The 57671-nt window shown below is 56.8% G+C and carries 35 protein-coding genes and 1 pseudogene (2 of these 36 cut by a window edge); 19 read left to right on the top strand and 17 right to left on the bottom strand.

From position 1 onward, the window contains the following. The 9 genes from U9S71_RS10925 to U9S71_RS10890 all read right to left on the bottom strand — a co-directional run. A protein-coding gene (locus U9S71_RS10925) for an SLBB domain-containing protein (protein WP_326327460.1) crosses the window boundary here: on the bottom strand, positions 1-65 show its 5' end (the start). The gene continues 2392 nt to the left of window position 1, outside the view; the window shows 65 of its 2457 coding nt (coding positions 1-65); the start codon lies at positions 63-65; its stop codon lies beyond the left edge, outside the window. 550 nt (positions 66-615) lie between these two features. Then, entirely contained in the window at positions 616-888 is a 273-nt protein-coding gene (locus U9S71_RS21050; RefSeq protein ID WP_436410319.1) for a putative toxin-antitoxin system toxin component, PIN family, read from the bottom strand. 126 nt (positions 889-1014) lie between these two features. Then, positions 1015-1155: a hypothetical protein gene (locus U9S71_RS10920; protein ID WP_326327459.1), complete on the bottom strand. Its 141-nt coding sequence runs from the start codon at positions 1153-1155 to the stop codon at positions 1015-1017. Positions 1156-1579: 424 nt separating this feature from the next. Continuing rightward, a complete protein-coding gene (locus tag U9S71_RS10915; RefSeq protein WP_326327457.1) occupies positions 1580-1837 on the bottom strand; it encodes a UPF0175 family protein in 258 nt (85 codons plus the stop codon). 256 nt (positions 1838-2093) lie between these two features. Continuing rightward, complete coding sequence (locus tag U9S71_RS10910) at positions 2094-3290, bottom strand: ATP-binding protein (protein WP_326327455.1); 1197 nt, start codon at positions 3288-3290, stop codon at positions 2094-2096. Between the two features lie 144 nt (positions 3291-3434). Next, positions 3435-5132 carry a capsule assembly Wzi family protein gene (locus tag U9S71_RS10905; RefSeq protein WP_326327454.1) on the bottom strand — a complete coding sequence of 566 codons (1698 nt, stop codon included), beginning with the start codon at positions 5130-5132 and terminating at the stop codon, positions 3435-3437. 9 nt (positions 5133-5141) lie between these two features. Further along, positions 5142-6842: a capsule assembly Wzi family protein gene (locus U9S71_RS10900; protein WP_326327452.1), complete on the bottom strand. Its 1701-nt coding sequence runs from the start codon at positions 6840-6842 to the stop codon at positions 5142-5144. 66 nt (positions 6843-6908) lie between these two features. Next, positions 6909-9518 (bottom strand): DUF5916 domain-containing protein, encoded by a 2610-nt coding sequence (locus U9S71_RS10895; protein WP_326327451.1) that lies wholly within the window; start codon positions 9516-9518, stop codon positions 6909-6911. Between the two features lie 2 nt (positions 9519-9520). Further along, positions 9521-10552, bottom strand: a complete 1032-nt coding sequence (locus tag U9S71_RS10890; RefSeq protein WP_326327449.1) for an NHL repeat-containing protein — start codon at positions 10550-10552, stop codon at positions 9521-9523. A 37-nt stretch (positions 10553-10589) separates the two neighbouring features. Between U9S71_RS10890 and U9S71_RS10885 the strand changes: the two genes are divergently transcribed. Next, on the top strand, positions 10590-11345 hold the full coding sequence (locus tag U9S71_RS10885; protein ID WP_326327448.1) for an RNA polymerase sigma factor: 756 nt from the start codon (positions 10590-10592) through the stop codon (positions 11343-11345). 2 nt (positions 11346-11347) lie between these two features. Here the strand turns inward: U9S71_RS10885 and U9S71_RS10880 are convergent, their stop codons facing one another. The 6 genes from U9S71_RS10880 to U9S71_RS10855 all read right to left on the bottom strand — a co-directional run bounded on the left by U9S71_RS10880 (position 11348) and on the right by U9S71_RS10855 (position 22663). Further along, the gene (locus U9S71_RS10880) at positions 11348-13378 is read right to left on the bottom strand and encodes a glucosidase family protein (protein WP_326327447.1); all 2031 of its coding nucleotides are present in this window, start codon (positions 13376-13378) and stop codon (positions 11348-11350) included. Continuing rightward, positions 13375-15198, bottom strand: coding sequence for a right-handed parallel beta-helix repeat-containing protein (locus U9S71_RS10875; protein ID WP_326327499.1), 1824 nt, complete (start codon positions 15196-15198; stop codon positions 13375-13377). The genes U9S71_RS10880 and U9S71_RS10875 overlap by 4 nt, the downstream gene beginning before the upstream one ends. Further along, on the bottom strand, positions 15198-16160 hold the full coding sequence (locus U9S71_RS10870) for a discoidin domain-containing protein (protein ID WP_326327446.1): 963 nt from the start codon (positions 16158-16160) through the stop codon (positions 15198-15200). The genes U9S71_RS10875 and U9S71_RS10870 overlap by 1 nt, the downstream gene beginning before the upstream one ends. Before the next feature lie 18 nt (positions 16161-16178). After that, positions 16179-17969 carry a RagB/SusD family nutrient uptake outer membrane protein gene (locus U9S71_RS10865; RefSeq protein WP_326327445.1) on the bottom strand — a complete coding sequence of 597 codons (1791 nt, stop codon included), beginning with the start codon at positions 17967-17969 and terminating at the stop codon, positions 16179-16181. Between the two features lie 19 nt (positions 17970-17988). Next, positions 17989-21279, bottom strand: a complete 3291-nt coding sequence (locus tag U9S71_RS10860; RefSeq protein ID WP_326327444.1) for a SusC/RagA family TonB-linked outer membrane protein — start codon at positions 21277-21279, stop codon at positions 17989-17991. Positions 21280-21559: 280 nt separating this feature from the next. After that, on the bottom strand, positions 21560-22663 hold the full coding sequence (locus U9S71_RS10855) for a FecR family protein (protein ID WP_326327443.1): 1104 nt from the start codon (positions 22661-22663) through the stop codon (positions 21560-21562). A gap of 325 nt (positions 22664-22988) precedes the next feature. Between U9S71_RS10855 and U9S71_RS10850 the strand changes: the two genes are divergently transcribed. The 3 genes and pseudogenes from U9S71_RS10850 to U9S71_RS10840 form a co-directional block, all read left to right on the top strand. Further along, positions 22989-23174, top strand: coding sequence for a hypothetical protein (locus U9S71_RS10850; RefSeq protein WP_326327441.1), 186 nt, complete (start codon positions 22989-22991; stop codon positions 23172-23174). Positions 23175-23440: 266 nt separating this feature from the next. Continuing rightward, the gene (locus U9S71_RS10845; RefSeq protein ID WP_326327439.1) at positions 23441-23788 is read left to right on the top strand and encodes a hypothetical protein; all 348 of its coding nucleotides are present in this window, start codon (positions 23441-23443) and stop codon (positions 23786-23788) included. A gap of 68 nt (positions 23789-23856) precedes the next feature. Continuing rightward, a pseudogene (locus U9S71_RS10840) lies at positions 23857-24066 on the top strand (Txe/YoeB family addiction module toxin); the annotation flags it as partial. 8 nt (positions 24067-24074) lie between these two features. Here U9S71_RS10840 and U9S71_RS10835 read toward each other — a convergent pair. Together U9S71_RS10835 and U9S71_RS10830 are read right to left on the bottom strand one after the other, a co-directional pair. Further along, positions 24075-25610, bottom strand: a complete 1536-nt coding sequence (locus U9S71_RS10835) for a SulP family inorganic anion transporter (protein WP_326327438.1) — start codon at positions 25608-25610, stop codon at positions 24075-24077. 130 nt (positions 25611-25740) lie between these two features. Next, a complete protein-coding gene (locus U9S71_RS10830) occupies positions 25741-27300 on the bottom strand; it encodes a calcineurin-like phosphoesterase family protein (RefSeq protein ID WP_326327437.1) in 1560 nt (519 codons plus the stop codon). Positions 27301-27639: 339 nt separating this feature from the next. Between U9S71_RS10830 and U9S71_RS10825 the strand changes: the two genes are divergently transcribed. The 15 genes from U9S71_RS10825 to U9S71_RS10755 all read left to right on the top strand — a co-directional run. Further along, positions 27640-28710, top strand: coding sequence for a PA0069 family radical SAM protein (locus U9S71_RS10825; RefSeq protein WP_326327436.1), 1071 nt, complete (start codon positions 27640-27642; stop codon positions 28708-28710). 43 nt (positions 28711-28753) lie between these two features. Beyond that, positions 28754-29377, top strand: coding sequence for a rhomboid family intramembrane serine protease (locus tag U9S71_RS10820; protein WP_326327434.1), 624 nt, complete (start codon positions 28754-28756; stop codon positions 29375-29377). 169 nt (positions 29378-29546) lie between these two features. Then, entirely contained in the window at positions 29547-31214 is a 1668-nt protein-coding gene (locus U9S71_RS10815) for a sodium/sugar symporter (RefSeq protein WP_326327433.1), read from the top strand. Between the two features lie 406 nt (positions 31215-31620). Then, positions 31621-34431 (top strand): SusC/RagA family TonB-linked outer membrane protein, encoded by a 2811-nt coding sequence (locus U9S71_RS10810; protein ID WP_326327431.1) that lies wholly within the window; start codon positions 31621-31623, stop codon positions 34429-34431. Between the two features lie 13 nt (positions 34432-34444). Beyond that, entirely contained in the window at positions 34445-36166 is a 1722-nt protein-coding gene (locus U9S71_RS10805) for a RagB/SusD family nutrient uptake outer membrane protein (protein WP_326327430.1), read from the top strand. A 22-nt stretch (positions 36167-36188) separates the two neighbouring features. Continuing rightward, a complete protein-coding gene (locus U9S71_RS10800; protein ID WP_326327428.1) occupies positions 36189-39314 on the top strand; it encodes a SusC/RagA family TonB-linked outer membrane protein in 3126 nt (1041 codons plus the stop codon). A 9-nt stretch (positions 39315-39323) separates the two neighbouring features. Continuing rightward, complete coding sequence (locus tag U9S71_RS10795) at positions 39324-41030, top strand: RagB/SusD family nutrient uptake outer membrane protein (protein WP_326327427.1); 1707 nt, start codon at positions 39324-39326, stop codon at positions 41028-41030. Between the two features lie 47 nt (positions 41031-41077). Then, a complete protein-coding gene (locus U9S71_RS10790) occupies positions 41078-42034 on the top strand; it encodes a hypothetical protein (protein WP_326327425.1) in 957 nt (318 codons plus the stop codon). Between the two features lie 54 nt (positions 42035-42088). Further along, the gene (locus tag U9S71_RS10785; RefSeq protein WP_326327424.1) at positions 42089-45478 is read left to right on the top strand and encodes a sulfatase-like hydrolase/transferase; all 3390 of its coding nucleotides are present in this window, start codon (positions 42089-42091) and stop codon (positions 45476-45478) included. Beyond that, the gene (locus tag U9S71_RS10780) at positions 45475-46869 is read left to right on the top strand and encodes a sulfatase family protein (RefSeq protein WP_326327423.1); all 1395 of its coding nucleotides are present in this window, start codon (positions 45475-45477) and stop codon (positions 46867-46869) included. Before U9S71_RS10785 ends, U9S71_RS10780 begins: the two co-directional genes overlap by 4 nt. Beyond that, positions 46866-48308, top strand: coding sequence for a sulfatase (locus U9S71_RS10775; protein WP_326327422.1), 1443 nt, complete (start codon positions 46866-46868; stop codon positions 48306-48308). Before U9S71_RS10780 ends, U9S71_RS10775 begins: the two co-directional genes overlap by 4 nt. 16 nt (positions 48309-48324) lie before the next feature. Further along, complete coding sequence (locus U9S71_RS10770) at positions 48325-52392, top strand: hybrid sensor histidine kinase/response regulator transcription factor (protein WP_326327421.1); 4068 nt, start codon at positions 48325-48327, stop codon at positions 52390-52392. A 5-nt stretch (positions 52393-52397) separates the two neighbouring features. After that, on the top strand, positions 52398-53822 hold the full coding sequence (locus U9S71_RS10765; protein WP_326327420.1) for an arylsulfatase B: 1425 nt from the start codon (positions 52398-52400) through the stop codon (positions 53820-53822). A gap of 4 nt (positions 53823-53826) precedes the next feature. Beyond that, positions 53827-56268 carry a sulfatase-like hydrolase/transferase gene (locus U9S71_RS10760; protein WP_326327418.1) on the top strand — a complete coding sequence of 814 codons (2442 nt, stop codon included), beginning with the start codon at positions 53827-53829 and terminating at the stop codon, positions 56266-56268. A 115-nt stretch (positions 56269-56383) separates the two neighbouring features. Then, positions 56384-57671, top strand: the 5' portion of a protein-coding gene (locus tag U9S71_RS10755; RefSeq protein WP_326327417.1) for a glycoside hydrolase family 2 protein. The gene runs 935 nt beyond the window's last position; only the first 1288 of its 2223 coding nucleotides appear in the window; the start codon lies at positions 56384-56386; its stop codon lies off the right edge, out of view.

The following is a 57671-nucleotide window of genomic DNA, read 5'->3' as shown; positions in this document are numbered from 1 at the left end:
GGGGTTTGGGCTTCGGTGGTGACTAACCAGAACAGTCCTGCCAGCAATAGGAGGTATCGCTTCATCGATTTTGTTAATTGTATGTTATGTAACGTTCGAATGGGGCAAAGGTACATATTTTGTTTATTGCTTGTTGTTTTCCGAGTAATCGACTTTTAATCTTTTTTGCCTGCGCTTAGCCTTTCCGTCGCTCGCCGCGACGGGGCCCTACTTTTTTCCGCAAAAAAGTAGGCAAAAAACTCGCCACTGGAATCTATTGCTACGGTTGGTAGTGCATCCCACTGCAAACCGCAAGATTCCTAGGCGGCTTTCTAGCTGAACGGCGGGTTTGGTGCTTGCAAGCGTACTACTTGTGTTTTTGTACCTGCATTGTCGCTTTCCCGATGCGCTGCGCCTCGTCTCAGGCGATGGCTGCACTTTTTGTCCCGAGGCACTACGTCTCGCCTCAGGCGATGACTGCGTTTTCGGGATGTCACTTCGTTCCATTTGCTTCCGTTGCAGCGAAAACTGGGCCAAAGTTTTATTGCATGGGGTTGTGGCGCCTTTGCGGTTCGCCTCAGGCGATGGCTACGTCTTATGCGACGGTGCGCTCCGATTGCCTATGGTGACTAACTACTAAAACCGACTCATAAAATCGGCCGCAGTCAAAATAGGGATGTTCCTGAAAGGATTTAACACCAGGAGGTCGTTATCACCCGTAATCAAGCATGATGCTTTGGCCGCCACAGCTAGCTCCAAGTATTTATCATCCTTCGGGTCACGGCACGCTTTTATCGATTTCGTAATGTGGAATACTTTGCAATCTTGCTCAATTCGGTCAATCATGCTAAGCCGCCGCTCCTCGTTGAGGTACCTGTCAAATTTAGGACGATATGTACTTCGGTGAATTCCAGCAAAGTAGCCTGCGATATACAGATTGTACCGATAAGAAAGGCCCGATCAAGGGCTCGGCCGTTTACCGAATTTTTGATTAGTGCGGCGCTGACCAATGCGTTGGTATCAAAAACAAACAGCTTACGCTTCATCGTTCAGGATATCGTCCAAAACTTCCTGAGTCAACCCCTTTTCAGCCATTTCGTCACGCAACTCATTAAAATATTGAATAGAATCACGCCCCTTATTGTCGTCGATAAGTTTAGCAATTTGCCTTTCCATAAGCCTGCTCAACTCCGTTTTGAGTTGTATGGAAGCAGCTCTCCATTTTTTGCTGGTACTGCTATCACTTCCAGTACAATTCTTTCCATCGCGTTACCCCTGTTATTTTTATACAAATCAAATATACAACATTTAAGTGAATTGCTTTTCTGCTGTTTGCTTTTTTGCTCATTGCGAATTTGCTATTTGCTTTTTGCTATTTGCTATTTGCTTTTCTGGCCAGGCGTTACTTTAGCCAACTCACGAGCAGCGGGGTTGTGGCGCCTTTGTTGGTTGCTTTTGCTTACTGCTGTTCGTGCTATGCGGTTTGATTACTGCGATTTTCCTAGCGTTATTGGGTCGGCACCCTAAATTTCACCTGCCATTTCTTTGAGTTGTTCAATGATTTTAGGCGATAGCCAAACATCTTTCCTCACAAGCTACTTTACGCATGTTGAAAATCACTTAGTAAGTCATCATTGGATGCGGTGTGGAGATACGACACATGATATTTACCAAGGAGGTTTAAAAATTCTACCCTTTTTATATCCAACAATTTCGCTGCAACACCCGACGATATTTTACCAAGCTCATAAAGTTTGACGAGCGAGAGCACTTTCATTTCTCGCTCAAACTCGCGGTTATCCATTTTTAGTGACAATGCGAGTGATTCAGGAAAAGAAACGGCTATTTGTGTTCCCATAATCTTGTTGAATTTTATTCAGTAAGACAAATTTAGCGATTTTTTCGGACTTCGATGTGCTCAGTCACTCCAGCGGGCCGGCATTGGGGTTGTGCCGACTTTGGTTTGCTTTTTTGCTGTTTGCTTTTTTGCTCTTCCAGCGAGACGTTATTTCATCAGCTTAAGAGCAGCGGGCAGTGGCGCCTTTGCTGTCCCGATGCGCCATGCCTCGCCTTAGGCGACGACTCCATTGCTTTGTGCCTGGTGAGGAAACCGCTCAATATAAGAACCCGAAGAGCCACAGTGGGATTTTGTTACCCACACCCGATTCCAACTCGTCGGCAGCGACAAAAGAATCGGGTATACCGGCAATCTGTTTAAATCCCTTCTTCTTACCCCCTACCTCAAAAACGAATTTACGGTCCACCGTGAAATCCCCTTGCCCATGCAACGACAGGTGGTGACCTGCATTGCGCAGTTGACCCGCGAAAAAAGATTCGCGTACACTTCCTTTCTCCTGATGCCCAACAGCCAGCGCCTCAAACAAATTGGGGTTTTCGAGCAGTACTTTGCCAGGCTTCTCCAATTTACCATACCCCTTACCGGCGGCATATAGCGTATTAATTAACCGTGCTTTGTCGAGATAGTGAAAATACTGGACGAGCGTGTTTCGACCCATCGATAGTTTCCTGCTCAAGTCTGATATATTTGGTGTAAAAGGCACATGCTCTGCCAAAACTGCCAGGAGCTCCAGTATTTTCCGAATATTCTGGTGATCGATACGCTCCACAAAAGCAAGGTCGTATTCGATGACCAAGCGGACTACCTGCTCTAATCTCGCCGTATACGTACCTATATTTTCTTTATAAAAGGGATAATAACCATTGCGTAGATAGGTGCCGAAATACTGAAGTGGCTTAATCTGCTGGCTTATTTCCAATGCCAGTCGCTCGTGCCCCTCTAGGAGTTCGACAAGCGGTATGGCCGGAAAATCCATCCCTTGGTCGTATCGCAGAAACTCCCTAAACGACAACCCGGACAACTCATATACGATGGCCCTACGGCTCAGGTCTATGGGCAGCTGGAACATATCAATGATGGAAGACCCCGTAAAAACAATGTTCAGCTCACGGTTGAAATCGTAGAGATTTTTGATTTCCCGATGCCAATCAGGATATTTATGCACTTCATCCAAAAACAGGAATATCCCGCCCTTGGCAGCGAATGTGTTAACTACGTCGGTAAGACTATTCCGGGTAAAATAAATATCATCCAACGACAGGTAAACAGCTTGCCCGCCACTCAACCCCAGTGCTTTGAGCCGCTGGAGCAGCATGGTCGTCTTACCGGTGCCCCTGGCCCCCATAATACCGATGAGCCGATTGGTCCAATCGATCGTGTCAAACAGTGAACGCTTGAAATCGAGCGACTGTCCAGCAACAAGTTTGTTTGATTTAATGATTAATTCATCCATATCCCCATTATTGATATGCAAATATAGCAATTTTTACTGCTTTTTGCTATATGTGCAGAGCATATTAAGGGGCTCCGTGATATCATTCGCGCTTGCTCGCAATGACGACAAGTTTTAAATGCGGTTGCCCTCAGCGCATGCTTCTCAAAACCGGTACATCACGCCGAACCGCAGGTGCAGGTTGTTCTTATCCTGCGGGTCGAAGCCCCAATAGTCGCTGGCATCGGCCGCGGCCTGGAAGTTGTACTGGTAATTGTACGCATGGATGTACTGCAGGTGAGCATTGAAGATGAACTGCTGGTAATCCCAACTGCCGTACGCCGCCACACTGGCATCCACCCAGTTGCGGCGGAAGTCTTTCACAACCGTTACCGCATAGTCCTCGTTATGCACCAGGCGTTGCACCTGCACCCCCAGTTGCTTCAGCCCGTTTACCCAGCTGGCCCGAACGGTCTGACTGTTGCTACCCGGCCCAATGCCCGCGCCGAGTAGTTGGCCGCGGTTCGTGTAACCATCGCGGACCTGATGATGGACATACCATGGCGCGGCCGACCGGATCCCACGGGTATTGCTCACCGCAACCTGCGTCACCTCCCCGGCCAACTGCAAATAACCGCCCCAACGGTTGTACAGCGGCACCAGCTTGCGCAGGCCGAAGGTGTATGCCCGGGTATGGTCGAGCTGAGCGATGCCGTCGCGGGCATCCCAGTTATGGTCGTTCTTGGCGTACTCGCCGTAAAACTCTACATTCGCCTTGGGCACCACGTACCGGAAATAGAACGACAGCATCTGGTCGCGGGGGACACCGTCGTCCGAATTACTGTCCGTAGCCAGTTTGTTTTTGCTGAACGCTTCGAGGAACGGGGCGTAATAAGTGAGGCCGCTGCCCATGTCTTGTTGGTTGGTATTGTAGGTGCGGATAAACCCGACCGACAGGCCGGGGGTCCACTTGGGTTGGTAGTTGAGGTGGAGACCTGAGAAATAGCGCCACCCTTCCGGTTTGGTCCGTGCGTAGGCGTGATGGGTGGCCGTATCGCCCAGTAGCGACGACGGGTAGCCCGACTTTTGCAGGTGCCCGCCCACGATCTGGAACTCGAACGCCCCGATGTAGGTTTGGATGGGCTTGGAGCTGTTCAGCGTAACGTGGTTGAAGCCCGGCGCGGTGTTGCTCATCAGAATGGAGTTGTGCAGCCCGGGGCCCCACCACAGGTTCTCGGTCGAGAAACCAACCGATACCGGATCGAGCGTGAGCCGGATGCTGCTCTGCCCCAAATAGGCCTTCGTATAGCTGCCATGACCGAATAGTTCGGGCATATCGATGCGATTGCCAAAGTAGCCATACCAAAAACGATCCGGCCCAGCGTCCCCGCCAACCCCTTCATACACGCGATTCTGCGCGGCCACGAGCTCGGGCCGGAACTGCACGCTGAGCCAGCGGTACTTGGCGAAGAAGCCCGTGCTGAGGTACGTCTGCAGGCCCCGTGCGGGGATCATCGGCCCGTCGTTCCACCCGTAGGGGTAGGCCGTGTTCAGCTGGTTCTGCCACACCACGGGCAGCAGCTGCAGGTAGCCGTGGCCATCGCCGCTCTGCCACACCACATCGGTGCGGCTTTCGTCGGGGTAGTGCAGGTATTCGTGCTGCTGCAGCGCCTGCGCCGTGAGCGGCCGCAGGCTGAAGGAGATGGCCGGGTCTACCTCGCCCAGCAGCTGCTGGCGGCGGTAATAATCTTCGAGCACCGGGAACCCCACCGGGAGGGTCTGCGCATGCAAGGCCGTGCCGGCCATCACCCCTACCGCTGCCATCAGGGCGCTTCTCTTTAGTTCAATGGTTCCGATCTTCATGGTGCAAACTTAAAATCGATAGGCGAAGCCCAATCGCATGAGGAAATTGTTCTTGTCCTGGGGGTCGAAATTCCAAAACGAATTGCCCAGGGGTTGGCTAAACTGGTGCTGGTAATTGTAGCTGTGCACGCTTTGCAGCTTGAGGTAGGTGAGGAAGCCGTCGAAGTCCCACTCGCCCTGAAGCGACCAGCCGAAGTCTACCCACGACTTGCGGATATCGGCCACGTACATGTAGAAGAAGTCTTCGTTGTGCACGTAACGCTCCAGCGCGAAGCCGATGCGCTTAAACCCGCGCACCCAGCCGATGGTGGCGGTCTGCACGTTACTGCCCGGGCCGATGCCGGCACCCAGCACCTGGCCGCGGTGGGTATACCCATCGCGCACCACGGGGTGCGTGTACCACGTGGGGTACTGCCGGTTGATGCCTTTGGCGTAATAGGTGTTATTCATGGACAGTTCGGTGGCTTCGGCCCCCAGCTCGAGGTAGTCGCCCGGGCTGAAGCCCAGCGGTACCAGCTTGCGGAAGCCCAGCACATAGCCGCGCGAGTACGACGGCTGCACCATCCAGTCGCGCCCGTTCTCAGCCTTGCGGCTGCGGCCGTACTCGCCATACACCTCGAGGTGCCCGGCGGGCATCACCCAGCGGAAGAAAGCCGATCCGTAACGGTTGTGCACCTCGCTGCTGGTCTGCTCCATGCCGTTGGCGTCGAGGTAGGTCGCTTCTTTCACGTTCGGCTTGAAGAACGGGAGATAGTCGCCCACGCCCTTCATGTTGTCGGCATTGACCACAAACGAGCGGATGATGCCCAGCGAGAGGCCGGGTACCCACTTGGGTTGGTAGCTGGCCACGAAGCCCGAGAAGTAACGGTCTACATCGGGCTTCTCTACGTAGTACAGTTCGTTGTGTTTGCTATCCGGCGTGATGGAGGGCGGGAAGCCCGATGCCGTGAGCGTGCCGCCCACCAGCTGGCCCTCAAACGAGCCGATGCCGGTCTGCACGGGTTTGCTGGTGTGTACCGTAAAGTGGGGGAAGCCCTGGGCGTTGTTGCTCATCAGCAGCGCATTGTAGCGGCCGGGGCCCCAGTAGAGATTTTCGGTAGAGAAGCCGAAGCTGACCGCGCCGAAGGTGGCCTTGACGCTGGTTTGCCCCAACAGGATGCGGGTGTAGGCCGACTTGCCGAAGTATTGGGGCTGATCGATGACGTTGCCGGTGGCGCGGTACCACTCCAGGCCGTAGCCTGGGGCGTTGCCCGAATCGCCGTACCGCTGGTTGGCGGCGTACACGATCTCGGGACGGAACTGCACGCTGAGCCAGCGGTATTTGGCCACGAGCCCGCCATAAAAACGGAACTGCCCACCGCGGGTGGGCACCAGCGAGCCGTCGTTCCACCCGTAGGGGTAGCTGCCGTTGTGGTTAAAATCGAGCCCGGCCGGCATCACCTGCACGTAGGTATCGTCGCCGGGGAAGCCATACAGGTAGCTTTGGTCGCCCAGCACGCCCTCGGGGTCGTACAGGTTGGTTTGCCCCAGGGCCTCGGCCGTAAGGGGCCGTACACTGAAGGAGATGGACGAATCGACCTCGCCCAGCAGCTGCAACCGCCGGTAGTAGTCTTCGAGCACGGGGCTGCCCACAGGCAGCGTCTGCGCCCATAGACTTTCCGTGGAAAGTGCGAGCAGGCACAAGCTATAAAGTAAATATCGGATACGCATAGTTTAACATGTGCCACGAAAGAAGCAAAAAACATTCCATTTCTCCAGATGCCACAGAAAAAGCGCTCAACGGCTAAGCCAATAGTTGATTTTAACCATAAAGGCATTGGTGGCGGGCAGGGCCAGCATGCGGTCGAAGTTATGCTCCCAGCCGGGCTGGTAGAAGGGATCTTGTTGCGACCGGTTGTGCTGCCACACCACGTAGAGGGTGGAGCCGGGGAGGTACTCCCAGCGGGCCACCAGGTTGGAGCGGAGCTCATTGAAGCTGAAGTCCGGATCGGGGAAAGCCAGCTCGCCCTCGGCCAGTGGCCGGAACCGATCGGCATAGCGGCGCGCCCGGGTATCGGTGGCCAGCTTGAAGTCGCTGTAGGTGGCCACGGACGTGAAGGGCGAACCGTAGTACTGGATGGAGATATCGGGGGTAACGTTTACCTGCATGTTTAGCGTAACGCCGTAGGTGCGCTGCCTCATCAGGCCCATTACGTAGGCCGTCGCGCCATCCGCCGATGCGGGCGGGATGCTGCCCACGTATTGCAGGTTGTCTTTATTCCACGCGTAATCGAACTGCCCCGCCAGACGCATATGGTTGCCGATGCGGAAGATGACACCGGGATGCACCTGGTTGTAGCCGGTCTCCTCGGCCAGGTAATGGCGCCCATCGTAAACCAGCTTATACACCACCCGTTTGGCACGGTCGGTACCGAGGCTGATGTTGGTCTCGAAGTTGGCGCCGTACCGCAAGTCCGGACCACCCCGCAGCCGGCGGCTATCTACCGTGTGCCAGTTGAAGGTTTCTTTCACGTCCATTTCCATGCGGCTGCCGATGCTGAGGCTGCGCCAGCGCAGGGCCACGTCGTTGTTGACGGCATCGCCGCCGTAGTTCCACACGTTGCGCTGGGTGAGGTTGATCCCCGCAAAGCGGAACGGGCCCCAGGGGTCGGTTTTGCGGAAGGCGATTTCCGACTCGTTGAGGGTATAGTCCGACTGTTTCATGTACCCCACGTCGTTGAGGTCGAAGCCCGGCGACGACCAGCTGAACAGCTGGGAGAAGTTCCACTGGGCGTTTCCCTTTTTCCCCACCTTTACGTAGCCGCCGGTGCCGTGCATGGAGTGGCTATCGGGGTTGAGGCTGAGGTAGTCGGCCCCCGATTGGCGGTGGAAATAGTGGACGGCGTTCGTTTTGGTTTTGAGCAGCGCCGCCGGCGAGCCCTGCAGGGTGCTGAACATGCCCTTGGCATCGATATAGTAGAGGCGGTTGGCGAAATAGCGGGTCACGTCTATCCCGGCGGTGAAGGCATTCGCCACCAGCGCCTCGCGCAGGTGGGGCTGGGCAAGGTGGCGGTTTACGGCGGTAACCATACCGCCAAGCAGCGTGTTGCCGTCCCAGTTTTTCTGTATCCGCGCCACGGTATAATTGGTAAGGGGCTCGGTGGCTTCCTTGCTGCGCACGCCGTTGCGCTCTACGCGGGAGGCGGTTTGGGCCGTGACACTTTCCAGCAGCCCTACGGTGAGCCCCCGGCGGTTGGTGCCCGTGAGCTTGAGCGCCCCGATGATGGGGATGAAGTTGGGCGTGCTGGCAAAGCTTGCCTCCTGGTCGATGCCTTGTGGTTGGTACGATGGCATGGCGCCGATGCGGCGGGAATAGAACATCATGCCGCCGTCGTTGTTGTCGAACTCCAGGATGTGCTTCCCTTCCAGGAAGAAGGGCCGTTTTTCGTCGTAAAAAACTTCATAGGCCGACAGGTTCATCACGGAGGGGTCTACCTCCACCTGGCCGTAGTCGGGATTGAAGGTGAGGTCGAGCGTGAAATCCTGCAGGGCCACCTTGGCATCGAGGCCGGCGGTGCCCCCCCACCGGCTGCCCTGCTGGAAGGGGCTTTGCGGCACGCGGGGTTCTACGGTGAGCTTGCCCATGGCGTAGGGCGCAAATTCGATGCCCCGCGGCTTGGGCAGGTCGGTCATGCCGTGCATTTCGCCGAACGAGAAGACGTGGCCGTTGTTTTTGATGGGGATAAGGCTCCAGTTCTGCACCTCGTTGTTGCGCCGGATGATGCGCCGCACGTGCAGCCCCCAGATGCCATCGCTATCGTTTTGGTTGTACCGCAGCTGGCTGAAGGGGATGCGCAGCTCGGCGGTCCAGCTCGAATCGGGGAGGTTGATGTGGGTGCGCCCTTCCCATACGGCGTTCCAGCTGAGGTTTACCGAGAGCTTGTCGGTAACGGTGAGGTCGGTTTTATTGCCGCCGAGGTTGATGTTGAATTCGGGCGCTACGCGGTAGTCGTGGTAGGTATCGAAAGCGATGCTGATGAGGTCGCCATTGCTATTATCATCGCGGTTGCCGATAAAGGCATTCATGGTTTCGGGGTGTTCATCTTTGCAGTATACGCCGATGTAGAGGGCCTGGTCGTCGTAGAAGATCTTCATGCGCGTCCACGACCCGGTGTGTACCCGCTCAAAGGGGATGACCTGCGAAAAGGGGGCCGACCATTCGCCGGTGTGCTGCCACACGGCCTCGTTGAGCTGCCCATCGATCTGCGGGCGCACAGAATCGAGCCTGGTAATGGAATATACGCGTTTGTAGGCGTCTTCGAACGACACTACGGCGGCCCTTTCATCTTGCGCCCGGGAGAATAAACAGGCGGAAAGGAGAAGCACCGTAAAAAGGCATCTCGTCATTACTACACCCGCTCAAACTTATACGGATACACCTTGCCGGAAGCCCACTGCGCAACGTAGAGGTTCTCATCGCGGTCTACGCACACATCGTGCGGATGCACAAACAACGGCGTCTGCTGCGCCATGGGCTGGAGCTGATCGCCGACGTACTTAGGAGCTGTGCCGCCGATATTGCTCACTACACGGTTGTGTTGGTCTAAGATGGTAACGAAGCCGCTGCCGGCGGTATCCATATCGGGCGAACGCAGCACGGCGGCATACAGGTGGTTGCCGTGGATAACGGGCCGGCATACGCAGGCGCCGGGCAACGAAATGATCTCCAGGAGCTCGCCCGCCAGGGTAAACCGCTTGAAGCATTGGCGCGGCCGGTCGGTAACCAGCAGCGTGGGGGTCGGCGTACGGTGGTCGATGCATACCCCATGGGCAGTCTCGAAGTATTGGTCGCCCTCGCCCTTGCCGCCGAACCAGCTTTTGAGCTTGCCCTCAGCGCTGTATACCATCACATACTGCTTGCCGTACCCATCGGCCACGTAGATGTCGCCATTGGGTGCCACGGCAGTTTCGGTGGGCATAAAGGCCTCGGCTTTGTCATACAATCCCGATTCGAGCGGCACGTCGAGAGTCCACAGCACCTTCCCTTCCAGGGTAGTTTTATACACCTGGTGCTTGGCCGTATCGGTGATGAGCAGGAATTCATCGCGCCCTTCGCCGGCCAGGGTGAGGCCGTGGGCACCAGGAAAATCGTGTCCCCAGCTGGTGACCAGCTTGCCACGGGTGTTGTATACCAGGAGGTTGTTTTTGGTTTCGTTGGTGAGCAGCAGGATGCGCCCGCGCCGGTCTTGCACCATCTCATGGCAGTCGTTTACCGGGTGCTTGGCGTTATCGAGCACACCCCAGCCCTTTACTTGCTTATAGGTCATACCGTTGTGGCCATACACGGCATCCGCGGTGGCGCCGAAGGCGTTGATGACCGGCGCGGCGGCCAGTGCCGTGGTGGCCGCGGCAGATTGGGCAATGAAGGTTCTTCTGTTCATATAAAGTACTTGCTGGCTGCTAAAGTAACTTTTTTAGGTGGGCGAACAAAATGTGGTGTTACGATGGAGCAATTGGTTGAATACGGTGTTGTCTTGCCGGCTTGATTTCAATCGGAATTTCTTTGATTTCGTTTTCAAATCGACTATCTTTGGTCATTCCAGTTTAACCTCGCTCCGCTGGCCGGACGACAAAGAAATGATACAAACAGAAAACCTCATTGCGGAAGAAACCCTGATTGGCCTTAGCGCGGGTTCGCGGAAGGATTTCATGGCGGTGTATGATGTTTTTCAGAAAAAGCTCTTTGCCTTTGCCTACCGTTACCTCCGCGATAAAGACCTTGCCGAAGACGTTACGCAGACCGTGTTCATGAAAGTCTGGGAAACACGCCACCGGATAGACCCTAAGCGGCCCTTTGTGGGGTATTTATTCCGCATTACCCGCAACGAAGTCTTCAACGAGCTCCAGGCCATCGCGAAAAGCGAAAAAGCGAAAGCAGGCGTGGCCACCGCATCCCCGGCGCTGATGGAGCAGGCGGTGGATACGATTTTGCAGCACCGGGAATACGACACCGTGCTCGAAAACGCGATACAGGCACTGCCCCCGCAGCGACAGCGGATATTCAGGATGTGCCGCATGGACGGGCTAACCTACCGGGAGACTGCCGCACAACTGGGCATCTCCTACTATACCGTAAAAGAACACATGACGCTGGCTATACAAGCCATAAAAAAACACCTCCATAGGAATGAGGTGTTTGTGGTGTTCTTGGCGGTGGTTTACAGTATCAGCTGACCTTACAGGGCCACCTCGATGGTTTCCCCCGGTTGCAACGTGTATGTTTTAAACGGTGTACCGCCACGCAGCAACGTGGTGGTAAGTTGGGTGCCCTGGCGCTCTACCCGGATATCGAACGCCTGCTCACCGAACGCACCGACCTGCTTGAGCTCCATGTGATCCCACCCTTCGGGCAGCTGCGGGGTCATCGAAAACCGCTGGAAGCCGGTAGGCCGGATGCCGAAGATGCCCTCGATAAAGATGCGGCAAAACAGGGCGCTCTCGGCCGAAAGGTGGCGCTGGCTGCCCTCGGGCCAAGCCTCAATGGGGTACGGTACATGCTCGCCCCGCAATCGGGTGGCCGAATAATGCTGGAGGTAGGCCAATGCTTTTTCGATTTCGCCCGCAGCGAAGACGCCCCGGAGGGCGTAGAGCGTAGAGCGGTCCCAGAAGGTTTCTGTGCCGGCCTGCGTGAGCAATCCGTCGTTGGTCCACAGGCGGGGCGAAAACAACGCATCGATGGTGCCGGGCGCCCGGTTGTAGATACCCACCGTGAGGGGGATGCAGATCCACGACCGTAGCACATCATTACCTTCGTAATAGCGATAGGTTTCAAAGCCTTCTACCGTGGCGCCGAAGTGCTGTTCGATGGCCGCACGCATACGTTTCGCCTGGCGTCGATAGTCGTTGGCGGCCCGGCGCGGCAACTGCAGTTCTTCTGCCAGGTAGGCGGCCGACAGCAGGGCGTCGTAATACAGCGAAGACGTGCACAGGTTGGCGTCGCCTGCCGGGAAGCGGCCTTCCAGCTCATCGCTGTCAGACTCCACAACACCGTGGTCGTTGATTTTCCGCCTTGAAAATTCCAAGCACCACTCGATCAGTGGCCACAGTTCCTCAGCCTCTTCTCGGTCTGCCCGGGCAAGGGCGTAACGGGCGGCACCGTACGCAATCATAGCCGCGTCTCCACGATCACCGGCACCGCCCCAGGTATCATCACCCTCAGCGATAATCGAACTGGGGATGGGCTTGTATTCGGGATTCATGAACCGAGCAAAATGGCGGAAGGCGTTCAACGCCGAGGCGTTGCCGATATCGTAATGTAGAAACGGGAAAAACGGATTGATGTACTCGGCTTGGTCGTTGGCCCAGATGGCGGCGTAATACGACTCGCCACCCGGCCCGTGCATATACCCGCCCTTGGTCTTGAAAATACTTTCGGCCGCGCGGATCTTGGCAAAGGCAAACGCGGTGTTGAGCGTCTCGTCGGGCGAATCGAACACGAGCTTAGACCATAGCTGGTCTACGAACGCGGTACGCGCCTGCCCGGCCGCCGCCACATCCACTGTCGCGGCTGCTTGGTGACCGCTATAAGCTTGGATCGCCGCGTCGAAGTAGCAAACCTCACCCGGCTTGAGATGTTGCACCTCGCCCGGTGGCGCATGGAGCTGTGCAAGGAGCGTGTAGCTGCCGGATACGCCCTTAGCAGGGTCGGTATGGTACACGGCCTGTTGCGTGGGCACAACGAGCTCAAGGGTGTGGTCGCTGATGTTCTTGATGGCGTAGCGTTCGCAGAAAACGGGCTGGTCCATTGCGGGGAAGTACGTGCGCGTAAGCTCTACGAGCGCAGGGCCCTTATCCGTGGGCCTATCGCCCGTGCCCAGCTCGCTGACCACGGTAAGCAGGCCATTGAGGCGCATGGAGTGGACGGTTTCGCGGGTGAGCGACCGGCCATTTACCTGCAGCTGCGACACGAAGTCGATGCCAAACCGCCGCATGAGGCTGGCGTGGGTATTGTTTGGGATGGTGCGCAGCATGGGCCACACAAGCGATCGCTCCAGGCTGAACGACCCGTCTGCATTGACGCCGTAGCGCAACACGGCCGACAGGTACTGCCCACTCATTTCAATGTGGTCGTAATGCGGGATATCGATGCCCACCTCCCACCGGATGCTGCCGTCTGCATCGATTTGCCAACGCTGCTGTGCGTTGAGGACGTTAGGTGTGCTGAAAGCGATGGCAAGGACATAGAGGAAACTAAGTTGTGTTTTCATTCGTGTTTGGTGTTTTTAATGGTTACCGGAAGTGGGCCATTGCCGTGTACGGTTACGTTGGCGCTGTGTTCTACCAGCACGGCACGGTCACTGCCGCTGATGGCGTTGTGGCTCACGGAAGCACCATCCGTGCCCGACACGTAGATGGCTTGCACGCCTGTAGCTTGGATGGTGTTGTTGCGGATGATGATGTTTTTGTTGAGCGGCGGGGGCGGACCGTCGATCCCGGATACGTCGATATTCACGGCCGTGCCGGTCTGCCTGCCGTGGCCGTAGCCACAATCCACGATCCAGTTGTTTTCGATGACGACGTCGGTTACCGGACCGCTTTCGCGCCAGCCGCTTTCGGCACCAAGCTGGATGGCCGTACCACTGCTCTGCTGGATGGTATTGCCGGCGATACGTACCCGGTTGGTTTTGATGAGGTACGCGCGCGCCAGGTGGCTACGCACCGTATTGTTGGTGATTTCCACGGCCGGCCTGCGGGATTCGTTGGTGAGGAAATGACCGGCCCCATCGCCCACCAGCGGCCGGTCGAGCTGCACGGACACCCGCCACTCCCCGTGGCTGGTGTCTACGCCACGTACCGTATACGTGGTTACCGGCTTTAACGATTCCCGATCCACCAGCGACAGCGTGTCGCCCACGTCGGGGAAATCCAGCGAGAGTGCATGGAGATCCGCCTGCTCCACCGCGATGTCGACCCAGCCCTTGCGCGTGGCATCCGGATACAGCGTGTAATAATAGTTGTGAATGTTGGTGCAGTCATCGCCCTGTCCGCCAAACTTGCAGGCATCCAGCACGATGCGGCCTTTGCAACTGGTAAAGTGCGTGGCATCGGTGTTGGTAGACACCACACTGCCCGGTTCGGGGATGACCTGTAGGTTATGCAAGAAGATGTCTTCACTGCGGTGGCCCACCACACCCATACCGGGCTGGCTATGGATGGTGACATCCCGGAGGATGATATGCTTCGATTCCTTGATGAGAATTCCCGCCCGGTAGTGTGCCGAATGCCTTAAAATGCACAGGTCGCCCGCCCGCGGCCGGGCCCCCGAGAATACCCGGATGGTGGTATCGTTGAGCCACTCCTTTTTATCGTGCCAGGCACCAGTATATACGCGTGCTTTCGACACATCGTAGAAATGGATGCGGCCGGTCACCGCGCTGTCGAGCATCGCATAACGGCGGGTGTCCACCTGCATATCGAAATGGTCATCGGCCACGGCGGTGATTTGCCCGATGGTATGGGGTGGTCGCTTGTAGGTGATGGTGAGCCCGTTGATCTGCACGTTCGCGGCATCAGTGATGGAAACGGCCTCATACCACCCTTCAAGCACTAGGGTCGCCCCCGCAGCTTCTACGGTCACTCCCCGGCTATCGGCGAGGTCTAACGCGATGACGTAAGGGGCATCGGGCTTGAATAAGCGACCTTGCACATCTTCGCCATACTGGCCGCTGATAGCCTCGTACTCGATGCGACGTGCCTCATCATCGCTGAACCGGTACACACCTGGCGGGAAATAGACCGTCGCGCCGGGCTGGCTCCGGGCGGCAGCCATCGCCTGCCGGATGCCGTCGGCATCGTTGCTGTCGTCGTCCGGATGGGCGCCATAGGCGGTGACGTCAATGCGGTCTGCGGTGACGCCCTTTGCGTTGGAAACGTGCGGACCGGATAGGGTTAACGCCAGCGCTAGCATGTTTATGTGAAATTTCACCCTCATGTTAATCCATATGCGTTTGGATGAATGCCAGTTCACCAGGTGGGTATGTGCTCCGGCGCAAGCCAGGTAAAGCAAGGTAATGGCTGTCATTCTCATCAAAATGCCTCCACTTCGGCGATACAGGTGTGGTTGGAATCGGTGAACGACCGGTTGACCACGATTTTGATGTATCGCCCATCGATCGTTTTCTGTCCGTTGTCGATAAAGGACACCTCATTTTCGGCCACATCGCCATCCAATGCGTACGCGCCGGCAGTTACCCAATTGACCTCGTCGTCGCTCACCAGTATTTCGATATCCAACGGGCGCCCTGGTGCCCAGCTGCTGCGGCCGAATATCCGTAAGCCGTGCACAGCCTGCGTGCTGCCCAGATCGATGACCAGGTAGTGGGGATGCGCCGGATTGCCATCGCGGTACTGGGTATGCCAGAAAGTGTCCGGATTGCCATCGATGGCGTGTTTGGCGTGGCCGTTGTCGGGGCCTTCGCCTACGGTTTCTTCGGAGCTGAAGCTGACAACCTCCCACGAGGTTTTAGACAGCTCGGTATAGGCCGTACGCACCACGAAGTACGTGACACGGAGTTGCTCGTTGATGGGGTATTGGCCGCCCTCGGCGGCAGCCAGCCGCACCGGTAGCATGTACTGCTTACGGGCGTCGATGCTTTCATGCTCGGTATGTACATCGATGCGCAGCACTTCGGAGCTAAGCTCGCCTTGCTTAAGTACGGCTTCCAAGTCTTCTACCGTATAGCTCGCCTCGGGCAGCAGCTCGTAGGCCGTGAAATTGGCCGCATTATAGTCGGCCACCAGCTCGGAGGCGATCTCAAAGCGGCAACGGATGTCTTGCGACGGGTAGTTGACCCCGCCGAAAGACGCACCGAAATAGAGTGGCTGGGCATCGGATTCGATGGCTAGGCTTTTGATGTTGGGCAGGTCGTAGGCTTGTGTCATGTAAACCTGCGCAAAACGGTCGGGATTTTCGAAACCCGTGTCTTTACCACACGCCAGCGTCAGTAACGCCATGCCCAAGCCGATGGATATATTCTTGATGTTGTTCATGTTTAATGTCTTTTTAAGTTACCAACCGGGGTTTTGTACGAGATTGCTGTTGCGGTCCATTTCCGACTGCGGGATGGGGAACAGGTAATATTCCTTGCGGAACACCCGCCGTTCAAAGACGGTCCGTTGGTAATAAGCGGGGTCGTGCAGCGATGTGCCCGCGCCGGTATTCATGCCCCAGAATTCGCCGCCATCGGTCTGATCGGCGATTTTCCAGCGCCGGGTGTCTGACCAGCGCAGGTTTTCGATGGCCAGCTCGATTCGGCGCTCGTGGCGGATGCGCTCACGCATTTCGGATTGGCCCAGGCTCTCGGGCACGCCCGGAAGGCCGGCCCGCTCGCGGATAGCGTTGAGGTAGGTGGCGATATCGGGATGCCCCGGCGACGATTCGTTAAGCGCTTCCACGTAGCTCAGCAACACCTCCGCATAGCGGTAGAGGATATATGGCCGGGCGATGAACTGCGAGTTGCGCACGTCGGAGTTGGGCGAGACGTTTTTACCCACCACGTAGCCCGTGTGGGGATAGTCGCGCGCGCCGTCGCGGCCCGACGAACCGGTCTTGAAGAATTCCATGCGCTGCGCTCCGTTCACATGCGACGGGAAATAGGCGCCGTTGTACAGCACCGTGACGTAAAACCGGGGCTCACGGTTGACGTACATCATGTAGGTGCCCGCTTCGGTATACTTTCCGTCGGCTTGTGAGAAGCCATTTTCGACGTAGTCGGTACCGGGTTCGTCAATGCGCTTGCCGGATGCGGTTTCGTAGGCATCCACCAGCTGCTGCGTGATGGAGTAGCTGGGCCACCCGCCGATGGGCCGGGGCGCAATATGCTTCTCGTAAGGCCAGCCAAGGTCGGTGCCTTTGCGGGCGAAGAGCACTTCGTTGTTCCAGGGAGTAAGAAAGATATCCCGGTAGGAACGGTAGGGGTCGATGTTGCCGTCGTCGCCGGCCACTTTATACAACCCCAGGATATCGAGGTCGATCAGGTCTTTAGCGGCCTTGGCCGCGCGCTCCCATTTGGTGGCATCGTATTGGGTGTTGAACAGGGGCGTACCGTCGGGGTTCGCAACGCCCGCATACTCGGGGTTGCCGTTGAACTGCGGACTGGCGGCATAGAGCAGCAGGCGGCTTTTTACGGCCATGCAGGCCACTTTGGTGGCGCGGCCGTAGTCGCGTTCGCTCTGCGCCGTGAAGTGTAGCGGCAGGTCCGCGGCGGCCAGGTCGAGTTCACTGACGATGTAGTCCACGCACGCGTCGTACGGCGTGCGGGGCAGGTTCATCTTGGGGTCGCCCCCCTCCAGGTCGCTGGCGATGATCTCATCGCCGATGAGGATGACCGGGCCGTATTGCCGCAACAGGTTGAAATAGAAGAAGGCGCGCAGAAACCGCGCTTCGGCTTTATATTGCTTGATCAACTTGGGGCCGCCGGCCATGCCTTGCAACTCGCGGTTCTCGTCGATGTGCAGGATGAAATAGGTGGCTTGGCGGATGCCCCGGTAATAGTCGTGCCAAAAATTGTAATTGCCCGAAGCGGCGTTCCAGTTGCCGATATTCAAGGGATAGGCGGGCGACTCGCTATAGGGCACATCGAAGTCGTCCGATAGCGGATCGAACGGCACGCCGCCCTTGCGGTCGGCTTCGTCGCGCACGTAGCTGTAGGCGTGGGCCAGGAACTCTTCGGAATATTGCTTGCTCTGAAACACCAGGTCCAGCGTCAGCTGGTCGTCGGGCATCTGATCGAAAAAACTGTTACACGCCTGCAGAAGCGACAGCGACAGGGTGGTCAATAAAAGATATATGCGTCTCATTCGTTATTCTTGATAGTTCTTAAAAATTCAGGGTTGCGCCGAAGCTATACGTGGCCACGTTGGGGTACGTAGACCCCCGGCCATTGCCCAACTCGACGTCCCAGAGTTTGAACTCCGACAGGGTAAGCAGATTGATACCCGAAAAGAAGAGGCTGGCACCGCGCAAGCCCGCTTTGGCCACGAAGGCCTTGGGGAGGTCATACGCGAACTGCAGCGATTTCAAGCGGAGGTATCGGCCGTTTTGCAGCCAGTGCGTGCTGGTCACGTTGTTGGCATTGAGCTCGCCGATGCTCAGGCGGGGGTAAAACGCATCCGGGTTGGGATTCTCCACGGTCCACCGGTCGCCGATGTTGCTCATCAGGTTGCCGTTGTTGGTGCTGAACCGGAACGGGAAGACGCCCTCGCCGTTAACGAGGATATCCACGTTGCTGATGCCCTGGAAGAGGGCCGACAGCGTGAAGGCCTTGTAGCCGAACGTGAAGCCGGCGCCATAGACGATCTCGGGGATGTCGCCGTAACCGATGGGCACCTCGTCGTTGCTGTCAATTTTCCCGTCGCCGTTGATGTCTTTGTAGCGGATGTCGCCCGGCCGCACGGTGCCGGTATGGAAGGGGGCGTTGGCGATTTCGGCTTCATCCTCGAAGTAACCGAGGGCAATGCGGCCGAAGTTCTGGCCGACCTTGCGCCCTTTGCGGTACTGCCATTCGTAGGGCCAGGGGCGGTCGTCTTCCACCACTTCGTTGCGGTTGAAGGTGAAGTTGCCCAACACTTGCAGGCGCACGTCGCCCCACACTTTCTGGAAAGTGAGCTGCCCTTCGATGCCCTGGTTGTCTACCTTGCCGATATTGCCGTAGGGCGCGTTGCGCACACCGAGGTAGCCCGGCAGGCCCTGCCGGCGCAGGAAGATGTCTTCACGGTGCTCTTTAAACAGGTCGGCCTGGACATTCAACATGCTGTTGAAAAACCAGGCTTCGATGCCGAGGTTGTACTTGGTGGAGGTTTCCCACCCCACGTTGACACCGATTTCATTCTGCGCCTTGCCGGTATAGTTGTAACTCTGGTCTTTGCCAAATTGGTAGCCGTCTACATTCTCATATACCGTATTGAGGTAGGCAAAGCGGCGGCCGCCAATGTTGCTGTTGCCCACTTTGCCCCAGGTGGCGCGGAGTTTCAGAAAGTTCATCACCGGCTTGACACCTTCGAAGAAAGGCTCTTCGGAGACCACCCAACCGAGGCCCACCGATGGGAAGAAGCCGTACCGCTTTTCGGGCGCAAAATTTTCCGACCCGTTATAGCCGAAGTTGACCTCGCCGAGGTATTTATTCCGGAAGGAATAGGTGCCCCTGCCGGCGATACCGAGACTGCGGTAAGGCAGGGAAGACTCCAGGTTGTCTGCCTGCGAATTGGACAGGTCGCTGAGGTTGAAGAGGAACATGCCCGTAACGTTGTGGTCGCCCACGGTTTTAACGTAGTTCAGCGCGGACTCGACGTACAGCTGCCGCGATCCTGCTGCCTCTTTGTTATAGCTCAGGAAGCGTGATCCGGTGTATTTCTGGATGAACTCCAGCTCGCCCTCGGCATTGCGGCGCTCGGCATGCCAGGTATCGGATGCTTTCGTGCGGTTTTGTTTGTTGTAGTTGGATGCATCGAACGAAGCCATGGCCGTAAACGACAGGCCGTCGAGCACGAAAGGCAGCTGCTGGGTGATACGCAGGTTGGACATCACGTTGTTGTCCCAATAGGTGGAATACCCGGTTTGGGTGAGGAGCGCGTACGGGCTGGTGAGGCCGCTGGTGCTGAGGTCGCCGATGCGCCCATCGGGGTACCGCGCGGGGAAGGATATGGGCGTACGCTCATACGCGGCCCCGAAGATGGTGCCTTCGCCCCTGCCGGGCGAGTTGCCCACCATGAGGTATCCCTGGATGCCCAACTGGATATCGGTGGTGACCGTAGGCTTGAAGGTGAGGTTGGTGGTGACGTTGAACCGCTTGGCTTTCGACTGGAAGTCGTAGTCGATGGTCTCCACGTCGCGGTACTGCCCTTCCTCCTGGTAGTAGCCCAGGCCCACGTAGTAGGTGGCGCGGTCGAAACCGCCGTCGATGTTGGCGTTCATGGAGCGCATACGGCCGAAATCGCGGAACAGCTCATCGAACCAGTCGACGTTGGGCGACAGGTACGGGTCGGTACCGTCGCGGGTTTCCTGTATTTTTTCCGCCGAGTAGGTGGGCGTCTGCCCCATGTTGGTGTTGGCTTCGTTGACCATCTCCATGAAGGTGGCGCCATCGGCAAACTCGGGTATCTTCACAAATTGGGTAACGCCTTCGTTGTAGCGCACGTTGAAGCGCGGCTTGCCGGGCGACCCTTTTTTGGTGGTGAGGATGATGACGCCATTGGCCCCACGCACGCCATATACGGCCGTGGCCGAAGCGTCTTTGAGTACGGTGAAGCTTTCGATATCCTCGGGATCGATGTTGCTGAAGCTGCGCGGCACGCCATCTACGAGAATCAGCGGCCGGCTCAGGCCGGCGTCGAGCGTGGCGATGCCACGGATCCAGATGTCGGACCCATCATACCCCGGCTCACCCTTGCGCTGCACAGCGATGATGCCCGGGATGCGGCCGATGATGGAGTTGGACAGGTTGCGCACGGGGAGCTTCAGTTCTTCGGGTTTGATGGTGGATTGCGAGCCCACCACGCTGATTTTCCGCTGCTGGCCGAAGCCCACCACCACAACTTCGTCCAGGCTCGACTCTTCGGAAGCTTGAAGCACCACGGTGAGTGTGCGCTGGGCGCCCGGCGTGATCCGCTGCTCCACGTAGCCGAGGTAGGTGAATACCAAGGTGGCGTTTGGTGGTGCGGCGAGCACGAAGCGGCCGTTGATGTCGGTAGCCGATCCAATCTGCGGGTTGCCAGCTACAGATACCGTTACGCCGGTGAGGAAGTTGCCCGCCGTATCTTGCACGCTGCCGGTAATCTCTGCGGGCTGGGGCACAGCGGCGGTAATCGGCGTCGCTTGGCTATGCTTAGATTGCGGCTTGAGTAAAACGAAGCCGTCCTTCACCTCATAGGTGAGGTCATACCTGCCAAGCACGTCGGCCAATATGGCTTTCACCTTCTTATTAGCCGAGTAGGTAACCTCGGGCGACGCGGGCAATGCCGATGGCTGATACGCCAGCGGTACGCCGGTTTGCCGCTGCAGCTGTTCCAAGGCTTTGGCGAGCGGCAGGCCGTTGAACGCAACATGCGCCCGTTTCTCTAGCTCTTGCTGTGAATATCCGGGATTGGCAGCGAACACTAAGCCTACTGCCATGGCCGACACGCAAACAAACACCGATAACCGCATAATGAATTTAGATGATATACAACTACTTAAACATATAATTTTTTGCATATTTGCATAACTGAATAGGGTAAATAATTTGTATGGACTCAGGTAGCTGCAACAAGTTTCTCAGGCTTGGCGTTGCACTTACCATTCAGTGAACGAGTCGGTGAAACATGGTTTTGCCGACTTTGTTGTTTTGGGCCGGTGATACCATTATTCGGGGGCTTTTTTCTTCTTCATCATCAGGTTGGTTAGTTATCGAAGTCTACGATCCGCACCCCCGCCCTCGGAGATGCCATGTTTCTTGTATTTTCACTACGCTGCCCTGCCGCAGGCGCGCCAGCGTACTCAACACGTGTTCGAGCGGCTTGTTCATGGCCGGAAGGGTAACTTCACAGCCGCTGATGGTCTCATCAACCACGATTTCTTCGCCGTAGTAACGGGTTAGCTGCTTGGCGATCCGCCCGATAGGGGCGTTATAAAAAGCGAGCTCACCCGCCCGCCAGTTGGGAGCGCTGCCCTGTCCGACCTCCAGTATACCCGATACGGTATCTACCAATACATATTGCGCTGCGGTGACGAACGCCTCGTCGCGTGGGCCTTTAGTGGCCCAAGCCTCCTCTACCCGTACGGGTTGGCGCAGACCAACTCTCGCCTGCCAGGATGCCGCTCGATCCAAGGTCTGCTGTACGGTCGCTTGTGGTATACGCACCACTTGGACCTTTCCCTCAGCCACAGCAATACCGGGTGCCAAGTCGGTATCTACGTTGAAGGCGGTGCCCAATACTTTGGTGGTAAAATCTTTCCCCACCACGAAAAACGGCTGCTGTGGGTTGTGCGATACATCAAAAAAAGCTTCGCCAGCTAAACGTACCACGCGCTGCACGCCGCTGAATTTTTGCGGGTAAGACAGGGTAGAGTTGCCATTGAGGTAAACCACGGAGCTATCGGGCAGCACGATGCGTTGATGCTCGCCGGCCGTGGTGGCGAGGTGCTGCCAGGTGACCGGTTCGGTAGCATTGCGCTGCAGGAAATAAGCAGCGCCCAGCAGGCACACCAGCACGGCCGCCGCGGGAATGCGCCACCGAGGAAGACGGCGGATGGCTTTTTCGGGGGCAACCCACCGCCAGATGTCGGCCCGCATGCGCGTGGCCCGGGTGTCGTCAAGCGCCTCATGATGGGCTGCACCATCTTGAGCGACGTGGCCAAGGTTCGTTTCCCGAAACGAGCGGCGCATATCACGCAGCAACGCCTTTGTGCCCGCATGCGTCTCCGCATATTCCAGCAGTTCAGCCTTCTCCGCTTCCGAAAGCGAACCCGATCGGTACTTGCGGAGCAGTTCGGCAATACGTGATGCTTCGTTTTCCATGTTGCTCTTTTAAGGTAATACCGAAAAAGTGGCAACATGGGGGGGGTGGGGTAGAAAAAACTTTCGCGGGTGCTCCCGGCATTCTTGGGTTGGGCAGACAACGCATGGAATAGATTGGGATTAAACGAACAGAATGCCGGATTTTTCGTGCAACGTTTCCATAAAATGTCCTCAGCGAAAGACAAAAACAATAAAAATTGTCCTCAACCGAAAACGTTTTGCAGTTTAGTTTCCGCTCCGCGGGAGAGGATACACCCATTCAAAAACAACAAAATCCGATAACGGTTGTTCTATGGACAGAAGTGTTACGCCAAAAACAAGAGCTATGAATGTAAAGCGAATTTTCGGCACCATCCTTACCGTGCTGGGTATCGGGGGCCTCATCTACACGGGCGCCATGGTGGTACAGCAGACCGGCGGCACCCGCGAGCTGATCGTCGTAGGGGTCATCGGGCTCATTTTCTTCCTATCAGGTATTTCATTGGTGCGCAATACCCGGGATAAAGAATAAGCGCAGGGCAACCGCATTTAAAAATATTAACGATTAATCGTCCTTGCGAGCAAGCGCGTTTGCCGGTGAAAAGGAGCGACCGCGAAGCAGCTCCGAAGGAAACCAATCTGTTTTGGTCGAAGATTGCTTCAACTCGCACGATCCAACACCATTTCGCGATGACGACAAGTTTTAAATGCGGTTGCCCTCAATAGGCGGCGGGGACTTGCAAATTCAATAAAATGTTACTACTTTTGTGTACACAAAAGTGTATTAAATAAATGATTATGAAGGTAATTACAACGCGGGAAATCCGCAGTGGGATGAAGTTATATTTCGAACTCGCTGAGAAAGAAAGGGTCGTAGTGAAGCGCGGCAGTAAATTTGTTAATCTTATCGTAAGTGACGCTCCTGACCGTGTATTTCTGGATGAAAACTGGGTGAAGGATTTTTTAAGAATACCGGTGGAGTACCGCATTGATCCTTTCGAAATTAGCCCATCGGGGGATTTGTATTATGCGGACAAACGAAACGTAGAACTCCTGAAAGAAGCGATTAACGATGCTGAACAGGGAAAAGCAGTGAAAACAATCAAAAGCCAAGCGGAACTTCAAACCTTTTTGGAGTCTTTATGATATGTCTTATAAACTAACCTTTTCCATGAGGGCAGAAAAAGATATAGCCCGCCTCAAAAAAAACCGATCATCCCGCTTTCAAGAAAGTCACACAATTACTGAATGAGGTTATCGTGCACCCCTACACCGGAACCGGCAAGCCGGAACAGTTAAAACATAAAGCGAAAGGCCAGTGGTCAAGACGCATCTCCAAGAAACATCGATTGGTATATAAAGTGATCGATCAAACGGTCACAGTTGATATACTATCCGCCTACGGACACTACGACGATAAATAAGCGCAGCGCTACCGATCGGCCACCACCTTGTACGTGGGGTCTTCGGCCAGCGTTACCACGATGATGCCTTCGGCCTTCTTAAGCTTGCTGCGGCAATCGTCGCTCAGGTGTTTCAACACGACGTGTTTGTTGGCCGCTGAATACCGGGCGGTGATTTTGTTGAGGGCGTCGATGGCACTCATATCGGCCACGCGGCTCTCCCTGAAATCGATAACGACATCCTCGGGGTCGTTCTCCACGTCGAACTTCTCCAGGAAGGCGGTCACCGAGCCAAAAAACAGCGGCCCATAAATCTCGTACACCTTAGCGCCCGTGGCATCGATGTGCTTGCGTGCGCGGATGCGCTTGGCATTGTCCCACGCGAACACCAGGGCCGCCACGACGACCCCCACCAGTACCGCCAACGCGAGGTTGTGCAGCACAATGGTGATGACGGCCACGAGGATGCCTACGAAGATATCGGATTTGGGCATTTTGTTGATGATGCGCAGCGACACCCACTCGAAGGTGCCGATGGCGACCATGACCATTACCCCCACCAGCGCAGCCATGGGGATGCGTTCGATGACCGGTGCACCCACCAAAATGATGAGCAGGATGGTAACGGCACCGATGATGGCCGCGAGGCGGGCACGCGAACCGGCATTGAGGTTTACCAATGTCTGGGCCACCATGGCACAGCCGCCCATGCCGCCGAAGAACCCGTTGACCACATTGGCGGTGCCTTGTGCCACCGCTTCGCGGTTGGCGCTGCCCCGCGTACGGGTGATCTCATCGACCATGGATAGCGTGAGCAGCGACTCTACCAGTCCCACGCCGGCCATCACCAGCGCAAAGGGGAAGATGATCTGCAGGGTCTCGAGCGTAAACGGCACCATGGGGATGTGGAAGGCGGGAAAACCACCCTCGATGCTGGCGATATCGCCCACGGTTTTGGTGTCGATACCGAACCCCAGCACCAGGCCGAATACCACCAGGATGGCCACGAGCGAGGCGGGGATGGCCTTGGTAAGGCGCGGCACTACCAGCACGATGGCAATGGTAAGCAATGTGAGCCCACCCATGATGTACAGCGGGGTGCCGGATAGCCACGTGGTGATGCCACCATCGGCAACCTTGAACTGCTCGAGCTGTGCCATGAAGATGATAACGGCCAGGCCGTTCAGAAAGCCGTACATGACCGGCTGAGGGATAAGCCGCACGAACTTGCCCAGGCGGAATACACCAACGAGGAACTGGAGCAGCCCTGCGAGGGCCACGGCAGCGAACAGGTATTCGACGCCATGGGCCTTGCTGAGCGCGATGAGCACCACGATGGTAGCCCCCGCGCCGCCCGACACCATGCCGGGCCGCCCCCCGAGGATGGCGGTAACCAAGCCCATCAAAAAGGCGGCGTACAGCCCAGTGAGGGGCGATAAGCCGGCCAATATGGCAAATGAGAGCGACTCGGGGATCATGGTCATGGCCACGGTGAGCCCCGCCAGGATCTCGGTTTTGTAGTTTACCTTTTGCTTAAGATCGAATAGTTGTACGTATGCTTTCATGCTGCCGCGTTAAGCGCGCAAAGGTACGCTTATTATGGAAACCCGCAGGGCCGGGAAGCAAAAAGGCTATGCCCCGCTGTTGGCGGCGGCATAGCCTGCATGTAAGGTCTAATATGCTGCAATAAGATGTTTAACGAACCGTCAACGATGCTTTTTCGGTGAAGGTACGGCCGAACATATCGGTTGCACGCACCTCGATGGTGTGGTTACCGCGCTTGAGCTTTCGGTTGGCCACGTTGAGTTTCCACAGGTGGTTGCTGATGCTCGGTTCGCCGGGCTTCCGGCCTTCCCAGATGGTTTCGGTCCGGTCCCACGCGATGCGCTCGGCAACGAAGGTGGGGTCGTACTCTTCCACGCGTTTCATGGTGGTCCATTTGCCATCCCCGATGCGCACCTGCACGGTATCGTTAGCGCCGCCCATGTAGAAGTTGGCGTAGATGGTGATGGATCCTCTGATGCCCGCTGCGGTTACCTTGGGTGCAAAAATGCCGATCTGGTGCGTGGCGGGTTTGCCGGCCACTTTGTAGTCGATCTGGTATTGGTTGCCATCGAAGCTTACGAGGGCGTAGCCCTTGGGAGTGCCATCGGCCATCATGGAAGCGGGCACGCCGGCATCGTTGAAGCGGCCGCTGTACCAGTTGCCCGAGGTGGTGCCGGCGTTGTAGTGGTGGTGTGGCTCATCGCGCAGCCAGCCGTGGTCGCCCGTCAGGAAAAAGTGCGACTGCCGATGGGTGTGGGCCGAAAACGAGAGGGTGTGGGGAAACGGCTGCAGCAGCTCGAAGAGGCGATCGCGATCTTTCTTGCGGTAGGCGCTGGTAAACGGGATGTGGAAGGCCAATACCACCAGGTGGTCTTTGGGCACGTACCGCAGGTCGTTCTCGATGAAGGTGAGCTGCTGGTCGGTGAGGCCGCCCCAGTAGCCGTCGCCGTCGCGCGGATCGGGGTAGAGGATATCGTCTATCACGATGAAGTGCACCTTACCTTGGTTGAAGGCGTAGGTGCTGGGCCCGAAATGGGCTTCGAAGGCTTCGTCCGACAGCGAATCGGCCGTGACGTCGAAATTGAGGTCGTGGTTGCCCATCACGTTATACCACGGCACACCCACTTGTTTAGTGGCGGCGATATAGGGATTGAACAGGTCGGGCCTGTTGCCTACCAGGTCGCCCAGGCTCATGCCAAATACATAGCCTTCTGCCCCGCGCAGCTCGGCGATGACGCCCTGCTCGTAGTAGCGCACCTCATCTTCGGTATACACCTGTGGGTCGCCGAAAAGGATCATCTTGAAATCGTCGCCCGATTCATGCTTCACCAACGGGAAATTGATTTTCTTGGGCAGCGGACCGGTGGGTGCCACGCCCGGATACTTGAGCTCGGGCGAGCCGTCGGGCTTGTGGATGTAGAAAAACTGGGGCAGCTGATTGTCATCTACCGGCACATCGTAGTTGCCCGGCTTGATGACGGCAATGATCTGGTCGTTGCCCACGGGCAACTCATAACGTCCCTTCTCATCGGTTTGAACCACTTGGAGGCCGTTGGTAACCGACACGCCGGCGATGCCTTTTTCGCGCCGTTCTTTGGTGCCGTTTTGATTCTGGTCGTCAAAGACCACTCCTTTTGCGAGCTGTTGCCCTAGAGATGGCAACGACAGCATGAGAAACCCCATGCCGAGGTAGAACGCTTGCTTCTTCATAAATTTGCTTTTTATTTTACTACCTGGTTAATTTTACTTCCGTTCTGTTTCATTTTGTTACAAAGAAACGAATTTCAGGTATACTACGCATGAAATTTATGTAAAAAAATGGTGAAGGAGGGATATGGGTGGATGCGGGCGGCATGGTCGGGTCAATAAAAAAAGGTTTCCAAACGGGGAGAATGGAAACCTTTTAAACTAACCAATTATAAACCTAAATTATGAGCCACAAAGATAAGGCTTTGATACGTTGGTTTTATCGGTTTAACATTTTTTAACAATTACTTCTCCACGCGCAAGGGTAAATGACTACACTAATTTATTTAGTATATTTGTGCAATGGATACGATACAGAACCCCGAATATTTCAAGGGCCGCGGCGCCCAGGTGAATACGCACAATAAGTTTGCCGCACAGCGGTACGTCGCTGAGCACATCGAAGGGTTGGATGAAGAATTCCTCGAAAATTCGAATACCCAGCTTATTGAAGAAAACCCCAAGAAAATCATCAGCGTCAACGACAGCCCCGACGTCCGCATGGGGTACTCCCTCAACCCTTACCAAGGTTGCGAGCACGGCTGCATCTATTGCTATGCCCGCAACGCCCACGAGTACTGGGGCTACAGTGCCGGGCTCGATTTCGAACGGAAAATCATCGTGAAGCGCAACGCCGCCAGCGTACTGGAGCGCCAGCTCAACGCCCGTGGCTACCGGCCGCAGCCGATCATGCTCTCGGGCAATACCGACTGCTACCAGCCCGTGGAGCGCAAGCTCGGCATCACCCGCGCAATCCTAGAGGTGCTGCTGCGCCACCGCCATCCGGTTTCTATCATCAGCAAAAACAACCTCATTTTGCGCGATGTGGAAATCCTCTCGCAACTGGCCCGCCTGGGCCTTGTCCATGTCGCCATTTCGCTCAACTCGCTGAACGAGTCGCTGCGGCAGAAGATGGAGCCGCGCACGGTTACGGCAAAGGGCCGGCTACAGGTCATCAAGCGGCTTAGCGATGCGGGCATACCGGTGATGGTGATGTGTGCCCCCATCATTCCCGGCCTCAATAGCGAGGAGGTGCCGCGCGTCATCGAGGCGGCTGCGCACCACGGTGCACGTGGCGCAGGGTATACGATTGTGCGGCTCAACGGCGCCATTGGCGACTTGTTTACCGATTGGGTACACAAGGCCTACCCCGACCGGGCCGAAAAAGTACTTCATGGCATTGCCGCCTGCCACGGCGGAAAGCTCAACGACAGCCGGTGGGGAACCCGCATGAAGGGCGAAGGTCAGGAGGCCGAAAGCATCCGGCAGCTGTTCAAACTCAGCGTGAAGCAGTACCTCGGCGACCGCTGCCTGCCCGAACTGCGGCTGGATTTGTTCACCCCAAAGGGAGGAAAGCAGCTCGATTTGTTTTGAGTACCCCCTTTTTTTCTTACTTTCGGCAGTTGAAGATTATAGGATGAAAGAATATCTGATCCAGACCCCGGTAGCCAGCATCATTTTTGCCTTTACCATCGCTACCAGTATCTACACCTTTTCAAACCACCACCTTTTCGGTCGGTTTATGCTCCACCCGCACAGCGTGAGCCGCGGGCGCCATCTCTACACCCTGCTAACCAGCGGCCTTATCCATAAAGATTGGGGGCACCTGCTGTTCAATATGCTCACGTTTTACTTCTTTGGCTTCGCTCTGGAATCGATATTGGTGAGCTTGAGCGCCTGGGGCCACCTGCAATTCGCCCTGTTGTATATCCTTGGCCTCGTGTTGAGCGATGTGCGCACCGTATTCAAAGAGCGCCACAACCCCAACTACTACAGCCTCGGGGCATCGGGCGCCATTAGCGCCGTCTTGTTCAGCTTCATCCTGTTCCAGCCCAAAACCATGCTCGGCATCTTCTTGATCATCCCCATGCCCGCCTGGCTGTTTGCCTTTCTCTACTTGGGCTATTGTGTGTGGGCATCGCGCAATGCGCGCGATGGCATCAACCACGATGCGCACTTTTATGGCGCCGTATTCGGGTTGGTGTTCACCATCATATGTTATCCGAACATCATATCCTATTTTATCGGGCAGTTTACGTGACGACATGAAAAGCCTTAGTGTTTTTGTAACACCACTTTAATGCGCTTTTAATCAATAAATTACTTTCGTTCCGTTAAAATAAACCGCCAAATATAGGTCGCCCATATTGATTTTATGCGATTAATATTTACATTAGCGGCGGTTATAGACTTAATGAATAGGAAGCATAATGAACACCTTAGCAACATCAGATTATATTGTTTTTCTCTGCTATTTCGTTATTATCGCCGGCTACGGCCTTTGGATTTACTACCGTAAGCGATCTAAAGAACTCAACACCAAAGACTATTTTCTCGCGGAAGGGTCGCTCACGTGGTGGGCCATCGGGGCCTCGTTGATTGCTTCCAATATTTCGGCCGAGCAGTTCATCGGCATGAGTGGCGATGGGTTTAAGCTGGGACTGGCCATTGCCGCTTACGAATGGCTGGCAGCCGCCACGCTCATCATTGTCGCCGTGTTTTTCATCCCGGTATACCTTAAGAATAAGATTTACACCATGCCGCAGTTCCTCAATCAGCGGTACAACGGCACGGTGAGCACCATCATGGCGGTGTTCTGGCTGTTGCTGTACATCGTGGTGAACCTCACATCCATCCTGTTCCTGGGCGCCCTGGCGGTGTCGGCCATATCCGATATCAATTTCACGGTCTGTATGTATGGTATTGCCATCTTTGCCATTTTCATTACGCTGGGCGGCATGAAGGTGATCGGCTATACCGATGTGATCCAGGTGCTGGTACTCATACTCGGCGGCCTGGCCACCACCTACCTGGCGTTGAATATGGTGGCCGACCATTTCGGTGGCAGCGGGGTGCTCAGTGGTCTGGGCTTGTTGCATGACAATGCACCCTCGCACTTCGATATGATTTTCGACAAAACGCAGGAGCATTACATTAGCCTGCCCGGCCTGTCGGTGCTGATCGGCGGCATGTGGATCGTGAACCTCAATTACTGGGGCTGTAACCAATACATCACCCAGCGGGCACTGGGCGCCGACCTCAAGACGGCACGTAACGGTATCCTGTTTGCTGCTTTCCTCAAGATGCTGATGCCCGTTATCGTGGTGTTGCCCGGTATTGCCGCTTACGTGCTTTATCAAGAAGGGTTTTTCCAGCAGGAAATGCTCGAGGCCGGCGCTGTCCGTCCCGATAAGGCTTACCCCGTATTGCTCAACCTGCTGCCCGTAGGGTTAAAAGGGTTGGCATTCGCCGCGCTGACTGCTGCCGTAGTCGCGTCGTTGGCCGGTAAATCCAACAGTATTGCTACCATTTTTACCCTGGATATTTACAAAAAGATATTCGATAAAGAAGCGAGCGAGCGGAAACTGGTCAATATCGGCAAGATCACCATCGTCATCACCATGATCCTGGCCGTGATCATCGCGCCACATTTGGGCATCGAAAAGGGCGGTTTCCAGTATATCCAGGAATACACCGGCTTCGTGTCGCCCGGCATTTTCGCCATGTTTATCCTTGGGTTCTTCTGGAAGAAAGCCACCTCCAATGCGGCGTTGTTCGCCACCATCGGCGGTTTTGCCCTGTCGGTGATCTTGAAGTTCCTGCCCGAATGGACAGACCTCTCCGGCCTCTATGCCGTCGGACTGGCCGTGCCCAATGCCGCAGGCATCTACGAAATACCGTTTATCGACCGCATGGGCATTGTGTTCGTGTTCTGTATCCTGGGCATGTTGCTCATCAGCATCGTTGAAAACAAACGCGGTGTGGTGCCCAAAGGGCTGCAGGTGGATCGCAGCATGTTTAAAGTGCACCCCGGCTTCCTCGCCGGCACGGTGATCATCGTGGGCTTGCTGGTGGCGATCTATACGATATTCTGGTAGAACGACGCTTCGCGGCTCATCTCATGAGCTGATATGACCCGGAATCAGGCATCCCCTGGCTCCGGGTTTGTTGTTTTTGGCCCAACCCCCTGCGGCCTATGCCATCCGGCGCGCATGATAACTACTGTCGCACTCATTCAACGGGAATCGCCAGAGCAACCGCATTTAACCTTTTTCGCCGTACGAGGCTGCGTTGGGTAAGGTGAGATGCCGTTGGATGGGAACGTTATACAGAAGTTATAGAAATCGCGACAAATATGGCATCATGGAAAGCAGCAAGCGGGTAGTATTGCAAAACAATTACAGCGTAGTATAAACCTGTTTAATCAATTACAAGCGGTTCGCGCGGCAGCGATGAGCCATCTTAACTATACGAGTGTTATAAATTTAAATTAAAGTTAGTGGTATGAGAATCCTTATTCCCTATTTCGTTGGGAGCCTCCTTCTGTGGCAGATACCATTTGTTTCGAATGGACAGCAGCGCGATACGTTGGACCTTGGCTACCGCACCATGAGCGTACACGACTTTAATGGGGCGGCCTATACGATCACGGCAGAAGAGCTGGAAAACCTTCCGGTGACCAACCTCACCAACCTCTTATCCGGGTTGGTGCCGGGGCTGTATACCATCCAGACCTCGGGTGGAACCGTGAATGAGTCGGCCGATTACTGGATACGCGGACGGCGGACCAATTCCGAAGGGGTGCTGGTGCTTGTTGATGGCCAGGAACGAGCCTTCGGTGTACTGTCTACCCGCGAGGTTGCCCATATCACCGTGGTAAAAGACGCGTCGCTGGCCGCACTATATGGCACGCGCGCCGCCAACGGCATCATCTTGGTAACCACAAAAAAAGGAACCATCGGGAAGCCTTCGATCGAGATCACCTCGCAGCTGATTAACCAGCAACCGATTGGGCTCCTGGAGCCCGTAAACGCACTTACCTACGCCACACATTACAATGAAGCCATGAAGGCTGACGGCCGGGACGCCTCAGCGCGCTATTCGAATGCGTACCTGAACCAATACCGTAACCGCGAAGGTGTTGATGCCGAACGTTACCCGGATGTGAATTGGTTGGGCGACTATTTCAGGGAAAACAGTTGGGTTCAGCGGCATAACGTACGCGTTTCGGGCGGGTCAAACCGCACCCGGTATTTTATCAACGGCGGCTTTCTTAACCAAAATGGCATGTTCAATACCGATGCCGCCTCGTCTTACAGCACGAACAATGCAACGAGCCGGTATAACCTGCGGTCTAACCTCGAAGTAGACGTGATGCCCACCACCGTGCTCAAACTGGATCTTTATGGCTGGTACGACAAACAGAACAGGCCCGGTGGCGATTCGTTTAGCGCATACGAAAAATTGGTGACCACCCCGGCAAACGCTTTTCCTCCGTATTACCTCAGTAACGGACAATATGTGGATCAGGAAGGAAGCTTGGTGAACGGTATCGATGGCCGCATCACGGCGGGGAGTAACCTGCATACCAACCCTTGGGCGCTATTGAACCGCAATGGATACTCGGTCTTGAACCGGATGTACGGTTCGTTCCGGGCACAGCTGACACAGGATTTTTCTTTTATAACCGATGGGTTGACGGCATCGGCAACGCTGTCGATGGACGCCTTCACCGGCGCGGTGACCAATCGGGAGAAAGCATTTGCCTTCTACCAGCGGGATGGAGCCAACGCCAACCTGCTGCGGCGGACCGGCAACGACGACCGGATGAATAACGGCGTAAGCAGCCGCGAAAGCGATGCCCGCACCTCGTTAGATTTCCAGTTGTCATACACCAGAGATTTCGGTAAACATGCCCTGTTTGCCTCGGGGTTCTACAACCAGTACGAGTTTGATAACCAGACCTCCATTCCCAGCCGCTTCCAAACCATCGGATCATGGGTCGGCTACCATTTCGATCATCGGTATTACGTCGATTTAACCGGGTCGTACCACGGCGTTTACAAATTTGCCCCGGATCATCGTTTCGGCTTCTTCCCTACCGTCACGGCCGGGTGGGCAGTGTCTAACGAAGCCTTCTTCGCCACCCTGAAACCCGCCATTTCCTACTTGAAGTTGCGCGGATCGTATGGGCTGGTTGGCAACCAGCGCGGCGTGTCCGAATTCCAGTATCAATCGCGCCTGCGGGCCATCGGCGGCGTTTACCAATTCGGCAATGCCATGAACAACGTGGGCGGCTATATCGAAGACATCATCGCCAACCCGGGCCTTACGTGGGAGAAATCGCAGCAGCTCAACCTGGGCGCCAACCTCCATTTGCTAGACAACCGCTTATCGCTGGTGTTCGATTATTTCCACGATCGGCGGCACGATATGTATATGGTGAATAACCAGGTGACCGCCCTGCTGGGTACCACCGTCACGATCAATGAAAACATTGGCGAAATGTACGCCCGTGGATACGAGACCGCACTGTCGTGGCACGCGTCCGTGGGCAACCTGGCCTACCGCATAGGCGCTACCTTTTCGCAGACCGACAACCATATCGTCAAAACCGGCGAGATCGACGAACCCTACTTTTGGTTGCAGAACGCTGGTTTCCCGCAGGATATCCGCACGGGATATACCGCGTTGGGCCTGTTTGACTCGTACGACGAAATTGCTGCCTCACCCCGGCAGACTTTTTCCGATGTCCATCCCGGCGACATCAAATACAAGGATATCAACGGCGATGGGGTGATCGACCGAAATGACCAGGTGCCACTGGGCTACGGCCGCGTACCGCGTATATTTTACGGGTTCAATGGTGCCCTTTCCTATAAAAACATCGGGCTTACGTTCCTCTTCCAGGGAGCGGGGCGCGCCACGCGGATACTTGAAAACCGGGTCGCCTATCCGTTTATCGGCGATGGAACCATCTATGCGCACCAGCTCGACTATTGGACACCCGAGAATCGGTCGGCCGCACTGCCCCGTATATCGGCCGTCCACAATAACGTCAACAACACCCAAAATTCGTCATTCTGGATGCGGGATGTGAGCTACTTGCGACTGAAGACGGTCGAATTGTATTACGAGCTACCGAGTAACGCCCTGAAGAACCTGTTTTTAGATAACCTCCGCATTACCCTAAACGGTTATAACCTGTGGGTGTGGACCGTTGAAGATAACCCATTAGACCCCGAAGATACCGGCAGCTCCGGCACGATGCCGCTCACCCGCAACATGAGCGTCGGCTTATCCGTAAGGTTTTAAAAAGTAAAGAATCATGAGAAAACACCCGATTGTCCTGCTGCTCGCCCTCGCGTTTTCGTCTTGCAACTACATGGATGAATTTCCATACGATTGGGCACAGCCCGAAGACGTATTCTCGATGGAGCACAACTATGAGCGGCCCATCAACCAAGCTTATTCGTTCCTCACCGGCGGCTTCAACCGCATATCCGGATCGTTCCTCGGTGCCGCCACCGACGATGGCATGAGCACCATCCGCAACTCGGCCATCCACCGGCTTTCCCGCGCGTATGTCAATGCCAGCAGCCCCGTCGTCAACCCCTGGGAGGTATCGTACCAAGGTATCCGGCAGGCCCTGTTCGTACAGAAAAGCCTGGCAGAGATCGACCTCGTGCTGAACAACAAGAGCGCTGAAGATGTCCTCGAAATCAAAAACACCTATTCGGGCGAAATGTATGCCTTGCGGGCATGGTATGCCTTTGACCTGCTGCGCCACTACGGCGGGTTCCCCATCATCGATAAATACTATACGCTGGGCGACCCCGAGCTTGCCGTGAAGCAGCGCAACACGTTCGACGCGTGTGTCAACCACATCGTTAGCCTGTGCGACTCCGCGGCGACCTACCTGGCCGTCAACCCGGTGGGCGGCGGCGGCGGCTTCGGCCGCATGACCAAAGGTGCCGCATTGGCCGTCAAAGCCAAAACGCTGCTTTTTGCGGCCAGTCCCTTGTTTAACCAAGCAGGAAATACCAACCCGCTCATCGGCTATGTGTCGCCGTCGCCCGCCGACATACAGGCCCGGTGGGAAGCCGCCGCCGCAGCGTGCATAGATGTCATCCAGCTGAAGCGGCCCAACGGCTCCGATATGTATACCTTACACGGCAACTACGCCAAGCTATTTACCTCCTCGCCCAATAGGGAGTACATCCTGTTCGTCGGCGCAACGCGCAGCAACGGCCTCGAAAACCGCCAGTTCCCCCCTTCGCTCTCCCGCAATTCGGGGGGTGGCACCGTGCCCACACAAGAATTTGTGGATGCCTTTACCCGGGCCGACGGGAGCGATTTTGTACGTAGCGATGCCACCGACCCCTATACCGGCAGGGACCCCCGCTTCGGGGCCACCGTCGGCTTCAACGGGTCAAAGTACGGTCCGCAGGGCACCATATACACCCAGCTCGGCCAGGGTGCCACCATGGATGGACTCAACGTTACCATCGACCGGTCGACAAACACCGGTTACTACCTGAAAAAATTCCTCGATTTCAGCATTGACTTTTCGAGTGGTAACCCCGGCCAGGCGTTCCACCTGTTCCCGCTGATCCGGCTGGCGGATGTGCTGCTCTGCTACGCAGAAGCCATGAACGAAGCCTACGGGCCCGATGCCGACCCCCACGGCTACGGACTGACCGCCAAGGATGCCGTGGATGCCGTGCGCGAACGGGCCGGCTTCAAGAACGACACCTATTTGGATGGCGTGACAGACGTAGCCACCATGCGCGATAAAGTTAAGCAGGAGCGCCGCGTGGAATTGTCGTTCGAAGAACAACGGTACTTCGACCTCCGCCGGTGGCTCGATGGGGATCTGCTGGGGCAGCCGGTCTCGGGCGTACGCATCGAACAGGCCGGCAACCAAACCACGGTAGATTACTTCGCCGTTGATGAACAGCGAAAGTTCCAGCCCAATATGTATTTGCATCCCATCCCCCTGCGCGAAATACGCATATCCCCGCAGATTGAACAAAACCCAGGATGGTAACCCTAAAAGATAACGTAATCAGATGAGAAGCCTATTTTTAGTTAGTATATGCATACTTTGGTGTTCCGCCGGTTTTAGCCAGCAAACGGTGAGGGGCACGGTAAACGATGAATCGGGCGTGGCACTGGCCGGCGTATCGATCCGCCAGGTGGGTACCTCCAGCGGCACGTTCACGAATGAAAGCGGCGTATTTTCTATTGTATTGGATGATGCATCCAGCCCGCAGCTCCTATTTACGATGGTGGGCTATAGCCCCCAAGAGCTCGATGTGAGTGGCATGAACGCCGTTGAGGTGATCCTCTCGGGCCAGGGCATCGATCTGGAGCAGGTGGTGGTCGTAGGTTATGGCGAGCAGAAGAAAGCCTCGGTTACCGGCGCCATCTCGAGCGTCACGTCCGATGAGATCACCAGCACGCCCGCGTCTAGTGCCACCAACGCCCTTACCGGCCGCGTACCGGGCCTGATTACCCGGCAGGTGAGCGGCCGGCCCGGGCAGGATGATGCCGCCCTGTTCATCCGGGGCAAAGCCACCTTCAACAACTCGAATCCCCTCGTACTGGTCGACGGCGTAGAACGTGATTTCCGGCAAATCGAAGCGAGCGATATCGAAAGCATCTCCGTATTGAAAGATGCCTCGGCCACGGCCGTTTACGGTGTGCGCGGCGCAAACGGCGTGGTGTTGGTCACCACCAAAAGAGGGGCCGTGGGCAAATCCAAGATCAATTTCAACGCCGAGTACGGCCTCACCCATTTCAACCGCCTCACCGAGGCGCTCAACGCCGAAACGACATCCCGATTTCAGCGCGAGGGTACCATCAACGTCGGGTTAGACCCTTCTAGCACGTCCAATACCAGCAACTTCCCCGTTTCCGAGTACGACAATTACCTGTACCGCACCCAAGAAAACCCCTTTACGCACCCCGACAACAATTTCGTCGAAACCTTCACGAAACCCGGCAGCCAGCAGCGGTACAACCTCAATATCACCGGCGGCAACAAGGTGGTCCGTTATTTTGTGTCGGCCGGTTATTTTACCCAAGAGGGGATGTTTGAGTCAGACATCAATGCGCTGCGCGAACGGCCCGACTTGAAGCAGCTCATCGAGCTGTCGCCCGAGGTTGACGAAGCCCTCGGACCGAAAGAATACGATGCCTCTTATTTCTACAACCGCGTCACCACCCGCTCCAATATCGACATTACCCTGAGCGAAGACCTGAAGCTCGGCGTCAACATGTCGTATCTGTTCCGGAAGGAAAACCGGCCCGCCACCTACGATGGCCTGGGAAGCAACGGCGAGGGGCTCCGCTTGTTTGCCGCATTTTACCGCAATGCGCCGCAAGCATTCCCTCTGATGAACCCCAATGGAAGTTTTGGCGGGGCCATCGGCGTGTGGCGCCAGAACCCCTTGGTGACCATCGCGAATACCGGGTTCCGATCCGACTTCAGCAACGAGCTGCAAACGGCCTTTACCCTCGATTACGACCTCCGCAAACTGCTGAAAGGACTATCGGTCGATGGGAAATATGCGTTTGACGTGGACTGGAACAATTGGCGGGGCATGCAGTGGCGCCCGTACCTTTACGCCTATAATCCGCAAAACGACTCCTACCTGCAGGGGCTGCGCGGTGTGTTGCCTTTCCAAGACTCCGGAAAGACATCGGGTGCATACAACCAGTATGCCGAACTCTCCGTCCGCTATAAACAAGAATTCAATGGCCACCACGTGTCGGGCGTCGTGTTGGGCAACTTCAATGCCCGGTCGGTGCCCGGTGGGCAGTACTCCTATGTTCCCCATGTTTACCAAGCCGTCATCGGCCGTGCGAATTACGATTACCGGAACCGGTACCTGCTCGAGGTCAACCTCGGTTACAACGGCTCAAACCGGTTTGCGAAAGGGCATCGCTACCAGCTGTTCCCCGCGGTGTCTGCCGGCTGGATACTGACCAACGAAGCGTTCATGCCCGAGTGGGATGCCCTCAATTTCCTCAAAGTGAGGGGGTCGTTCGGCCAGGTGGGCAACGACCAGCTGGGCAATTTCTCCTACTACTACCGGTCTACCTACGTCAACGGCGCGTCGTATTCATTCGGCGAAACGCACAACCCGAACGTGACGGGCTTGCAGGAGGGTAGGATGGCCAACGAGCAGATCCAGTGGGAAATGGCCTCGAAGTACAACCTCGGATTGGAAACCCGGTGGCTGCGCTCCCGGCTTACCCTCAATGCCGATATGTTCAAGGAACACCGCACCAATATCCTCACGATTCCCGATCGGTTCCTGATGATGGCCGGCATCAATAGCTTAGCACCCGAGAACCTGGGCGTGGTAGACAACCGGGGCTTCGAGCTGGAACTGGGATGGCGCGATAAAACATCCAAAGACTTCAACTACTTTGCCAAAGCACAGTATGCCTATGCGCGCAATACCATCATCGCCATGAGTGAGGTGAATCAACCGTTTGACTACATGAAGGCAACGGGGCATCCCATCGGGCAATTCATCGGTTACCAATTTGATGGCTTCTTCGACTCGTATGAAGAAATTGCCGCTTCGCCCCAGCAGTTCGGCTTGTCAAACGTGGCTCCTGGCGATATCAAATACAAAGACATCAACCGGGATGGTATCATTGACCAAAATGACCAATCGATTATTGGAAACAGCACGACACCGGAGTATACATTCTCCCTGTCGACGGGTGTAACGTACAAAGGCATATCCTTGAGCGTACTCTTGCAGGGCGCCACGCGTAGCTCGGTATATATGGCCGGTGATGTGGGTTGGGACAACAGTTGGGGTAATTATTTCGCGGAGCACGTGAACCGATGGACCCCCGAAACCGCCGATGTCGCTACGTATCCCCGCTTTTTGCAGAAGGCAAACGGCAACCACCAAAACTACTTCCTGTCGGATTTCTGGCTGCGCGACGGCAAATACCTGCGGCTCAAAAATATACAGATCGGGTATACTCTTCCCAACACGTTGCTGGGGAAATTGCCGCTCAACACGGTCCGTATTTTTGCCAACGCGTTTAACGTGTTTACCTGGGATGAAGTGAAGCGGATTGATCCGGAATCGAATCCCGACCGGAATGTGGGGCGGTTTTACCCGCAGCAACGGGTGATAAATTTTGGATTAAATGTTGGATTCTAAACGATGAACATGAAGAGATTATCTGTTTTCCTAAGCGTTCTCTTGCTTGCCGGGTGCAGCAATGAAGGACTGTTGGATAGCACCGATTTGGACGAACTGACCAGCGATAAAGTATTCACGGATGCCGAGAATACCCGAAAGGCGCTGTACAACCTGTATGGTAACATGCGCGACGTACGGAACAATAACAGCGGGAGCTTTTCCATGCTGTTCAACATGAATGTAACGGTAGCTATGCTGGATAATGCCACCGACGACGGGGCCGGCAATACCACCCGGAACGCCGGCGTATCGCCGGGCATCCAGAAGTACATCACGGGGTCCATCTCCGGCACCAGCAACCCGTTGGTTACCGAGCATCCGTGGAACTTCTTCTACCGGGCGATCCGGAATGCCAACATCTTCCTGGCCCATGTCGACCAGTCGCCCCTGCCGGCAAGCGAGAAGCAGAGCAGTGCCAACCAGGCACGGTTTCTACGGGCTTACTTCTACCACGAACTCTTCCGCTGGTTCGGTCCGCTGGTTATTTCCATGGCCCCCGAAGACCCCTTTGCCTTTGATACCGTGAGGCGGGAAACCCTCCAGCAAACCGTCCGGTTCATTGCCAATGAATTCGATGCGCTTTCGGCCGAGGGTGCGCTTCCCGACCAATGGGACGGTGCCGACTACGGGCGCGTAACGCGTACCGCCGCCATGGCCTATAAGGCCCGCACACTCCTGTACGCCGCGAGCCCACTCTTCCAGGAGTCGGGCGTTACCTGGGCCGAGGCTGCTGCCGCGGCCGAAGAACTCATCACCTATGCCGATGCGACGCAGGTGCACCGATTATACGTTGCGCCCGGCGAAGCGGAGAAAAGTTACACCCGTTACTTCAACGAGCGGAACAACCCCGAAAATATACTGGTGTACCTCCGGGCGCCCGACAACGACCTGTATAACCTTTTCCCCGCATTTAATCCCTGGAACGTCAACAAGGAGCTCACTACCGTGCCCACCCAATGGCTGGTCGATGCGTACGATATGGCCGACGGCACCGAGCCGATTACCGGCTACAACGCCGATTATAGTCCCATTATCAATCCCCTTTCGGGCTATGATGAGCAAGATCCATATGCCAATCGCGATCCGAGGTTCTACCAAACCATCCTTCACCACGGAGCCACCTGGCCGAGTGTCAACAAAGGTACCGCCACGGTAGACCTCACCACCCCGAATAACTGGGGCAGCGGATATTTCCTGGTGAAGTACCTCGACGATCGTATCGACCACCGCGATAATGGCAAGACGTCGATGAATTTCATCATGATGCGCTATGCCGAAGTGTTACTGAACTATGCCGAAGCGGTTAACGAATCGCTCGATGATGCCAGTGCGCGGCAAGCAGCGGTAGAACAACTGAACCGCATCCGGGCGCGGGCCGGCATTACCACCCCCCTCAGCGCAGCGGATTACACGCAGGCCACCCTGCGTGAACGGATCCGCAAAGAACGGCGGGTTGAGCTTTGCTTCGAAGAACACCGGTTTTTCGATATCCGGCGGTGGCAGATCGCCCACGACGTGATGAACCGCCCCGCCATTGGCATTGATGTGGAAAACGGGAAGTTTGTACGTAAGGTACTCGACCAACGGAGCTACAATAAACGGATGAACCTCTCGCCGGTTCCGGTTGCGGAGGTCAACAATGCCCCACTGATTTATCAAAACCCAGGATATTAATTACGATGATTTGCATCGAGCGCTCATCAACCATAAAAAAGAAATAGATGAAAACGAAACAACAAAAAAACGGAACGAACAGGACGGCGTTGCTGCTCGCCATTTTCGGGATGATATTAGTCGCATCGTGCGGCAAAGATTTTGAAGAAATATCGTTTGATCCCGATGTGAAAATCCACTTCTCGGAAGGGGGCGATACCAGCATCGTCGATGTCGGCAAGGGCGTAATGGACTATACCGCGGAAATCAATGTGCAGTCGGCCGGCGCGGTTATCCGCCTGTTCCAAATATACGAAGCAGACCCACGAAGCGGCAACCGGGGGGCGCTGATCGAACAAACGGTTCAGCAATTTGATCAGCCCGAAAGCAATTTCTCGACGACCTATACGCTATCGGATTTAACCGAAAACAAATGCATCAAAGTCGTCGTTACCGATACGCTGGAACAGGTATTTGAAAAAAACCTCCTGATCCGCATTACGCCATCGGTTCATTTTTCTGAGGCCAGCCGCATGGAGACCGCCGCCAACTATTACGGACCATTCTATGCCACGTGGCTTTCGGGGCGGGTGTACATGCGCGATACCGAACATGCCGGCGCGATCGACTTCTCGCTGGGCGATGTGGTCATCCCGGCCGCCGGCGAAGACCCCGTACCGGCGCTGGTCAACCCCGCCCAACGCACCGATTACGACCTGTTAACCATCCCCGGCCTGCAGGAGGCTAAATTTGCCCGTACCGAATGGACCCCGGCCGACTACCGGGCCGTATCGCGGGTAGATGAGGCATTGATTACCGCACTGGCCGACCCCGGCCTGGATACCGTGAAGATCGAAGCGGGCAACGTATACCTGTTTAAAACGGCGAACGGAAAGAAGGGACTTATCCACGTGAATGCGCTGACGCGCAAAACCGCAACATTAGAAAACACCGATGGCCAATGGGAAGAGCGGTCCTTTTACGAAGTTGGGTTCACGACGAAGACCGTCTTCCCCGCGGAATGAAAATTTATTCCCAACTTTACAGTAGATTTATAGCCATCAGTAAACGGACGAATAATGGATAACTTTCTGCGAAGGGTATTTTTTCTCACGGTTGCAGGGACCTTATGCACCCTGGCCGCACCGGCACAGCAGGGCGCCGAAAACCGGCGCCCCAATATCGTGTTGATCTTGGCCGATGATCTGGGCTTTTCCGATATCGGCTGCTATGGCGGCGAAATACAAACGCCCAACATCGACGGATTGGCCCACGAAGGCGTACGCTACAAGCAATTTTATAACGCCGCCCGCTGCTGCCCTACGCGGGCCGCGCTGATGAGTGGTCTCTATCCGCATCAGGCCGGTATGGGGTGGATGGCCGCTGCCGATCTGGGCACCCCCGCCTACCAGGGCAACCTCAACAACCACGCGGTTACCATTGCCGAAGTGTTGAAAACCGCCGGCTACCGTACCTACATGAGCGGAAAGTGGCATTTAACCAACGAACGGAAAATCGATGGCATGGTCACCGACAACTGGCCGCTGCAACGCGGTTTCGACCGGTATTTTGGCATCATCCCCGGTGGAGCGAATTATTTCACGCCGGTGATCTATAGCGGTAACGACCGCTACCGGGCGCCCGACAATTTCTACCTCACCGATGCCATCAGCGACACCACCGTGCAGTACCTCGATGAGCACCAACAGGCCCATCCCGACGACCCGTTTTTCATGTATGTTGCCTATACCGCACCCCACTGGCCGCTGCATGCCCTCCAGGAAGATATCGATAAATATAAAGCCACCTACCTGGCCGGGTGGGACGCCCTGCGCGAAGCGCGGTTCCACCGCCAGCGCGAAATGGGGCTCTTCGGTCCGCAGGCCCACCTGTCGCCGCGCGACTCGGCCGTGGAGGCGTGGGACCGCTTAACACCGGCTAAGCAGCAGGAAATGGCCATGCGCATGGCCATCTATGCGGCGCAGGTAGACCGTATGGATCAAGGCATCGGCCGTATCGTTGCCGAGCTCCGGGAGCGGGGGGAGCTCGACAATACGTTGATTTTTTTCCTGAGCGACAACGGTGCCTGCGCCGAGTACATCAGCAGCGGCAAGCGGAAAGCGGTGGATGGCAAGGAAGATACCTTCGAAAGTTACCGCATCGACTGGGCAAACCTCAGCAGCACCCCCTTCAAGTCGTATAAACACTTCACCTATGAAGGCGGCATCGCCACGCCATTGGTGGTCCATTGGCCCGACGGCATCGACCGGGCACTGAACAATACATTCGTGAGCCAATACGGCCACTTAACCGACATCATGGCCACCTGCGTAGCGGTATCGGGCGCAACCTACCCCTCCGCGAAAGAGGGCTATGCCATCCACCCGTTGGTGGGCAAAAGCCTGGTTCCGCACTTTACGGGCCACGGCAACGCACGCGGCCAGGTCTTCTGGGAACACGAAGCAAACCTCGCCGTGCGCGATGGGAAGTGGAAACTGGTAGCCAAAACCCCCGAGGGGCAGCCCTTCGACCCGGCAAACCTCCGGTTATATAACCTGGAAGAGGACCCTACGGAGCTGCATGACTTATCGGCCCGTGCGCCCAAGCGGGTGCAACGCATGTACGCCGGATGGCAAGCATGGGGCAAGGACATCGGCATCTTTCCGCTCGATACCCGCGAATACGGCCAGCGCAAGCAAGCCTACCGGCGGCAGATCAACGGCGCCTTCGACGATAACCTGGGGGGCTGGCGCATACATGTCGGCGCCGGTGCCGACGCTACCGTCGTAGCCGACACCACCGGTAAGCTCTCCGGACCAAAATCGGCCCGCGTCGCCATAGCCCGCCCGGGCACCGCCCCCGAAGCGGTGGCGTTGTTCTGGCCCTTCCGCGCGAAGAAGGGCGAGCGGTTCGAAGTGGCCATGAAGGCGGTGGCCGATCGCCCGTCGGGCGGCTCCCTGCGGCTCGAACAGGTCGGCAAGAACGGAATAACCGTGATCGACCAAGCCATCGCCATCGGCACAGACGCCCGCACCACCCGAGGCGTATCGCAGCCGTTGCCCGCCGATGGCCAATACCGGTTGGCGCTTTATTTCGGCGGTGCAAAGGCCGGTACCACGCTCTGGGTCGACGATGTCGAACTCCAGCCCGTGCACGATACCCCGCAAACCAACCATGTGGTGCTGATTTCCATCGACGGGCTCCGGCCGCCATTCTACCTCGATGCCAGCTGGCACACGCCCAACCTGAAGCGCCTCGCCGCAGCAGGGGTGATGGCCGAAGGCGCCGCAAGCGTTTTTCCTTCGGTGACCTACCCGTCGCACACCTCGCTGGTCACCGGCGCCTACCCCGCACAGCATGGCATCTTATATAATGGCATTAAAGACAGTAAAATCGGTGCGTGGTATTGGGAAGCCGACTCCATCCGGGTGCCCACCCTCTGGGATGCGGTCCACGCCGCCGGCAAAACCTCGGCAGCGATCTTCTGGCCGGCCAGTGTGGGCGCGCCGATCGACTATAACATTCCCGTGCGGCGGGCCAATCGCGATGAACAAGGCGACCAGCTGGCCATCACGCGTCCCTACGTTACCCCCGGATCTTTCCTCCCTGGCTTTGAGCACGCCTATGGCACCCTGCACGCAGACGACCTGGGCCACCGCGACCACAGTTACGATAAGACCGTTGGCAAACTATCCGCCTACGTTATCAAGACCTATAAGCCGAACCTTACGGCCATCCATTTCCTCGGGGCCGACCACACCCAGCACCGCCACGGCACAGACGCCCCCGAAGTGCGGCACGCGGTAGAAGTGATCGATAGCCTCATCGGCACCGTGATACAGGCCCTCGATGAAGCCGGCATCCGTGAGCAGACCGCCATCGTGATTACCGGCGACCATGGCCATGCCGATACCAAGGCCATATTCTCGCCAAACATCTACCTCAAGACAAACGGCCTCATTACCGACAAGCAGCACTGGAAAGCCCGGTTCGAAACCGCCGGTGGCTCGGCGTTCCTCTTCCTGAACGATCCCGGCGACCGCCAGACCGAACAGGAGGTCCGGAAGATACTGGCCGAACTGCCCGATAGCCAGGACACCCTGTTCCGCATCGTGGAGCGTGATGAACTCGACCGGATGGGCGCCAACCCCGGGGCAGCATTCGCGCTGGCCATGAAAAAAGGAAGCCCCGCCGCGCAAGCCATCAAGGGCATCCCCTACCGGAAACGCACCTTCGGGTCGGCCCACGGCTACCACCCCGAAACACCCGGCATGGAAACGGGCTTCATCGCCGAGGGAACCGGCATCCGGCAGCAGCAAAAAATAGAACGCCTGGAAATCGTCGACGTGGCGCCCCTCATCGCCCGGCTGCTCGGGCTGGATATGGAAGCCCCCGACGGACATGTCGTGCCCGGCATCCTCCAAAACAACTCGGCAAAAAACGTGACCACCCACAAAGACGCACAATGAAAAAGCTAACGATACCCGTGGTACTGATCGCTACCCTGCTGTACGGCAGCCCACATGCGGCCTCCGGCCAGCAAAAAAACAACCAACAGGCAGCGCGCCCCAACATTGTCATCATTATGGCCGATGACCTCGACTCCCGGCAGCTCAGCTGCTATGGCGGACAGAACCTGCAGACCACCCACATCGATGCCCTGGCGGCCGAAGGCATGAAATTCAACCAGATGATCGCCTCGGAAGCCATGTGCATCCCTACACGGGCGTCGCTCTTTACGGGCTTGTATCCCGCCCGCCATGGCGCCTACCAAAACCATAAATCCGTGCGGCCCGGCCTCAAAAGTGTGGCCCACTACCTCAACGACCTCGGCTATGGTGTCGCCCTCACCGGCAAAAACCACGTCACCAAGCCGAAAGCCGTGTTCCCCTTCGAGATCATCGAAGGGTTCGAACCCATCTGCGTGGCCAAAACGGACGACTATACGCTGGATAGCATACGGAGATACATCACGCGGCGGGAAAAGCCGTTCTGCTTGTTCGTGATGAGTATCAATCCCCACGGCCCATGGACTGTGGGCGACCCGTCGGAATTCGATGCCGACCGGCTGCAGCTACCCGCCCATTGGGTCGATACGGAGCTGATCCGCGAGCAGTTTACGCGTTACCTCGCCGAGGTGCGCCGCCTCGACGACCAGGTGGGCGATGTGATGCAGCTGCTGAAAGAAACCGGCCAGGATAAAAACACCATTGTGATTTTCCTTGGCGAGCAGGGCGCACAGTTTCCCGGAGCGAAGTGGACCTTATGGGATAGCGGACAGAAAAGCTCCATGATTGTCAGATGGCCCGGCCGTGTGCCCCAGGGTTCGGAAAGCGACGCCATCATCCAATACGAAGATGTAACCCCTACGCTCATCGATATCGCCGGGGGCAAACCCATTAACGGGCTCGACGGACGGAGTTTCCTCGCCGTGTTGGATGGCCGGCGCACCGACCATCGCGACTATGCCTTTGGTATCCACAACAACATCCCCGAAGGCCCGCCTTACCCCATCCGCAGCATCCGCAGCCATCGGTATAAGCTCATTCTCAACCTCACGCCAGATAGCACCTATTACATCAAATACATGATGAATCCGGCCAAACCCAATCATGCGTATGCCACCTGGCTCCACCGTGCCGAAACCGACGAACACGCGGCATTTTTAGCCGAACGCATTGCCAACAGGCCGGCCGTGGAGTTCTACGACCTCCATGCCGACCCCTACGAGATCGATAACCTGGCCAATGAGGCGGCCCACCGAAACACCATCGCCACCATGCGCACCGAATTGGAAGCATGGATGCAGCGGCAAGGCGACCGCGGCGCGGCCATGGACAAACCCTTTAAGCGAAAATGAAGAAACACATGCGACACCATAGCATTGCCCTATTATGCATCACCGGCATCCTTTCGGCGTTTGTAAACCCCTTATCACTACAGGCGCAAGCCGCCGGCGACAGACCACCCAACATCGTTTTCATCCTGGTAGACGACCTCGGCTGGGGCGAACTGGGCACGTACGGCAATACCTTCAATGAGACCCCTCACCTGGACCAGCTGGCCGCGGAGGGCATCCGGTTTACCCAGGCGTATGCCGCCGCACCCGTGTGCTCGCCCACCCGTGCCAGCATCATGACCGGCCAATACCCGGCGCGGGTAGGCATCACCGACTTCCTGCCGGGCAAGACATCGCGCTACCTGGCGCCCGACAGCCACGTAACGCTGAACGAGGCCCTGGGCACCGCCGGATACCGGTCTGCCCTGATCGGCAAATGGCACCTCGATACCGACTTCGGGGCCAACCCCGGTGGCCCCGATAAGCACGGGTTCGATGAGGTCATCGGTACCGAAACCAAGTACATCGCCGATGGCGATTACTTCTTCCCGTACGATAAGATCGCCACTTTCACCGAAGGTGCCGAGAATGAATACCTCACCGACAGGCAGAGCGACGAAGCATGCCGCTTCGTGGAACGCAACAAAGACACGCCCTTTTTCCTCTACCTTTCGTATTACAGCGCCCACACGCGGCTGGAAGCCCCCGCCCCGGTGGTGGCCAAATACCGGAAAAAGTTCGACGCCAAATACGGCGCTGGTAAGGCGGCCGAGGTATACGGCGTGGGGGCCGATGCCAAAACCGGCGCCCGCCACCCGGATAACCCGTACCTGGCAGCGATGCTCGAGGGCATCGACGACGGTGTGGGTCGACTGCTCCAGACCCTCCGCGAACAGGGGCTGGCCGAAAATACGCTGGTGGTCTTTTTCTCCGACAACGGCGGTCCCGGGCGGATCGGAAACAACGGCAACCTCCGAGCCGGGAAAACCTGGCTCTACGAAGGCGGCATCCGCGACCCGTTGATTATGCGGTGGCCGGGTCATATCCAGCCTGGGCAGGTGAGCCATGAGCCGGTGACCAGCACCGACTTTTACCCCACGTTTATCGCCGCCGCGGGTGCCACTGCGCCCCAGGGCCAGCAACTGGATGGCATCAACTTGCTGCCCCTGCTCACCGAGGGGCAACAGCCCCAGCCCCGCAACCTGTTCTGGCATTACCCCTCAGAAACGGGCCGGTGGAAAGAGCGGATGGCCAGTGCCGTACGGCAGGGCGACTATAAACTGCTGTATTTTTATGCACGCGATCGCTACGCACTGTATAACCTGAAGGACGATCCTGGCGAGCAAAATAACCTCGCCCGGCAGCTGCCCGGAAAAACTGCCGCCCTCAAAAAATTGCTCGCGCAATGGAAAAAAGACGTGAACGCCGAAGAACCCGTGCTGGAAAAGGACCCAAAGTGATTAGATTGCGCAGGCTATGGCGGCAGTACGTTTACTTGGTTTATTGGTGTCCCTGCTCGTTGGCACACCCCTTGCGGCACAGCAGATCCTGTTCCGCAATTATTCCGTAGAAGACGGCCTGCGCTCCAATACGGTGTGGTGCATTACCCAAGACGCCCAGGGCTACATGTGGTTTGGCACCAAAAACGGGCTCAGTCGGTTCGATGGCTACCAGTTTAAGTCGTATCAGTTCGACGAGCAAGCCGAAGGCTCCCTCGGCAACAATTTCATACACGATATCTGCGCCTTCGATTCGACCACCTTCTGGGTGGGCACCGAAAAGGGGGTGTACGTGTTTGATCTCAAAACCGAACAGTTCGCCCGCTTCGAGCCGACCGCAGAGAACCTCATATACGCACTGCACCGGGATAAGCACGGCGATATGTGGATAGCCACACGCAACAGGGGTGTGTTCCATTACCAGCGGACTACCGGCGAGCTCCGCAACTACCGGGCCGCCGCCACCGCACTCTCGTCCAACCAGGTGCGCAGCATCACCGAAGATGCGGCCGGTAACATCTGGTTGGGCGCCTACGGCGGCGGGTTGGACCGCCTCGACCCGCTTTCGGGGGAGGTTACCCATTACCATACCGGCAACAGCGGGCTGCTCACCAACCACGTACTTACCGTTTATGCCGATCTGAACGATAACATCTGGGTCGGCACCGTGCAGGGCGGCCTTTCGGTGTGGCAGCGCGATACCGAGACCATCCGAAACTACACCAAATCCGGGCCCGGTACGATTCAGGATAATATTGTACGCGCCATATACCAGCCGTCGCCCAACAAGCTCTATGTCGGCACGGAAAAAGGCCTGGGCGTGTTAAACCTGCACACCGGCCAGTTCACCACCTACGATAAACGGCTGGGCGATGACTATGGCATCAGCGACAACGCCGTTTACGCCATCTACCCCGACCGCGAAGGGAACGTATGGCTAGGCACCTATTTCGGTGGTGTCGACTACTTCCAGGATAGCGGCTACCGGTTTGAACTGTACTACCCCAAGGCCAACCAGAACTCCATATCGGGCAGTGCCATCAGCTGTTTTCTGGAAGACAAACCCGGCAAGTTCTGGATCGGCACCGAAGATGGGGGGCTGAACTATTACGATTCGGCAACCGGCGAATTCAAACAGTATCCGTTTTCGCCGGAGCAGGAACCCCTCACGTACCACAATATCCATGCGCTGGTCAAAGATGCCTCGGGAAACATCCTCATCGGCACCTTCACCAACGGATTGAATGTCTATAACCCCAAAACCGGCCGCGTAAAGCGGTACCGGAACCAGCCCGGTAACCCCGCCTCCCTAAGCAGCAACATCGTTTACTCCCTCTACCGGGATAAAGAACAAGCCGTATGGGTGGGCACCGTGAGCGGACTGAATATTTTCGACGTCGAAGCCGACACCTTTATCCGCATCCGCGAATTGGGACTCGACACCACTTTCATCTACGACATTTACGAAGATAACCTCCATAACATCTGGTTTGCTACCTACAACGCCGGCCTGATTGTCAAGAACAAGCGTTCGGGCAAGTGGGCGAGGTACGCCGCAGATGGCTCACCCGATGCACTCAACTCCAATAAGCTGACCTGCCTGCTCGACGACCACAACGGCAGCCTATGGATCGGCACCGACGGGGGCGGGCTGAACCGGTTAACCTTCAAAGACCGTAAAATAACCACCTACGGCAGTCGGGAAGGGATCGATGCCAACATCATCTATGGCATCCTGGCAGACGATATCGGCAACATCTGGCTGTCTACCAACAACGGCCTGTACAGCCTGAACCTGAGCAGTGGTAAAATCAGGCATTATGCCGACTGGAGTTCCATACAAGGAAAGCAGTTTAACTATAAGGCCCATTACAAAGCTTCCGATGGGAAGCTGTACTTCGGCGGTATCAAAGGATTCAACTCCTTTTACCCCGATAGCATCGAAAGCAGCTACGGTCGCCCTACTGTAGCCCTCACCAATTTCCAGCTCTTCAACCAGGATGTCGACATCCACGATCCGCAGGGGCCGCTGTCGAAGTCCATCAATTTCACCGATCAGCTTACGCTGAAATTCAACCAGTCCGTCATCAGCTTCGAATATGCGGCGCTCACTTACCTCGCCCCGCAGAAAACGCAATACGCCTATAAGATGGAAGGTTTTGACGAGGACTGGAATTACGTCAAAAACCAACGGAAGGCCACCTACACCAACCTTCCCCCCGGCGACTACGTCTTCAAGGTGAAGGCCACCGACGACCAAAGCGACTGGAGCACCGCCGAAACGCGCGTCAAGCTGACCGTGAAGCCACCGTTTTACCGGACCAATCTGGCGTACATCGCTTATGCGCTCGTTGCCATGGGCAGTATCGCCGGCATCCGGAAGTACTACATCCGCCAGACCCAAAAGCGGAACGAAATCAAGCTGGAGCGACTGAAGAACAAACGCGAGCAGGAATTTTACAACCAGAAGATCGAATTCTTCACCGCCATGGCGCATGAGATCCGTACCCCCCTATCGCTGATCATCGCGCCCCTCGAAAAATTGCTGGATGCTAACGACTGGGAGCCGGCCGAGCAGGAGCAGCTGCGTACCATGGACGAAAACTCGGACCGCCTGTTGAGCCTGGTCAACCAGCTGCTGGATTTCCGCCGCATCGAAAGCGATATCTACCAGATCTGCCCCGAGCCCATCGAACTGGTGTCTTTCATCCACGCCATCTACTCCCGTTTTTCTGCCATACCCTACCAGAAAGGGATCAAGTTTGCCCTCAGTACCAAAGTCAGTTCATTGCGGGTACAGGCCGATGCCGAGGCACTCACCAAGATCATCAACAATCTGCTCATCAACGCCTTCAAATTTACTCGTACGCAGGTGCGGATGAACATCAACGACCCCCATCGCGATGCCTCCGGACAGGCCTATTTTTCGGTGAGCATCGAAGATGACGGTATCGGCATCCCCGCTACCGAGGTGAACAACATCTTCAAGAAATTTTTCAAGGTCTCTGAGGGAGCCCACCAATACACCAACCTGGGCGGTACCGGTATCGGCCTCGCCCTGGCGAAGTCGCTCACCGAGAAACACCACGGCCAGTTAAACGTAAACAGCGAAAAGGGCAAGCAGACCACCTTTACCGTACTGATTCCCTATACCGGTGACACCAGTCATCCTCACGCGGCAACCGGTCGGGCAGCGACCCCATCGGCACCCCCCGAGTCGGCTGAAGGGAAGGCCACCATCCTGGTGGTCGAGGACGATGTGGCGCTGATCGAGTTCCTTGCCGGGTCGTTGCGGGCCGAAGGCTTCCATGTGTTGGCGGCCCAGCAGGGGCGCGAAGGGCTGGAGCTCCTGGAGGCGAATACGGTCGACCTGATTATTTCTGACGTGATGATGCCCGAAATCGACGGGCTGGAACTCTGCCGCTTGGTAAAGACGAACATCAATTACAGTCATATCCCGTTGATTATGCTTACCGCGAAGGGAAATTCCGGCGCCGAGATTGCCGGTATCGAAAATGGCGCCGATGCCTACATCATCAAGCCGTTTAAATGGAAGCATGTGCTGGCCGTCACGAAAAACCTGCTCGAATCGCGCGATCTGCTCCGCGAGAAGTTTGCCCAGCACCCGTTCGAAACCGTCAACTCGTTGGGCACCAATGCCGGCGATAAGCAATTCATCGCCCAGATTGTAGCCGTCATCGAAACCCGCATCACCGACCCGCAGCTGTCGGTCGAGGAGCTCAGTCGCGAAATGAACATGAGCCGCTCAAGCCTCCACAAAAAGGTGAAGTCGCTCTCGGGGCGGGTGCCCAATGAGTTCATCCGGGTGGTGCGGCTAAAACACGCCGCGAAGTTGCTGTTGGCCGCCCACCAAAGTGTGTCTGAAGTAGGTTATATGGTTGGCTTCAATTCGCCATCGTATTTCTCGAAATGTTTTGCACAGCAGTTTAAGCTTACGCCCAGCGAGTTTATCGACAAGTACACCGGCAAGGACCACACCGGCGACGATATGGAAATCCCCATCAGCAAACAAATAGAACCCTAGCAAGTATGTTAAAGCGACTAAAGACATTATCCCTGTTCTTGATGGCCGGTCCGCTGTTGGCCCTGGCCCAGCCCGCGCAGCGGCCCAACATCGTGATTATCCTGGCCGACGACCTGGGGTGGGGCGACGTGGGCTTCCATGGCAGCGATATCCAAACGCCCCATATCGACCGGCTCGCCCGCGAGGGCGTCGTGCTGAACCGCTATTACACCGCCCCCGTCTGTTCACCCACCCGTGCAGGTCTGATGACCGGCCGGTATCCCAACCGGTTCGGCCTCCGCGAAACCGTCATCCCGCCATGGAGCACCTTTGCCGTAGATACCGCCGAAACGTTCTTAAGCCAGTGGCTGGCGGCCGCCGGCTACCGCAACCGGGCGGCTCTCGGCAAGTGGCATCTGGGACATGCCCGCCGTGACTACCTGCCCTTGCAGCGTGGGTTTACCTATTTTTACGGCCACTATAATGGGGCCATCGATTACTTTTCGCACGAGCGCGAAGGGGAGCTGGACTGGCACCGCAACGAAGAGACCGTGCGCGACAGCGGTTATAGCACCGACCTCATCACCGACGAGGCGGTCCGCTGCATCGCCGACTACGCCGCTGAAGACGGTCCGTTCTTTCTGTATGTCGCCTACAACGCCCCGCACGGCCCGCTGCAGGCGAAAGAAGAAGACCTCCGCCGGTATGGCTACGATGCCTCCAAGCCCGTGTTCGGCGCCAACCAAAAAGGTGCACAGCACACCGTAGGCCGCGGAAATACCCGCGCGCAGACGTATGCCGCCATGGTTACGTGCATGGACCGCGGCATTGGCCGTATCCTGGCCGCCCTCGATTCGCTCGGCATCGAAAACGAAACGCTGGTCCTTTTCCATAGCGACAACGGCGCCGCCCCCGGCGAGGGTGGGTCCAGCGGCTCCCTCAAAGGCACCAAGTTTCAGGAATGGGACGGGGGTGTGCGGAGCCCCGCCGTGATCAAATGGCCCGACGGATTCGAAGGTGGCCGATCCGTGGACCAGGTGACCGGATACATCGATGCGCTGCCCACGCTGCTCGATATCGCCGGATACGATGCCCCGCACCGGAAGCCGCTGGATGGCATCAGCATCCTGCCCGTGCTGCAAAGTGTACAGCCGCACATCGACCGCGACTTTTATCTCGGCTATGGCGCCCTCATCAGTAACAACCGATGGAAAATCGTGAAAGCCAACAGCGGCAATCCCCGCATGAAAGCAACGACCGATATGCTGTATGATATCGTGGCCGACCCGGCCGAAACCAGCGACCTCAAAAGCCAACACCCCGGCCGCTTCCGCCAGCTGAGCGGAAAAGTGGCCGGGTTCGATGCCATCACCTCCCACGTGGTGGTGCCACCCTATGGCCACGGACGGCGCGGCTTCGTAGCGCCCAAAGACTGGAAAATTACCGATTGATCGAATGAAGGAACTTCCCATGATGCAAAAACACGTAAATAAACGAATGACCGGCACCATCGCCGTTGCGGCAGCCCTCCTGGCCGCCAGTTGCGGCGCATCGGCGTACCGACAAAGCAGCACACCGGCAGCGAACCCAACCAACGACCAGTACAACGTTATCTATATCCTGGCCGACGACCTGGGTTATTCCGAGCTCGGCTGCTATGGCAATACGTTCAACGAAACGCCCCACCTTGACCGGCTTGCCGCCGAGGGGGTGCGGCTCACGAGTGCCTATGCCGCCGCCCCTGTATGTTCGCCCTACCGTGCCGCCCTCATGACGGGGCAATACCCCGCGCGGCTGCAGATTACCGATTACCTGCGCCCCGACGCCGACCAGCACCTCGATACCGCCCACACCACGCTGGCGGAAATGTTCCAACAGAACGGCTACCATACCGGTATCGTGGGCAAATGGCACCTGTCGGGCTATGTGAAGGCGGGCGCCGAAGTGGAAACACTGCCCGATAAGCACGGCTTCGACGAAGTGCTGGTCAGCGAAAACAGGGGCATCGCCGAAGGCTGGTATTTCCATCCCTACGGCTTTAACCACGAAATCGAAAAGAAACTACCCGGCCGCGAGTACATTACCGACCGGCAGCACGAAGAGGCACTCGGGTTTATCGAGCGCAACAAAGACCAGCCCTTCTTCCTGTACCTCAGTCACTATGCCGTGCACACCACCGTGCATGGGCAGCCCGAGGTTGTCGACCGGTTCCGCGGCAAAGCCGCCGCCGGCACCAGCGCCCCCACCAGGGGCAACCCCGAAAACGACCCCTATAAGCGGTGGCCCGCTGATTCGCGCGCTACCCACCATAACCCCCACCTGGCGGCCCAGCTCTACGTGATCGACCAGGGCGTGGGCATGATCCGCGAAAAGCTCCGTGAACTCGGCATCGACAAAAACACCATCATCGTCTTCACCAGCGATAACGGCGGCGAAACCACCATTACCACCAATGCGCCCCTGCGCGAAGGCAAGAGCACCCTGTATGAAGGTGGCGTACGCGAACCGTTCATCATCTGGAACCCCACCCTGTTCGACCCCGCCGTGGTGCATACCCCCATGGCCACCTATGATGTGTACCCCACCCTGATGGATCTCATCGACGCCAAACCAAACCGGCAGCCCTTTGATGGGGTTTCCATCGCCCAGACGCTCCGCCACCCGAAGCAGGTACCGCCCGAGCGGTCGTTCTACTGGCATTACCCGCTGGATAAGCCCCATTTTCTGGGTGGCCGTTCGGCCGGGAGCATCCGTAAGGGCGATTGGAAGCTGATCGAATTTTTTGACGACAGCACCACCGTCCTTTATAACCTGCGCGACGATCTGGGCGAGCAGCGCGACCTCGCCGCCCAGCACCCCGCCACTGCGGCCGACCTGGCCGCGGAGCTGCAACGCTGGCGCCAGGACGTGGGCGCAGTGCCGGCCAAAGCGACCTTCCGGAACCCCGTAGGAAACGGCGCCGACCCCTGGGTTACCCAGTATGGCGGCTTTTACTACACCTGCGAGAGTCGCCAGGCCAAAGGCAAGCCCGGCATCGCCATCCGGAAGTCGGACAAGCTGACCGAGCGGGGCAAGCCCGTCCAGGTATGGTCGGCCCCCGATACGGGGTGGAACCGCAGCCATATCTGGGCGCCCGAGCTGCACCGCCTCGGCGACAAGTGGTACATCTACTATGCCGCCGGCCGGTCGGGCCCACCCTACACCCAGCAGCGGTCGGGCGTGCTCGAGTCGGTGACGTCCGATCCCCAAGGGCCCTATATCGATAAGGGGCTCCTGCAAACCGGAACGGACCCCACCGATCCGGCCGGAACCATCTGGGCCATCGACGTGAGCGTAGCCGAAATCGGCGGCACCCTTTACGCGGTATGGTCGGGCTGGGAGACCAACGCGCCTACCGACAAAACATCGCAGCACCTTTATATGGCCGAGATGGCCAATCCGTGGACGCTCAAGGGCGAGCGGGTAAAAATATCGAGTCCCGACCAGCCGTGGGAGCAGGGTGGGCCGCTCGACCTGAATGAAGGGCCGCAGTTCTTGCAGCACAACGGCCAGGTATTCATCATCTACTCCACGCGCGAGTCGTGGCTGCCCGAATACCGGCTGGGCCAGCTGCGGCTTACCGACCCCGCAGCAAGCCCGCTCGACCCGGCAAACTGGCAGAAGCGCGGACCGGTTTTCCAAGCCACCCCCCAGGTGCTGGGCCCCGGCCACGCCAGCTTCACCACTTCGCCCGATGGCACCGAATGGTGGATTGTTTATCACGCCAAGAAAGCCGCCAAGCCGGGGTGGGGCCGGGATATCCGGATGCAGCCGTTCTCCTGGGCACCCGATGGGAACCCCCGTTTCGGCAGGCCCATCCCCGCGGGTACGCGGATAGCCGTCCCGTCCGGTGAGTGAAAATGCGCACACGCCACAGAAAAAGACATATCTGCTACTGTTCACGACAAAACTGTTAACCGGCAACGGCCGAAAGCCGTAACATTGCGGTTCAGAAATCAAAAATCATAAACGAATGAAGCGACTATTCACCGCGGTACTTTTGGCATGCCTCTTTTCCATCGGCCATGCCCAAACCAGCCCACTGAACCCCGCAGCGATGATGACCCCTTGGGGTGAGCAGGTAACCCCCCAAAATGCCTGGCGTGCCTATCCGCGCCCCCAAATGGAACGGGCCGATTGGATGAGCCTCAACGGCCTTTGGGATTATGCCATCCAGGCAAAAGGCGCTTCAAAACCCAGCCAATACGATGGCCAGATCCTGGTTCCCTTTAGCGTCGAGTCTTCGTTGTCGGGCGTGGCGAAAAGTGTCCGCCCCGACCAAGCCCTGTGGTACCATACGCGGTTTACCGTACCGGCCGACTGGTCCGGGAAACGACTGTTGCTCCATTTCGAGGCGGTCGATTGGGAAGCAACCGTGTGGCTCAATGGCAAGAAAATCGGCGAACACCGCGGGGGCAGCGATCCCTTCGCCTTCGACATCAGCCGCCACTTGAAGAAGGGCGAGCAGGAGCTGGTCCTATCGGTATGGGACCCCACCGACACGGGCACACAAGCGCGCGGCAAGCAGGTGCTGAACCCCCGGGGGATCTGGTATACCCCCGTTACCGGCATCTGGCAATCGGTATGGCTGGAACCGGTCGAAAAAACACACATCGAATCGGTGCTCCCCGTGGCCGATATCGAAACCAACACAGTTACCCTTACCCACACCCTCGCCGGCGCGAAAGGCGGCGAGACCGTCAGCGTGAAGGTGTTGAAAGGGGGGCAGGTGATTGCCGAAAAGGACCATCCGGCAAACGAGCCAGTAGCCATCGCCGTTCCCGATGCCGAATGGTGGACCCCTTACCACCCCACGCTCTACCAACTTGAGATCACCCTGCACAAGGACAAGAAAACCCTCGATCGCATATCATCCTATTTCGCCCTGCGCGAAATTGCTATCGGAAAAGACGAGCACGGCTACCAGCGGCTGCTGTTAAACAACGAACCGCTTTTCCAATACGGCACGCTCGACCAGGGATGGTGGCCCGATGGGCTGCTTACGCCGCCATCGGAAGAAGCCATGCGGTACGATATGGAAGTACTGAAAGAAATGGGCTTCAATATGCTGCGGAAACACATCAAGGTGGAGCCCTCACGGTACTACTACTACGCCGACTCCATCGGGCTGCTGGTCTGGCAAGACATGGTTTCGGGCTTCAAAACGGCCGAAAAAGCCACCCAGCATGTGGCGGCCGATGCGGCATCGGATTGGGACCGGCCCCAGGAATCGGCTGCCCAGTTTGAACAGGAGTGGAAGC

This window comes from Parapedobacter flavus (assembly GCF_035818675.1).
GTDB lineage: Bacteria > Bacteroidota > Bacteroidia > Sphingobacteriales > Sphingobacteriaceae > Parapedobacter > Parapedobacter flavus.
The sequence above is the reverse complement of the archived record's forward strand: the minus strand, read 5'-3'. Positions and strand labels throughout refer to the sequence as shown.

Coding starts and splice junctions, on each gene's coding strand:
- U9S71_RS10920 (WP_326327459.1), bottom strand. CDS start 1,155: ATGGAAAGGCAAATTGCTAAACTTATCGACGACAATAAGGGGCGTGAT.
- U9S71_RS10915 (WP_326327457.1), bottom strand. CDS start 1,837: ATGGGAACACAAATAGCCGTTTCTTTTCCTGAATCACTCGCATTGTCA.
- U9S71_RS10910 (WP_326327455.1), bottom strand. CDS start 3,290: ATGGATGAATTAATCATTAAATCAAACAAACTTGTTGCTGGACAGTCG.
- U9S71_RS10905 (WP_326327454.1), bottom strand. CDS start 5,132: ATGAAGATCGGAACCATTGAACTAAAGAGAAGCGCCCTGATGGCAGCG.
- U9S71_RS10900 (WP_326327452.1), bottom strand. CDS start 6,842: ATGCGTATCCGATATTTACTTTATAGCTTGTGCCTGCTCGCACTTTCC.
- U9S71_RS10895 (WP_326327451.1), bottom strand. CDS start 9,518: ATGACGAGATGCCTTTTTACGGTGCTTCTCCTTTCCGCCTGTTTATTC.
- U9S71_RS10890 (WP_326327449.1), bottom strand. CDS start 10,552: ATGAACAGAAGAACCTTCATTGCCCAATCTGCCGCGGCCACCACGGCA.
- U9S71_RS10880 (WP_326327447.1), bottom strand. CDS start 13,378: ATGAAAACACAACTTAGTTTCCTCTATGTCCTTGCCATCGCTTTCAGC.
- U9S71_RS10875 (WP_326327499.1), bottom strand. CDS start 15,198: ATGAGAATGACAGCCATTACCTTGCTTTACCTGGCTTGCGCCGGAGCA.
- U9S71_RS10870 (WP_326327446.1), bottom strand. CDS start 16,160: ATGAACAACATCAAGAATATATCCATCGGCTTGGGCATGGCGTTACTG.
- U9S71_RS10865 (WP_326327445.1), bottom strand. CDS start 17,969: ATGAGACGCATATATCTTTTATTGACCACCCTGTCGCTGTCGCTTCTG.
- U9S71_RS10860 (WP_326327444.1), bottom strand. CDS start 21,279: ATGGCAGTAGGCTTAGTGTTCGCTGCCAATCCCGGATATTCACAGCAA.
- U9S71_RS10855 (WP_326327443.1), bottom strand. CDS start 22,663: ATGGAAAACGAAGCATCACGTATTGCCGAACTGCTCCGCAAGTACCGA.
- U9S71_RS10850 (WP_326327441.1), top strand. CDS start 22,989: ATGAATGTAAAGCGAATTTTCGGCACCATCCTTACCGTGCTGGGTATC.
- U9S71_RS10845 (WP_326327439.1), top strand. CDS start 23,441: ATGAAGGTAATTACAACGCGGGAAATCCGCAGTGGGATGAAGTTATAT.
- U9S71_RS10835 (WP_326327438.1), bottom strand. CDS start 25,610: ATGAAAGCATACGTACAACTATTCGATCTTAAGCAAAAGGTAAACTAC.
- U9S71_RS10830 (WP_326327437.1), bottom strand. CDS start 27,300: ATGAAGAAGCAAGCGTTCTACCTCGGCATGGGGTTTCTCATGCTGTCG.
- U9S71_RS10825 (WP_326327436.1), top strand. CDS start 27,640: ATGGATACGATACAGAACCCCGAATATTTCAAGGGCCGCGGCGCCCAG.
- U9S71_RS10820 (WP_326327434.1), top strand. CDS start 28,754: ATGAAAGAATATCTGATCCAGACCCCGGTAGCCAGCATCATTTTTGCC.
- U9S71_RS10815 (WP_326327433.1), top strand. CDS start 29,547: ATGAACACCTTAGCAACATCAGATTATATTGTTTTTCTCTGCTATTTC.
- U9S71_RS10810 (WP_326327431.1), top strand. CDS start 31,621: ATGAGAATCCTTATTCCCTATTTCGTTGGGAGCCTCCTTCTGTGGCAG.
- U9S71_RS10805 (WP_326327430.1), top strand. CDS start 34,445: ATGAGAAAACACCCGATTGTCCTGCTGCTCGCCCTCGCGTTTTCGTCT.
- U9S71_RS10800 (WP_326327428.1), top strand. CDS start 36,189: ATGAGAAGCCTATTTTTAGTTAGTATATGCATACTTTGGTGTTCCGCC.
- U9S71_RS10795 (WP_326327427.1), top strand. CDS start 39,324: ATGAAGAGATTATCTGTTTTCCTAAGCGTTCTCTTGCTTGCCGGGTGC.
- U9S71_RS10790 (WP_326327425.1), top strand. CDS start 41,078: ATGAAAACGAAACAACAAAAAAACGGAACGAACAGGACGGCGTTGCTG.
- U9S71_RS10785 (WP_326327424.1), top strand. CDS start 42,089: ATGGATAACTTTCTGCGAAGGGTATTTTTTCTCACGGTTGCAGGGACC.
- U9S71_RS10780 (WP_326327423.1), top strand. CDS start 45,475: ATGAAAAAGCTAACGATACCCGTGGTACTGATCGCTACCCTGCTGTAC.
- U9S71_RS10775 (WP_326327422.1), top strand. CDS start 46,866: ATGAAGAAACACATGCGACACCATAGCATTGCCCTATTATGCATCACC.
- U9S71_RS10770 (WP_326327421.1), top strand. CDS start 48,325: ATGGCGGCAGTACGTTTACTTGGTTTATTGGTGTCCCTGCTCGTTGGC.
- U9S71_RS10765 (WP_326327420.1), top strand. CDS start 52,398: ATGTTAAAGCGACTAAAGACATTATCCCTGTTCTTGATGGCCGGTCCG.
- U9S71_RS10760 (WP_326327418.1), top strand. CDS start 53,827: ATGAAGGAACTTCCCATGATGCAAAAACACGTAAATAAACGAATGACC.